Consider the following 57,671-nt stretch of genomic DNA (forward strand, 5'->3'; position numbering starts at 1 on the left):
GCTTTCGAAGATTTCTTCAACAACTTCAACCACTTGCGCTTCCGATCTCTCGTCAGCGGGAGGCGAATTCTACAGCGCTACACGCTGCTGTCAACACCTCTTTTTCAACTTCCTGACCGCTTCGATGAACTGAAGCAACCTGCTGTCGAAACCTACATAACTCATTGTTTACCAAGGAGTTTTCCGTTTCGACTGCGCCGGAAGTGGGGCGAATTATAGACATCCAGAATCTGCCGTCAATGCCTTTCTTAATATTTCTGTCATATAAGTCAGAAAAAGCCCCAGAAACGCAAAAGCCGGCCCCAAGGGGCCGGCTTTCAGCCAACATTACAAGCTAGGGAAAGCAAACTGCGACGCTTCATGGCTGGCCCGCTGCGGCCAACGCTGGGTAATCGCCTTGCGGCGGGTGTAGAAACGTACCCCATCCGGCCCATAGGCATGCAGGTCGCCAAACAGCGAACGCTTCCAGCCACCAAAGCTGTGATACGCCACCGGCACCGGCAATGGAACGTTCACGCCGACCATGCCCACTTCAATCTCGTCACAGAACAGACGCGCCGCTTCACCGTCACGGGTAAAAATGCAGGTGCCGTTGCCATATTCGTGATCGTTGATCAGTTGCATCGCCGCTTCCAGGCTATTCACCCGGACCACGCACAGTACTGGCCCGAAGATCTCTTCCTTATAGATGCGCATCTCTGGCGTCACACGGTCAAACAGGCTGCCACCGAGGAAGAAACCCTCTTCATGCCCGGCAACACTCAAGCCACGACCATCAACGACCAGCTTGGCACCCGACGCTACGCCGTCTTCTATATAGCCACTGACTTTGTCACGGGCTTGCCCAGTCACCAGCGGCCCCATATCCAGGCCGCAGGACGTGCCTGCGCCGATCTTCAGCGCCTTGACCTGCGGCACCAGCTTGGCAATCAACGCATCCGCCACCTGGTCGCCCACGCACACGGCCACCGAGATCGCCATGCAGCGCTCACCGCAAGAACCGTAAGCCGCGCCCATCAAGGCACTGACGGCGTTATCCAGGTCCGCATCCGGCATCAGCACCGCATGGTTCTTCGCACCACCCAGCGCCTGCACACGTTTGCCGCGCTTGGTCGCTTCCGAATAGATGTACTCGGCAATCGGCGTCGAACCCACAAAACTCAACGCCTTCACTTCCGGCGCTTCGATCAGCGCATCCACCGCGCCTTTGTCGCCGTGCACCACGCTCAGTACACCTTTAGGCAGACCGGCCTCCTGTAACAATTGTGCGATCAACAGCGTGGAACTTGGATCACGCTCCGATGGTTTCAGGATGAAACAGTTACCGCAGACAATCGCCAGCGGATACATCCACAACGGCACCATCGCCGGAAAGTTGAACGGGGTAATACCGGCAACCACACCCAGTGGCTGGAAGTCCGACCATGCATCAATGTTCGGTCCTACGTTCCGGCTGTACTCGCCTTTCAGAATTTCCGGCGCCGAGCATGCGTATTCCACGTTCTCAATCCCGCGCTTCAATTCACCCGCGGCATCTTCCAGGGTCTTGCCATGCTCTTCGCTGATCAACTGCGAGATACGCGCTTCGTTCTGCTCCAGCAATTGCTTGAAACGAAACATCACCTGGGCACGCTTGGCCGCTGGAGTATTACGCCAGGCCGGGAACGCCGCCTTGGCCGAGTCGATTGCCTGTTGAATGGTTTCACGGCTGGCCAACGGCACCTGGTGGATCACCTGGCCAGTGGACGGGTTGTATACGTCGGCACTGCGACCGCTGTCGTTGACCAATTCACCGTTGATCAAATGCTGGATAAGGCTCATGCGGGGCTCCTGAAAAATTGTTCTATATAGAAGGAGAAATCAGTCGATTTTGTTCAGCACTTCGCCGACCGCATCGAACAGCCGATCCAGGTCCTGCGGCTTGCTGTTGAAGGTTGGCCCGAACTGCAGGGTGTCACCGCCAAAACGCACGTAGAAGCCGGCTTTCCACAAGGCCATGCCGGCCTCGAATGGACGCACGATCGCATCACCGTCACGCGGGGCAATCTGGATCGCGCCGGCCAAGCCGTAGTTGCGGATGTCGATCACGTTCTTGCTGCCCTTCAAGCCGTGCAACGCATTCTCAAAGTGCGGCGCGACTTCGGCGACGCTCTGCACCAGGTTTTCCTTCTGCAACAGGTCCAACGCCGCCAAGCCAGCGGCGCAGGCAACCGGGTGCGCCGAGTAGGTGTAGCCGTGGGGGAATTCCACCGCGTACTCCGGCGTCGCCTGGTTCATGAAGGTCTGATAAATCTCGCTGCTGGCAATCACCGCGCCCATCGGGATCGCGCCGTTGGTGACTTGCTTGGCGATACACATCAGGTCCGGGGTCACGCCGAAGCTGTCGGCACCGAACATCGAACCGGTACGGCCGAAGCCGGTGATCACTTCGTCAAACACCAGCAGGATGTTGTGCTGGTCGCAGATCTCACGCAGACGCTTGAGGTAACCCTGTGGCGGCACCAGCACGCCCGCAGAGCCGGCCATTGGTTCGACAAAAACAGCCGCGATGTTCGACGCGTCATGCAGCTCGATCAGCTTGAGCAGCTCATCTGCCAGCGCGATACCGCCCTGCTCCGGCATGCCACGGGAGAAGGCATTGCTCGCCAGCAAGGTGTGCGGCAGATGGTCAACATCCATCATCGCCTGACCAAACATCTTACGGTTGCCGTTCACACCACCCAGGCTGGTACCGGCGATGTTCACACCGTGATAACCGCGAGCGCGGCCAATCATCTTGGTCTTGGTCGCCTGGCCTTTCAGACGCCAGTAGGCACGCACCATCTTCACCGCCGTATCGGCGCACTCGGAGCCTGAGTCGGTAAAGAACACATGGTTCAGGTTGCCAGGGGTCAGGTCAGTGATCTTTTCCGCCAGTTGGAAGGACAACGGATGACCGTATTGGAAGCCCGGCGAGTAGTCCAGAGTGCCCAGTTGCTTGGCCACCGCGTCCTGGATTTCCTTACGGGTATGCCCGGCACCACAGGTCCACAGGCCCGACAATGAGTCGTACACCTTGCGCCCCTTGTCATCGGTCAACCAGCTACCTTCGGCCGCCACGATCAGGCGCGGGTCGCGCTGGAAGTTACGGTTGGCGGTGTACGGCATCCAGTGCGCGTCCAGCTTCAATTGGCTGGCCAGGGACGATGGGGCGTTTTCGGGCATGTTCATCAGCAAAACCTCGCAGGGCAAAAGGCAGCGTCGGGATTGAAAAGCGTTGTTGCAGCTAAATTGCCACGGCGATAAAGTCGGTGAAATTCAACTCTTCTAACCTTCAGTCAGGCCTTCACTAAACTATGAGCAGCCGTCGACCCGACCCCCTGGCCCAAGTCAGCGACTTCGATATCCGCCTGCTGCGCATCTTTCGCAGCGTGGTCGAATGCGGCGGCTTCTCGGCGGCGGAAACCGTGCTGGGCATCGGGCGCTCGGCGATCAGCCAGCAGATGAGCGATCTCGAACAACGCCTCGGGTTAAGACTGTGCCAACGCGGCCGCGCCGGCTTCTCGCTGACCGAAGAGGGCCGCGAGGTCTACCAATCCGCACTGCAACTATTGAGCGCCCTGGAAAGTTTCCGCACCGAGGTCAACGGTTTGCACCAGCACTTGCGCGGCGAGTTGATCATCGGCCTCACCGACAACCTCGTCACCCTGCCCCACATGCGCATCACTCACGCACTTGCGCAGTTGAAGGAACGTGGTCCGGATGTGCAGATCCAGATCCGCATGATCGCCCCCAACGAAGTCGAACAAGGCGTACTCGACGGCCGCCTGCATGTCGGCGTGGTGCCCCAGGCCAGCGCCTTGTCGGGGTTGGAATACCAGCCGCTGTACAGTGAGCGTTCATTGCTCTACTGCGCGGTGGGTCACCCGCTGTTTTACGCCGACAACAAGCAGTTGGACGACGCCCGCATCGATGCCCAAGACGCGATCGCCCCGACCTTCCGCCTGCCCGCCGAGATCCAGGCCCATTACCAGGCGCTCAACTGCACCGCCAGCGCTTCGGACCGGGAAGGCATGGCGTTCCTGATTCTCACCGGCCGCTATATCGGCTATCTGCCCGACCACTACGCCAGCCTGTGGGTACAGCAAGGCCGACTGCGTGCGCTGAAACCGACTACACGTTTTTACGATTTAAGCCTCGCATCGGTCACGCGCAAGGGCCGACGCCCCCATTTGGTGCTGGAAAGTTTCCTGGAAAGTCTCGCGGCAACCCGTTAATTCGGCTCCGAAGCGAAAGCTGAGCAGTTGGACAGCTTTTTGCAACAACCCGAGGACATAGACCTCGAGTTTGCCCGCCATGTCACCAGAAGCGTCCAACAGCAGCGACCTGATCTACGGCCTCAACGATCGCCCAAAACCCGCCCCGGCTTTTCTCGCCGCACTGCAACATGTACTCGCTGCATTTGTCGGCATCATCACCCCACCGCTGATCATTGGCTCCACCCTTGGGCTGACTGCCCACTTGCCCTACCTGATCAGCATGGCGCTGATGGTTTCCGGTGTAGGCACTTTCATTCAGGCGCGTAGGCCATTCGGTATCGGCGCCGGGATGATCTGCCTTCAAGGCACCAGCTTTGCGTTTCTCGGTGCAGTGCTATCAGCCGGGTTCCTGGTGAAACAACGCGGCGGCAGCCCGGAAGACATCATGGCGATGATCTTTGGGGTGTGCTTTTTCGGCGCTGTGGTGCAGATCGTGCTGAGCCGCTTTATCGGGCAACTGAGTCGGGTCATCACGCCTCTGGTGACCGGGATTGTCATCACACTGATCGGCATCAGCTTGATCAAGGTCGGTATCACTGACCTCGGCGGCGGCTTCAACGCCCCCGACTTCGGCGCCCCGACCAACCTGGCGCTGGGCGTGTTCGTCGTACTGACGATCATTCTGCTCAACCGTTCCAATACGCCTTGGGTACGCCTCTCGGCCATCATCATCGGCTTGGCCCTCGGCAGCCTGGCCGCCTGGTTCAGCGGCAAGCTCGTGCCGCAAGCCCTGCCCGACCTCCCTCTGGTCAGCCTGCCGACTCCGTTTCGCTTCGGTTTCAGCTTCGACTGGAGCGCTTTCCTGCCGATCGCGCTGATTTATCTGATCAGCAGCATCGAAACCGTCGGCGACCTCACCGCCAACTGCATGATCGCCCGTCAGCCCATCAGCGGCCCCTCTTATATAAGCCGGCTCAAGGGCGGCGTACTCGGCGATGGCGTGAGCTGCATGATCGCCGCCACGTTCAGCGCCTTCCCCAATACCACCTTCGCGCAGAATAACGGGGTGATCCAACTGACCGGCGTGGCCAGCCGTTACGTCGGTTTATACATAGGCGTGGTGCTTTTTTGCCTCGGCTTGTTTCCATTGATTGGCGCGGTACTGCAACAAATCCCCAAACCGGTGTTGGGCGGCGCCACCCTGGTGATGTTCGGCAGCGTGGCCGCCGCTGGCGTACGCATTCTCGCCCAGGCGCCGCTGGACCGACGCAGCATGCTGATCATCGCCACCTCGTTTGGCGTCGGCCTGGGCATCGCCGCCCAACCGAACCTGCTGCACCTGATGCCGACGCTGGTACAGAACCTGTTCGACTCCGCCATCACCAGCGGCGGGCTGACCGCGATTGTGTTGTGTCTGTTATTGCCCGAAGCCGAGGCAACCACGACTGCCGCAAACCACGCACCAGAAAGCGACACGCTGGAATCGCTTTGACGGTTTTATTGCATCAGGACTTGTCTGAGGCTTGAGGGTGGGTTATCTGTGCACACGTCGTCTCTATCGATCAGCACGGAAACCTCCATGAGCCTCGAAGTTCCTGCCCACAGCAACCACGCCGGTAAGCCTGCCAGCCGCATTCGGCAAAAGAACGAACAAGCGATTCTCCAGGCTGCTGAAGATGAGTTCGCGCGTCATGGCTACAAAGGCACCAGCATGAACACCATCGCTGCCAGTGCCGGGCTGCCCAAGGCCAACTTGCATTACTACTTCACCAATAAGCTCGGCCTTTATATCGCGGTACTCAGCAACATCCTCGAACTGTGGGACAGCACCTTCAACGCGCTGACCGCCGAAGATGACCCGGCCGTGGCCCTCACGCGCTACATCCGCACCAAGATGGAGTTCTCACGCCGCCAACCCCAGGCCTCGCGAATCTTCGCGATGGAGATCATCAGCGGCGGCGAATGCCTGACCGAATACTTCAGCCAGGACTACCGCGCCTGGTTCAGCGGCCGCGCGGCGGTGTTCCAGGCCTGGATGGATGCTGGCAAGATGGACCCCATCGACCCGGTGCACTTGATATTCCTGCTGTGGGGCAGCACCCAGCACTACGCCGACTTCGCCACCCAGATCTGCCGCGTCACCGGGCGCACCAAGCTGACCAAGCAGGACATGGAAGACGCCGGCACCAACCTGATCCACATCATTCTCAAAGGCTGTGGCGTCAAGCCCGCCTATTAAACGAAGCGACTTATGCCTTTTACGCTCACCGGCCTTTGCGAGTTTCGTGAAGAAATACGCAAAAGCCGCTTTATCACCCTCGCGGCGCCCATCACCAGCGCGCAAGACGCCCAGGCATTTTTCGAGCAGCACAGCGACTTGAACGCCACGCACAACTGCTGGGCCTGGAAGCTCGCGGATCAATACCGCAGCAACGACGACGGCGAACCCGGTGGCACCGCTGGCCGACCGATTCTGGCCGCCATCGAGGCGCAGGGTTTTGATCAGGTCGCAGTGCTGGTGATCCGTTGGTACGGCGGCATTCAACTGGGCACCGGCGGTCTGGCCCGCGCCTACGGTGGTGGCGCCAATAAATGCCTGCAAACGGCCGAACGAATCGAGTTGATCAGCCGCGTACCGTTGAGCTGCGCCTGCGCTTTCGCCGAGCTGAATCTGGTTAAACTGCGCGTTGCAGAACTGGGCGGGCTGGTGGTCGAAGAAACCTTCACCGCCAACGGCGTCGAGTTGCAACTCGCCTTGGGCGAAGCGCATATCGACACCCTGCAAATTCAACTCGCAGACCTCAGCCGTGGGCGTATCCTGCTCCAACGCTGAAATCCCTGAACCGCGACGCTTAAAGGAAGCTTTTCATGTCTACGCCAAAAACCGCATTGATCATCGGCGCCTCGCGTGGGCTGGGCCTTGGCCTGGTCAAGCAACTGTTGCAGGACGGTTGGGATGTGACCGCCACCGTGCGTGATCCGAGCAAGGCCGATGCCCTGAAAGCCGTCGGCCCGGTAAAGATCGAGAAACTCGACATGGATGATCAGCAAGCCGTGATCGCCCTGAGCCAGCGCCTGAAGGAACGCACCTTCGACCTGCTGTTCGTCAACGCCGGCGTCAAAGGCCCCGCCAATCAGGAGCCAGGCCACGCCACCTTGGCAGAAGTCGGCCAGCTGTTCTTCACCAACGCCGTAGCGCCGATCAACCTGGCCCAGCGTTTTGTCGGGCAGATCCGCAAGGACAGCGGCGTATTGGCATTCATGAGTTCGGTACTGGGCAGCGTGACCATCCCGGACGGCTCCGACCTGGCGCTGTACAAAGCCAGCAAGGCGGCACTCAACTCCATGACCAACAGCTTCATTACCCAGTTGGGCGATCACAAGCTGACCGTGCTGTCGCTGCACCCAGGCTGGGTGAAGACCGACATGGGCGGCGAAAACGCACACATCGACGTCGATACCAGCGTGCGCGGCCTGGTGGACCAGGTGAACGCCTACACCGGCAAGGGCGGCCATCACTTCATCGATTACAAAGGCGACACCATCGCCTGGTAAAACCCAGGGGATCGTTATCGACCGATTGCCGTCGGTAACGATCCGCGCGTAGACTGCCCTCTCGCCCTCACCGGCGACCCTGGATCAGCAGACAGGGCAACACTGAGCTGGCAAACCTGAACCCATCATTCAGAGGAGCCGGCCAATGCCTGCGACCCGTATCTGGTTAAAAAACCCCCTCGCGATTTTCACCGCCAATGGCCTCGACGCCCGTGGCGGCCTGGTGCTGCAAGACGGTGTGATCACCGAAGTGCTGCCCCAAGGCCAAGAACCTGCGCAGCCCTGCACCCAAGTGATCGATGCGCGTGAGCATGTGGTCCTGCCGGGGCTGATCAATACCCACCATCATTTCTATCAAACCCTGACTCGCGCCTGGGCGCCGGTGGTCAATCAGCCGTTGTTTCCCTGGTTGAAAACCTTGTATCCGGTGTGGGCGCGGCTCACCCCGGAAAAACTCGCCCTCGCCAGCAAAGTCGCATTGGCTGAATTGCTGCTTTCGGGCTGCACCACGGCGGCCGACCACCACTACCTGTTCCCCGATGGCCTGGAAAACGCCATCGACGTACAGGTGGAAAGCGTGCGCGAGCTGGGCATGCGCGCCATGCTCACCCGTGGTTCCATGAGCCTGGGCGAAGCCGACGGCGGCCTGCCACCGCAACAGACCGTGCAACAGGGCCAGGTTATCCTTGAAGACAGCCAACGCCTGATCCACGAGTACCACGAACGGGGTGACGGCGCGCAAATCCAGATCGCACTGGCGCCTTGCTCACCGTTTTCCGTGACCCCGGAAATCATGGAAGCCAGCGCCGAATTGGCCAACCGCCTGGACGTGCGCCTGCACACCCACCTTGCCGAAACCCTCGACGAAGAAGACTTCTGCCTGCAGCGCTTCGGCTTGCGCACCGTGGACTACCTGGATAGCGTCGGCTGGCTCGGCCCGCGCACCTGGCTGGCCCATGGTATTCACTTCAACCCGGATGAAATTGCACGCCTGGGCGCCGCCGGCACCGGCATCTGCCATTGCCCAAGCTCGAACATGCGCCTGGCATCCGGCATCTGCCCGACCCTGGACCTGCTCGCCGCCGGCGCACCTGTTGGCCTGGGCGTGGACGGTTCGGCCTCCAACGATGTGTCTAACATGATCCTTGAAGCCCGCCAGGCTTTGTATATCCAGCGACTGCGTTACGGCGCGGAAAAGATCACCCCGCAAGGCGTGCTGGGCTGGGCGACCAAAGGCTCGGCACAGTTGTTGGGCCGTACGGATATCGGTGAATTGGCCGTCGGAAAACAGGCCGACCTGGCGCTGTTCAAGCTCGATGAACTGCGCTTCTCCGGTAGCCACGACCCGATCTCGGCGCTGCTACTGTGCGGCGCCGACCGTGCGGACCGGGTGATGATTGCAGGCAAATGGCGCGTGATCGACGGCCAGGTCGAAGGCCTGGACCTGAAAGGCCTGATCGCCGATCACAGCCAGGCGGCACGCCAACTGATCGCGGGAACCTAAGCCCTACACAAATCAAAATGTGGGAGCGGGCTTGCCCGCGAAGGCGCCGGGTCAGTGAATGCATGTGCTGGCTGACACGCCGCTTTCGCGGGCAAGCCCGCTCCCACAGGGGATATGCGGTGCTTACAACCCCAACAGCGACAGCATGATAAAGGTCGCAAACAGCACAAAATGGGTCATCCCTTCGATGGCGTTGGTTTCGCCATCGTTGAGGTTGATCGCGCTGACAATCAGCGTGATAAACACCATCACGGTCTGTACCGGGGTCATTGCCATCTGGAACGGCTGGCCGGTGTAGAGCGCCATCGCTTCCATCACCGGCACTGTCAGGATCACCGTCGACAGCGAAGCCCCCAACGCGATATTCACCACCGACTGCATGCGGTTGGCCAACGCGGCGCGCAATGCCGTCAAAATCTCCGGCGCTGCTGAAATCGCCGCAACCACAATCGCCGTAATCACCGGCGGCGCTCCCGTACCTTCCAGGCCAAGGTCCAGGGTCTTGGACATCACCTCGGCCAGTGCGCCGATCACAATCACCCCAAACACCAGGGTGCCGATGGAAAATGCCAGGTTGACCGGCGGCGCCTGCTCTTCTTCCGGCAACTTCTTGCGGCGTTTTTCCGGGTAGCTGTAGCTGAAAAAGTAACTGTGCGGCCCCACCTGCATGCGCAGGAACAGGGTGTACAACACCACCATCGCGCCAATGGTGAAGGCCGAGTAGATTTTCCAGTCGGCTTCGGGGATGAATTCCGGCACCACCATCGACACGCCCATGGCGGTGAGGATCATCACGCTGTAGGTGCGGGCCGAATCATCGTTGTAGGACTGTTCGCCATGCTTGATGCCGCCCATCAGCGCGGCCAGGCCGAGGATGCCGTTGATATCGAGCATCACGATTTTCTAGACATATGAATGACTAAAAGCAGTGAACTTGTTGTACATCAATAGGTTAGATAGTGATCTGACACTGGGGATTTGACAGCGACGTTTAACTACGGCGACGACTGCAAGCGGGCAGAAAAAGCTCCAGACACCGAGTTGATCTGCAGAGCACTACCTTCCTGGCCTGAGAGCGCGAAGGATCAGCAGGGTTTTTGCATGACGTAAACTGGCTAGACCCAACCACGGGGCTGAAAATTAACTCTCCCAAAATTGGATTTTCCGACGAACCATTCCCAGCGCCTGGGAGCAGATACTCATTCTCAGAATGGGTTAGGAAAATCGCCGGGCTGGTTACCACAAAAAAACAAACTGACCTCAGAACCCGGAGCAATCCTATCTGGTGCAGCATAAACGCCACAGGGCTACGAGTAACATATCGCAAGATTAGCCAGATAAAACATCTTATATGATATTAACATTGTCCCACAGAGAGTACCGCATTACCTTGTGAAAGCGACTAAACACCATGTCAATATTGCTTAATGTTGCCTCAGCTATGGCTGAACCAAAAATGCGCTCATCTAGCATCGAATGGTCAGAAAGATGGAACCAGCGCATATACAGCTAGCCTGGAGGAGTAAGGCGCATATTGCAGTAGGATAGACATGGCGCGAGCGATAATCAAGGATTATGCTAGCCTCAGCCGCCACCCCTAAAATCTGAGAAGACACGAAACTGTTCATTCAAGCAATAGGAAAGCATACAAATAGCACGTGAACTCTCATTGAATGCCCATGACAATTATTACCGCCAGAATGTAAAACACAAATAACGCAAAGTAACGATATCTAAAAAACATACTGTTAAAATCAAACAAACGGTATATTGTTAATATACCAATCTCGCAAAAAAAACCTGCAAAAAGTTCTTGACCCAGTCATAAAATCGAATCTCTAATGGTAGTTCCCATGGAGGTCTCCTGATGCTGAGCTACCAAGTTTCGGATGGTAAAATCACCTTCAAGTGGGATGACGATGAGACCATCAGGGGATGCCGAACTCATGAACTAAACATACCTCCACAGATAGAAGACTCGGCAGTTAAGGAAATAGCCGAGGCCTTGAAATTACTATGCATTACCGGAGCGGAAACAAGCTATAGAAGGCATTTCGGATCTGGCAGATGCATTTTCGACCATGTAGCAAAGCTTCGCTTAAAATTTCCACCTGCGGACGATGGCTGGAACAACTTTATCGTTACGCATTACGCGACTCATCTGACAGATATAACTAACAAGCCCAAAACCCGCTTCACTCAATGGACAAACATAGCGATTCTTTATAAGTCGCTTAGGCGTGCAGGTTTGATCCCGACTAATACATTCATTCCAGATGCATCAGCTAAAGGCGTGAGTCAACCTGAGACCGTGGCTCAACCGCACGGCTATGGCACTGTGCACACACCTATTCCAAAATCGACGAAACTCATGCTTCCCAAAAAATATCTTATTGAAGAGGGTTTGAGCCTTGAAGATGATGTTTATCTTCTTAATCTCAAAAATACTCTCGAGATGAGAGCCGGCAAAATCGTTGAATGTTCGGTGGACTATTGGGATCGAATGCTGAGGTGCCATGCGCGAGGCGATAAGCTTTGCAAAGATATTTCGGTAGATCAAATTGAGACTATGCTTGGCAACAAATGTTTCTACAAAGACGGAAAACATCTCGCTCATCCTGACTCGCCATCAGGTCTAAATTGGTTTTTAGCAGTTGCTCGTTATTACGCCGAGCAAACTAACGAGCTTAAATCGATAACTTTTAGCGAACTCGAGAAGCTGCCTTTCTTCAGACCGGTAATTTTCAACTGCCTCAGCAAACCAAAACTTGTTGCAAGGATATGGGAAGCTGCCGGTGACGACGGCATCGCCAACCATACGGTCAGCGAAACGTTCAACCGATTGTTAGGATACCTCTCGCCGAGGGACTGCGCGGTAGCCAGCGCTATTATGATTTCTGAAAACCCTAATTTTAATCCATCATCACTGACCAATATACGGTTATATCGACAAGATGGGAAATTCTATCTTCGTGGCAATGGCGATTACAAAAGAATTACAATCAGCGTCATTAAGCCTCGGGCTGGGTTACGCAAGCTTTCTGTGCTTCCACCCTTGAGTACCAAGATCGTCATGGATGTAATTCGATGCACAAGCATGCCAAGGCGACGCCTGATGTCAGAAGGAAAAAGTGGATGGAGAAAGCTTTTTCTTATGTCAAGCAGCAACCAAATCGGTTCCAATCCTGCCTTTGCAAAAACTTTGCCCACTAATGCGGGTCTCTCTTTGCATGATATTTACAAGGAAAAGTTCGAGGCAGTCGGTGTCACTCCGGGCATGTTGAATCTCAACAAAATTCGATGCACTCAAGGCATACTGGAGTTCCTGCGTAGCGGTAGCCTCCAAGCCGTGGCAGACTTATTGGGAAATTCCCTACAGGTTGTCACAAAGCATTATATTCCACCTTGGATGATTCATCGCTGGTCGGTGAGATTTTTCAGAGTATTACATCAAAAATTTATGTTGGTTGCTACTGAAGGCGAACCGTGGCAGTTGGCTGTATCCGACTTTACAAGCCAAGAAGAGCTTCAAGTTTTCATCCGGCGGGTATTGTTAGGATTAAAATACGGTGATCCGTTAAGTCAATTGATACGGGAGAAACTTGGTCGATATTCGCCTGATCAAAGCTCTATCGTTGAAATGTTCGTAGAGCACGAACTGCTGTTTGATCGCAGTTCAAACAGCTTAGCAGCGATCTACGCATACGCAGAAGCTGTTGATGCGTTTGAACCGAAAGATCGTTTGCTGCCTGATGAATGTACAAATGTACCACTGTGGGTGTTCCCTACGATCAGGGATTTAGTTGCAAAAACAATTAGCCTTGACTTTGATAGCGCATCAAACGCTGAGATGGCTATAGCAGACCGGGTATCAGGAGACTCCATGAGGGAGCTCCGAAAATCGCACGCACACGCGACCATCCTTATGAAAGATCTCCGTCCGCTGGTCTCAATTCGCAATGGAAGAGCATCATGACTGAAGACTCCTTATTCGATGATAGTCGCATCAAGGCGATGATCGAACACGCCGAACGACAAAGCAGAATTTACAAGCAGACCCATAGCTACCAGGCAGACTGGCTCGTACGAGGTGGGATCGGAAGCTCGGAATGGGTAGTAAGCTTTCCAGGGTCAGCAGAGCTTCGCAGTATGAGTTTTGAACGCTTGATGGCGGACGGAACCATGCTAAATGACGAAGTTAATCACAAAGTCCTACATACGGTACAAAAATGGTTGTACCACCTCCGCATGGGCACCATCACTGGTAAGCCATCCGCGCGGACTCGATGGCTTTCCTACTTTCACTTCACAATGAATTTGGCGGCGCGAGCTAACCTTTACAAAGACATATATAAAACTAGCGAACATGGCTTTAAGCTATTCGATATAGATGCTTGCAAGGCCATCGCCGAGGATTTGAGCGATGGAGGGTGGACTGCCGCCTTGTTATTGAAAGAGCGATTCATTGCTCACCTGATTGACGTCCTGCCTGTATCGTTGCCATTGGAGGATGTACTGTTACATCCAGACTCCTTACCTGCTGAGTTAATACGCGAGGCGATTGCCTACTTCACTGAAAAAAAACTTTACGTTGCTAGCACGCAAACCAGCACCTATGAAAACGGACTGCTCTCCAGAGATTATATCGGATCTGTCCTCGGCAGACCCCCATACAGTCTTCACAACCCAAGTTTTCGGGTCTTTATAAGGCAATTTGAACCAACTCTTTTCCACGAGCACTTGTTGCAGAAAGGTGTGCGTAAGAATATTCACAATACGCAAAACACTAAAATAATTGAAGATGTAACTAAAGGAGGGGTAAGCGTTAGAACTTTCAGGGACGACATGGTCATGTTGAAGATGTTCTTTCAAGGCCATGATGCGCTACCAGAGGACATTCCAGAAATCGACATCAATGTCGATGAATTTGTCCAGGAATATACCCAGCGTTTAAAACCCGGCAATCACACCAATCTTCTACCCATGGAAATTGGGTTAAAGTGCTTGAACCAAGCCAGCAAATGGATAGTAGTTTACGGCCAGGCGATTATCGACTCGCTAACTTACTACGCTGAGCACTTCATCACCATTCATGAAAATTACCCATTACAGCACCAAGCTAAAAAAAAGAATGAATTCTTTCAAAAAACCAAGCATTTATGGATAACAAGTGGCATGCCAGGCCTACCTTCTCAACCGTTATCACAAGCCCTTGATATAAGAAGACTTCAAACCGACGCGAAGAAAAATTTCCCTGTCGATCAGTCCCACTACAAGATGGTAATGGAGTGTTTCTTTGGCGCGTGCGCCATAATTATAGGAATGGTGAAACCGATTCGCAACACTGAACTGACCACCCTGGTACGAGATTGCTTATCTACTGACACTGGCAACAATGGCGCGTTTATCAGGCACATGGTAGGTAAAACTGGGGCTTTGGGTGTTAACAATATAATTGAACGCCCTATACCTTACATAGCGGCTCACGCTATTCAATTACTTCAAGTGCTAGGCAACTCTCTAACTGCCATATATGGAGACAATTCAAAGTACGCCAATAGTCTATTTTATATTCCAGGAAGGGGTTTTAAATGCCCTAAGGGCAAAAGAGCTGAATGGAAGGTTAACCAATGTATCGATACGTTTTGCGATTTCGTTAAAATGCCTGTTGATAAACTAGGTCGCCGATGGTACGTACGCGTCCATGAGATGAGAAAATTCTTCCTCCTTTTAGTACATAGGCACGTAGGTGATGCCGGAAAAGAATTATTAAGATATATGGCCGGCCACTCTGACCAGGATCACATTAACCATTATATCGAGTATGATCCTTCGGATTCTGAGGCCATACGCTATGAGTCCGAATGTATCGATGACAAGATGATTGCTCTTGAAAATGGTCTATTGGCCGAAGATCAAAACCAAGGGCTTCTAGCTCTTTATACTAAAGCTCTGAAAGACTTCAAGGTTACAAGCATTTCTACAATTAGCAACTCGGAGTTCCTCAAGTATCTTGACAAGGCAATCCAACAACCTGGGTTTGACATGACCACCTATAGGGTCAGACTCGAGACATTTGAAGACGAGATTTACGCAATTGATTTTGCGATTAGTCTTGGGGATAAAAAAGATGCGCACTACAACAATTAATAATTTGCACTCCAGGCGTACATGGTTAACAAAGGTTCTTTCTGGTGAAAGTTTACCTTCAAAGGAAGAATTTCGGGCTTTGTCTACCATGAAGAGCTTCTGCCTACTCGAGATCCCCGGTCTCTTCAAGCGCATTTCTTTAAACTCGCTGAAGCAAGCGGCAAAGTCCTCAATGCTAGATATCCCCGTGTCGAACATGTGGAGCGAGATGTTAGAGATGAGAGCTAAGGCATTCGCCCTATCGACTCCTACGGTAATCGAAGCGCCCACTCCCAGCCTCCCCACCTTCAAAGAGCAAGCACGTATCGCGCTGCTAGAGGCTCACATCGCCTCAATGGCCTACTTTGACGTCCTTACCTTCCTGGAACGAATCGACCCTCAAAGTTCACACAGCGCCGAAGAAATTCGTGCGTATATCGCGCTGAAAGTAAAAACATCCAAAGTCAAGTACCATTCTTTTCTGACAAGCGATCTGATGATTTCATCTAAAAATATAAAGGTTATTGATGGTGGTAAAAAGAATGGCTAAGCAACTCTACTCAGAGTACGAGTCGGTAAGCGTTCCAGGCCATCCTATGCCGATCCGACAAACGGGCGAACTTGTAGGAAAGCCGCGTATTATTACGAACTACGTACTGATTCGTTGGCCCAATGGTAGGCCATGCAACCTTGTAAATTTCTGGATTGCAGAATTTTGTGCTTCAACAGGCGCTAGAGACTCTGCGCGGGTAATGGCCGCACTTATTACACACTTTATTCGCTACTGCTTTGTAAAGCCTGTCCTTTTCAAGGACTTCAGCGAATCTCACTTCGATGAATTCACTGAGCAGCTAGTGCAAGAAACTGTTTCAACACTTACGGGTGTAAGGCCCAAAAGGAATAACAACCGCACCCGACTGATCCAACACACCACCCTTAATTTTTTGTACTGGGTCACCACCAAACACCCATCAATAGTGGAGAGACCGTTGGTAGGAACCGTGCATAGCGGAGCTAACATTATCGTATCTTTTGAGATAAACCCCAAGACCAAGCGTTCTTACATGGATCATCCATCGCTCGCAGCCCCAGTTCCCTACAATGATGACAAGGTAGCCATAGACGAGCACACAATACAAAAAATTCAGAACGAGATTTTTCGCAAGCGTGAGTGGGATGAACTCCCAGTCCGATCCAGGTTGAAATCGATCAGTGACCTTGAACTCTATGATGCTACCAGTGGGTATTTGTATGAAAGACGAATGTTTACAATAAGAATGATGAAGCTTACTGGACTGCGTCCAGAAGAGCTATTCGACCTAGACCTTCGGCTGAACCAAAACGTTTCAGGCGCTCTAGAAATTGTGATCCCCACTAAAAAGCGGGGAATCCCAGCGCCTATCCGCCGCTTCAAAGTCAATGCCGCAGCTGCAAGACAGTTTAAGGTGTACGTCGACGCTAGGCAGGCGTACATCGACTCCCTACATATTCGAGGAATTTTCTGCAACCAACCTGCTAACATCTTTATAGGTGAGCACGGGGGTTGCTTGAAGAAAGAATCAATAACTAAGGAGTTTGATCGGCTGTGCAAAGGTGCCGGGTTAACTAATATCCGTGTTTGCCTATCCATGTTCAGACACCGTTTTGTAACCCGTCAGATCAACATCAGGCTGGAAGCGAAATTCAACAAAAATCCACACCTCAGAGAGGGATGGACTCCAACACTGCGTGACGACATATGTGGAGAGGTGGCACGTCTTACCGGTCATTCTGATCCAGCATCCCTCTTCCACTATTTTCATGCGGAATTCAAAGCTCTCACTTCAAGCTCAAGTTACAGCTCGCTGCTTGAGGCTCAAGATGAGCTGGACTCCGTCAAGGACACGCTCACGGCACTGGAACATAAGGCCAAGCTTCAGAAAACTGATCTGTCGGCTGAAATACAAAACCTCAAAGCCATGGCGGAAAAGCTGGAAATGCGCTTAAGCAACTCGGAGTTTTCTGCGTAATCCCTTGCCACAACCGGGAAGAATTGAGAGCTTGGCCCACCCAGCCTGTGCCCCAGGGCTCACGTAACAGGAGTTTGCTCAGTTGCGAATCACTCGATAGCTGAGGAAGTTGTTGCTCCCAACCTTCGGAACTAGATTGGAGGTCAAACGTGAACGCGAGTTCATCCAGGCAGCGAACAGTCTAAAGACGCTTCGGGTGACACCGGAGGGTGGCATGTCCATAGATCCTGAAGATATTCGCGAGCAGATGATCGCATCACGTGATCAGCTCAAGCCTTTGGTTCACAAACCAGTAGCCCCCCCACCGATGAAGCTAATCAATGACCCCGAGATGGAACAGGAGTCGAATTCTCTCGTAGAGGCTCCATGGGGCGTCCTGGACTGTATGAGGTGCTTGAGTGGTTTCCATCACAAGCAGAAAGACAGCGATTGCTCGCGATGCTGGCGAAACTCAAGCTTTTTGAACAAGGTAAGCTGAAAAAAAATGGAAGCATGGCAAAGCTCTCAGTAGGTCGAAGACGCCGATTTGCTCAGAAAGACAACGAACGGGCCTCCTATCTCTCGGCCTGAACTCAGGAATTTATTCATATGATCCATAGGAACCCCGGCACCTTTCCCCTCCCCGAGACAGCCGAACGCATCGCAACATTGATCCGGCGCATGATGGACTTCTGGAAGGGGGCTCATGGGTGGGCACCAATTGAAGCAGCCGAGTTGTTGAACAAGTCCATGCTTGAATGGCAAAGCTCGCTAGCGGAACAGCTGAGTTCGTGGTGCGGCACATTGAGCGATGGTCAGTTAATCCTAGCTTGGGCAAACCTTGGCGCGTTAGTTGAGGGTCAGATGAAGCTACTGTTGTCGGTCTACTACAAGGACTATTTAGCAGATACCCAGGCTATCAAGAGCAGTAGAACCGGAAATACTCTCGATCCGGACGGGGTGAGCCTGGAACCATTGATCGTCTTCTTCAAGCGAAAAATATGGTCGCCGGACGAAGATTGGGAGCCATGGGTGCGCATGGTGCAGCGTCGAAGAAACGCGATCCATGCGTTTAAGGAAAACTCCATCGGAACCGAAGAAGAGCTACATGGAGCATTGGCTACGTTTCTCGAATTTGTGAGATTCATAAACGGTCGATTGCCGTATCCCGACGGTTACTACGTTCCTATGGAGCGCTAGGTCGATCAGATGAAAACCTGATTATCGAGTCAGGCGAACCTGTATCTCTTAAAAAAATCACTTCAGGCTCAAGGTTTTTCGAAACCAACCGTTTGTGAGGGGTAAGTACCCTTTTTGAACGACGGCTTTGACCCTCTCTATACATGACTTAGCACATCGCCTAAGCGACGCCTTATCGTTCCCCTTCACGATTTTCGGCAACCGCCAGCGGCGCACATGGGAGCGGCTGATCAGCTACATCGAATCCTCAGCCTGCGCATCCGAATTCAACAAAGCGGCAGCCTATGCCAAGGGCTATGCACATGCTTTGGCCGACAGCGGCCAGATCGATATCTCCACAGACCGGGATCTGCTGATCATTGCAACGGTGGATGCATGGCGATGCGCCCGTACTTACCCGAATACTTCGACCAACCTGAGCCACCCAGGAAAACCATGACTTCCTTTTTTCAACGCTACGCCGACGTCGGAAGATCAGACAGGCACATCCAGATGCCGCAGCGGTTTCTACCCACGACCGTCAGTCATTATCCACTCGATGTATTAGTGGGCCACTGGGAAAAGTATCTTGTAGACCCCTCCTCCGCTCGTGAGCACTTTCCGTGGGCTGCGCGATTCGTTATGAACGTGGGCGCGTGGGCTGGAGTGGAACCTCGGTCAGAAGTCTCGCTTCATCTCTGCAGTGTGGTCAGGCGGGAATCTGGGGAGCTACCTCACGAATGACTGGTACGAGCCGCTGAGCGCTGGCAGGGCATTGGCCGAAAACAGTGAAATTTTGATTGATGGCCAGCAACGTCTGCATAGCCTGGAAGAGTATCTCATCGACCAACTGGCGGTTCCTGATGCACAAGGACAGCCAAGGATTTGGTCTGAGCTCGGTAATGGCGAAAGGAAACGGTTTCTGTCGACGATCTTTACCCATGCGAGGGTGTCTTCTGGCGACGAGGTGGCATTGCGCAGGACATACGATCTTTGCGCGCTAGGCGTAGTGCCTCGGTCATTCGATCAACGAGCTATTCGGTAATCTTTGCATTTCCAATAGACGGGCGTCCCCCTCCGGGGGCGGCTGTCGTACACCGAGCCCCGCTACGCTGGGTCTCGGCCCTTCGGGCTTCCATCCTTACGCTCTTCGGCCATCCTGGCCCGCGCGCTCCGCTTGCCTATTAGCCGAGGTCACTTCCTTGCTTGGACATTGGCTACCGCTCCCACATACTGCTGAGCATCCGATCAAAGATGAGGCCGGGCAAATGGGTTGGCTATTTTGGAAAGACAAGCGCCCCGCGTGGGTTCAGGCAGAAGAACGGGAATTCATCAAGGCTGCGAACGGCCTAAAGACGCTTCATACAACGCCTCGCGGTGGCATGCGTATTGACCCCGAGGAGATCAGGGATCAGATCCTTGAGGCCCGAGAGTTATACAAAGACTTGGTTCAAAAATAACGGTGTTGAGCAGGCAACCTGTTTGCAGCCACAGCGCTATAACATGGTTTCAAAACTACAACCCAAAAGTCTCCACAGAAGCTCGACTTACTGACACCATGCGCCCCAGGTAGGCGGGCTCTCTACGATATCGATTGAGGTACTGAGCTCGTATTGCATGCGCTCGAAGACCCTGTTCAGAGTCAGATGGGCATTTGACTCTCTCAATGTCTTCACCAATTGCAGCAGTTCCCTCCCCTGCACCAAGGGCATTTGAAGGTCGCAATAGACGTTGTCGTCATCGTCCGTCATTCCCATCGCAAAATCCTCGTAGCATGGTCTGCGTTTCCGGCTTATCCGGAATGGAGTTGGGCGTGCCCCTTCGGGTATGGTCTGTCGTGAACCAAGCCTGCGTCTCGGCCCTCCGGGCTTGCAGACCTCACGCCTGCGCGCTCCGCTTGCCCGTACCAATCTAGTCGCGCAACGACCAAAGGTAAATTTTCAGGCTCTGGTCAAGTAGGCTTGCTGAGGGTGCACGCGAGCCCCCAACGATGGTGTCACTTCCTAGAAGAGCACTGTGATCCTTCACTGGTCAATGACAGCGTTTCTAACAATCCAAGATACGCCCGATGCTTAAAGCTGACGCACTCGCCTAGCAGCCCGGTGCACATCGACGCGCTTCATTTCAGCCTGCCACTCACTCAGGAACTTTTCCCAATCATGGGCGTATAGGCCATCGACCAAGCGCGTCGATCCAACGCTCGCTTGCAAAAATCGCTCACGCCATGGTTGTGGAATGCTGGCCTCGCGCACAATGCTAATTCCTGAACTGTAGCGTTCAATCAGAACTGCTTTTCGCGCAGCATCGATGTCGAAGCCAGGATTAGTGATGTTCAAGTCGATGCTTTCCTGGTCTTGGATGTTGTCCAAAACATCCAGAACCGCAACAGCCTGTGGATCGCCTGGCACCAAGTGAGACAGCGTCCAGAGCGCTTTGCGTCGGACGGTCTCCCGTAGACGCAGGTCATCAGTCATGTTCACTCCTTCGCGCTCCCCTGCGTTGTGGCCAAGCATTACCAATCCGACCCCATGAAAGCGCTGGGTAGGTCGCATGGCAACGATTGTCTCCTGAGATTTCGCTTGCAGTCGAGAGCACCTGCATCGCTGATGCATTCAGCGAACTGTCTCCCCTATGATGGATGTATCGCTTGGATGTATTTTTAATACATGCCAGAACTCATGCAGCATTTTTTGTATTTTTTCTGAGATCCACATGGGCAAGCGTCATTTCTCCCAACATCTGGAGGTAAACCCGAAAACTTGATAACTCTCTCTGAGACATTGTCCAAAATCTGATGGTTTTTCATGATGTGTTGGGCCATCACGCGCTCTTCACCCGTCATTGGCAACGTAGTATCGATAGCGAAAATCGTCTCAGAGCCACCTGATCGGCCTCGAGTGTCCGCGCCAAAAATCAGGATTTCCTCAGCCTTCTGATATTTGTATCGAGCGACATATGCATATAGCCGCATACACTCTGTTCTCACCTGTCTGTAGTGATCATATGAAACATAATCATCATCCCAAGGAAAAAATACGAAGACATAAATTCGACCTGGATTGCTAACGGACGGGACTGTTCGAGCAGAGCGAGCGCCTTCTGGTACGCTGCCAAATTTTTCAAACAAAGCGGACGCCAGAAAGCTGCTGGAATACATATTTTCAGAGGCAAGAACCTGAACCGCATTAGCATGATCGATGAAAGGGAGGTCGCTAGCCTCTCCGACACACGCATCCGTGATCGCATCGGCAAAACGAGCGATTATCTCATTCCATAGCTTTGCTTTCTGTTTAAGTCCATGGCGCAGCGCATAGTCCACAGTCTTCCTGTAATGTCGCCATTCGCCTTCTGGAATTTGGAAGCAATGCCCCTGGTGTACAAGAGGAAGCCGCAGATCCCCAAAGCCGTTGCCGCCCTCCTCCTGAAGGTAAGACGCGAGCGTTTCCTCCTCGCCAGCGCTCAACAAAAAGGTTCGATTGCGAATTGTCTTCTCTTTGGTTTCCAGATAATGAATAAAATCTGGCGGCGTACAGAGCTCCTCGAGAAGCAGGCGAATTCCACTCTCATCGAGCACGTGCACGAAAGTCTTGGCTGGGTCGACATCCCCTACAAAGAAAGGCTTTTCGATCAACACATCTTCCGCGACCTGATACGCATACCCTAACGTTCCACTACTACCAGGCGCTATCGAATCAAAAAAGCTCTTGGCATGATCGCCGATTCCACGAGTTACTGCGACCAGGTGGATCTTCAAATCGGGATTGCCCAAATCGTATGGAAAAGTATCTTCAAGCTTGTTGTTGAGAAAAATTCTATCAGGGTAGTTCCTAATGAAACTCTCGGCGCCGTGCAGCTGTTTAGCCGACTCTTTGACTGCGCCCCGATACCATCGTTTCCAAGCAATATTAATATCCCTATCGTCTTGAAATTTTACATGGCCCTTATCTGAGAAAAGAATGAGATGGTTGTTAAAGTAGATCGTAAGGTCAGCCAGTTCCTTGCCGTTCCCTACTGACCGAAACAGGCTGGGGTAGCACCAGAGACTGAAAAATTTATTCTCGACAATCGATGTGAGTATGCGCTCGCTCTCATTCACACTAGGCTCTTTGCGGATGGGCTTCAGCACCTGATCGTTCCTTGTGCAGTTGTATCTCTGGGGGAATCGCCAAGCAGACGGGCGAATGTGTGTGCTCCGAATGTTGCTGCTCGCCCCCACCACTATCCATCGGTCGATGACGATGCGGTCAGGCTCATTGCCAAGCCTTTACTCGCCTGGAATCCTAGCAGAAGCAGCGCTTACTCACCCACGGGCGAGATTGAATTGGAGGATATTTGATTTATGAGACAGGTCAGGCTGATCCGCCACGGAGAAAGTGCCGCGAACGCCGGCGAAGCCAGCATGGATCACGCGACCATTCCTCTAACGCAGAAGGGTGTGGAGCAAGCGAGCCTAGTGGCAGGGTCATTCACCCAGGCCCCAGATCTGATTGTCGCCTCTCCGTTTTCCAGAGCTCAAGCAACTGCGATGCAGACAGTGACTGCGTTCCCTTCAGTGCCGTTTGAAATATGGTCTATCCACGAGTTCACCTACCTTGAACCTGCACGGTGTATCAACACAACCGTAGCCCAGAGAAGAGACTGGGTGGAGGGATACTGGGCCAAGTCAGACCCAGCGTTCAAGGATGGTGAAGGCGCCGAGTCATTCCTGGACTTTATATCTAGAGCTCAGTCTTTCTTAGATAGACTTGCAGAGCATTCTGCCCAGGACATCGCCGTGTTTTCACATGGGCAACTCATCAACGCGGTGGCTTGGCTGATTGAGTGCAGGCCACAGAAGATTGACGGTAAAGCTATGGCCGAATGGCGAGAGTACGAGATCATTAACCACGTGCCTAACTGCTCTGGTTACAAGCTTGCCAAGCACCCAGGCGATGCCGGCTGGAGAGTAAGTCTTGGGGAGTTGCGAATTGGCGTAACTCAACGCGTACCAGGCAGATCCTACCAAGCGGTTCGTGACCCCGAGCGCCTGCTGATTGAGGAGCGGGCCCAGGCCCTATCGACTGTAGGCTACCCGCTCAAACTAGATGATGATCCGGCTATCTACGTTGAGCAAAGGCTGGAAGAGGCTAGAGCAGAAGCTCGCTCATCCCAGGTCGGTAGAGTTAGCCAAAACACAGCGGCTGCGCTCTCCGCAAGAGAGGTATCTCAGGTACTAAGGGAGGCGATTTTCGGTCGAAGTGTCATGAGTAAAGTTGGTCAGCAGTCATGGGCCCACATCCATTCCGGCCATTTCCAAGTCGATGTCGATGGATGGCGAATGTCGATTTACAACGACTGCGATCAGCTCGACTACTGCGAACAATGCGTCAGTCCGGATGGACGGCGGTGGTCGTTTGACTCGGGAGATCGCTTTGGCACGGATCCCATTGCGCTGCTAAGCACTTGGGAACATCAGACACTCGAAAAACTGTTGAAAACCTTGTAGGGCAATTTTCATATCAGCCTGTCGTTACGATGGATAGGGGGCGTCGTAATCCCCCTCTAAGATTTTATGAAAATTAAACGTGAGCATGCCTCACCTTTCACAATGTTATTGGCGCAATCGCTAGCACGGAGCTATCTATGTGGATTTTGAACTCGGGGAAGAAACATTTTTTAGAGTTCCTTCGCAATACGTCAATTCAGTTTTTCCTTATGGTGCTGGTTGCCATATCTGCAGGAAAAGCTGATACGCTCATAGCAAAACATCGCTATGGCGACGCAGCCACCATGTGGTTGATTTGCTTCCTCATATTCTTATTACTTTATCTGGCTGCCCACGCCAACATTAAAAACTTCTTTATAGAGTTTAGGGCTGGGGCAACCCCCGGTCTTGATCCGTATGTTAAGAGCTTGGCTGGACAAGATCTCAAGCGTAAGAATCTTCTGACTTTCGTTTATCTACTGAAATACGGAAAGTCAGCTTTCGTGGAGGCATGCTTGCTGGTAATAGGTATTTATTTTGTCATGATATTCGGATTTTTTTATTCAGTTGAAAATGCACAAAGCTTTATAGCTAAGGAGGACGGCAAAGGCGCTGCGCTGGTTAAAGCGGGTCGCCCTGAAGAAAAATAAAACATAGCGGTGAGTTCGGGCTGTATGGCATTCGATGGCACGTCTTCGAGTTTTTTTGGACGGAGCGTTGATAAATGCGGGGGACATCCAGCCGTGTTTCACGGCTTAAATTGCCCGTCTTACCTTCGTCCTTTCCGCTGCTATGCTGGTTTTTGACTAATAGAGACGTGCATCATGACCGAATACTCGCTATCAGATGTGCTGGAAAGGATGTACCAAAATCAGCTCGCTCTCGAAGCTGCGCTCATGGAGCTGACGCTCCAGGTGGAAGCCCAGGGACATGCAGAAGTCGGCGACAACGTCCGTGGTGCGCTTTACACAATTGGGGAGAACGCTGGCCACATATAGCAGGGGCTGGCCCGTCTCAGAAAGCCTCCATGAGGCAGCCACTGGTCGATTTTGATCTCAAGCGAGTCAGGTGATCAGGACATCACGGGTACGCTCAATGGCCTCTTTTGGGCCAGCCGGGGTCACCTACGATCTATGAAACAGCCATACCAAGTGAATACTCGTTCTACTTAAATGCCGAACTACCCAAATATGATTGGGTTATTTAGGTCAGCTCTTGATCCATTTAAATGCCAAGAATCGTGGAAATTCCCATTTCTTTGGGTATAAAGACTGAACCTTGTTATTAGGGATCGGTTCGGACATGCTAGCCAATTGAAATCCATATTTGGCGAACGTCACTATATATCGTTCAATTGGCCGATGAATGTGCGTAGTTTTAAACTCGGAATCAGATAAAGATATCTTGAAGGGAGCCTTAATCATCAGCTCTTTGCTATAAGAAAACCACGACTCTTTTTCATACCCCCAATATCTTGGCCAAAAACACGGATGAGGAATGGTAGCTACAAATTCATCGCCTTTTTGTGCCACCCGTGAGAGGGTTTGAGCAAATTTGTCGAGTTGCGGATCTGCCGATAACATCATGGCTGCTAGAAAGACATTTTTCTCGGTTCGTGATTTTAGGTGAGTTTCGCAGTCTTCAAAGTCGGAGTTGATAAATTCAATGTTAGAAAAAAATGACAGTATAGATTTCGCAATGTTAATGCTCTGCAACGATGGTTCGACACACACGACTTTTTTGAACCTAGCGGCTAAGCGGCCCGTAAGCTCACCAGTCCCAGAACCGATGTCGACCAAGGTTGCCTCATCATCTTGACCAACAAGTGACTCAACCAATGGAGCCATGACATGAGTAAATGTGATATCTAATCCGTTGAAGATTTGCTGATGCCGTTCTGAGGCAAGGCAGTCCCACTCTCTGGCCAATTCTTGAGAAGATATGCTGTCAACGTACGAAAACCGTGAGTTCATAGTTGGTTTTCACCTTTTTTTTGAGAAATATTTTTAGCTATTTGCACAAGCTCGTAGGCCAGTTGAAATGAGGGATGTGCGCCAGAGCTGAACTCCTCAACTACCTGCTTATCTGCTTGCGCTCTTCCAATGGCAACTTTACTGCCGTCCCTACCATAGAATGCGATAGTAAAGCGGGCGCTTGGGTCACTGAGTAACTCCCGGCCATACACATAAATCTGAGCCCCTTTCGTTTCCAGCTCTCTCGAAAAATCAGTATGGTTTGGTAGACAAATTATCAGCTCACCGTTTTCTGCTTTTTCGCGCAGTAAGTTTTGTGACTTATCACCTTTTGCCCAACTCATGTCACGAGTCCAAATTGCTACTCGTCCTCCATAGGCTATCCAATGAAGCATGTAGTTGCAAATAGAATCAGGGTCGGATTGTTTAAATACTCTTTTTCCTTCTGCTACATATATCTCATAAGAAACTAAAAATATGTACAGAAAAACCAAAACCACCCCGACTATCGATATGACCGATGCTGAGGCTGGGGTTAATTTTCCCACATCCACAAGGGGGTATACAGTTGCAAGTAACGCAACCATGCTAAGAAAAATAAGAACTAACTTAACAGTTAAGGCTAGTACGTTGCGGGAGTGTTTCGGGCGAGGCCATTGCGCTTTTTTTCTAAACATCCTTGTCACCTCAATGCAAATCCGTTGGAGAAAATTCTCCGTACTTAGCCATTTTGGGCAGTGCGCTGATTTTACAGCATTGATTTTCATAACATCCTGCCCTGTGTTGGTCGCAGCGAGTTTACCGCTTTTTTCTGCACCTGCGATGCTGCGTATTGCGTATCTGGGGATGAGAGCGGAGGCCTATTCTTCAAGGTAGGAAGCTGGTCGTCCCTAAAAGGGATCAGATTTTCTGATTTGGCATAAAATGCATGATCCAAACCAGAAATTAAGAAATCGAATCGGGAAATCCGACCGACGCTCAGCGCTAGAATGACACCATCACGCGGGCTCGCTGGTTTCTCAGACGCTACGGCCATCTAGGCAATAGACATGGAAACTGAAAAACCTTAGCTTGCTGAAACAAGAGATCAATGGAGCGAAAACGGGATGAATGACTCTTTTTCTAAGCGCAACGGATTTCATCGCACCCAAGAGCGTGAAATCACCATCAGGGAGGATGCGCCTGAGGAGCTGCGTGGGTATTTGGTTCAACTGGCCTACGAGTGCGGATTCAAGCCCTCAGGTCTGCGGGCTATTCTTTGTAAAGCCCTAAAAAAACAGCCTGATTCGAACAACTGGAGCGAATTTCCCAACGTTGACTGGGAGGTGAACAATCTTCTCCAGGAATGTAAGTGGTACAAAGTTTATGACGTAATCGAGCGCATCCAAGCCGATTTGGGTCAGTACAACTATAACCCTGATACTTACGAACATTTTCACACTGAGTTAAATGACTATTTCGTAGAAAATGGCATTGGTTGGAAGCTTGTAGATGGCCTTGTCGAAATTCGCGGCCCGGAATCATTTGAAGTCATCGTGAAGAATGCTCGGGAGACCGAGCGCGCATTCGGCCACGTGACAGCTGGGAAGGAGTTGCACGAAGCGATTGCAGATCTCTCCCGTCGCCCCTCTCCTGATCCAACAGGTGCCATCCAACATGCTATGGCATCATTAGAGTGTGTTGCCCGAGAAATCACTGGTGATGTCAAAGCGAATCTGGGTGACATTCTCAAACGACACAACACCATCATTCCTCCCCCATTGGATCAGGCTGTAGCAAAAGCTTGGGGTTACGCATCTGAAAATGGTCGGCACATACGCGAAGGGCGAGAACCTTCATTCAATGAAGCTGAGTTGATAGTTGGCCTATGTGCCTCTCTCGGTAATTACCTTATTAAAAGTGCGCAGGCGGACGAGCCAAATTGAGCACAGGACGGTGATTTCCATCCATGCTAATGGGCGCGACCGTCACTGCAACACTCGGGGAGTGAAATGGTGCTGCCCCTGTGAAAGCCTTAGAAAATCGCGCAGGCTCGCACGTCCATTACCGCGCTGAAACGTAGCGATGACGTACCTAGAGTTGACTGTGGTCAGTACCCAAAATCGGCCCTCGCGCTCCGCCTTAATGACGTCAGATGTCCGGATCAGGTGACCGTCGCCCAACCGTCCATATTGGTCTTTACGGTTGTGACCAAACACGACGCCCAATCCAGCACGAGCCTTTATGGATACTCCGCAGAGATAGGCTGTGATCGGTTTGTCGAAGCCTTGCTTTTGGGCCTTGATGATTCGCACGAGGTCAAAGTCAGTGTGACGTTTTCCATGAAAACTCACATCCAAAGCGTTCAGCATAATTGCGCTCCTTTCGCAGCCAGTATGGAGTTACCAGGAAATCTGCACGGAACCATCTGCCCTGATATCGTGCGGGATTCTTGGTAAATCTCAGGCTGTGCGAATCATGTTCGCGTGATAGATCGGACGAAGGTTGCTCAGTGCATCAGTGTTGAAGCCAGGTTGGTGAGAGCTGTGATATTTGGAGCCGTTCTCCACATCTAGCAGGCACACAACACACTCGTTTTGGTCTTCGCCAAGCGTCACCTTGGTCAGTGCTTCCATGCGCCATCCTGTGGTGCCATTCATATATGCCGGCGTGACCACCTGAACGTCGGTGATGATCGTCTCCTCGTCTTGTGCAATCAGCACCTGCTGTAATCGAGGTTCACTGTCGATCATCAGAACCACTTCGGTGGTTCGGCCCTTGTGGTGAGCCTGGACGGTGACGTGATACCAGTGATTTCGAAGAACTTTGGATACCTGATGCCATTGGTACTGGCCTTCACCAAACATCCCCGGCATGCCAAGCATATCGGCGTCGTGTGTTCTAAACATTGTATTTCCTGAGCCTCAAAGGGCTCCGTTACGAAGCGCATGTTAGAAGAAGGAAAATACTTCCTTCAGGCTGGCAGGCTGTTCATGGCCAGGGCCGATCAAGACGTAGACAGTGTTCCTCGTTTCGAACACAACCCCGTCGTGGAAACCGGTGCACATGCTTGAACGAACCCAATCCCCCCTCTCGAAACGACCTTGGCTATCCTCGGCCACGTTGTGAGCAAAAACGATCATCGGGAGCTGGCCCACTGCATGCAGTTTGGCGAGTTCGTCGGGGGTTAATTCGATTCGAAATATTGTCCAGTCTCGAACTAGGCAGTAGGGCTTTCTAGGAAATCGTTCGACTGATAAAGCTCGTGCCTCGGAAGTACCTAACAAGCCCTCAAGGGGCGTTCTCGGCCCTTTCATAAAGTCGGGCTCTTGGACGCTAGCCATGGGATTTACCTCAATTAATAACCCGGAAATTGACAATTCAACCCCGCTTGTTGTCGCTCGCCCCTCGCAAAGAGTCTATCCGCACGCCAGTTGCGTTGGCTTGGAGGCGTCAATCGAATCGCGGGAAGCCTGCCTGAAAGTGCTAATAGCACCATAATACGGATGATAGTCCGTGTTATGGTTCGCCGCAATATGGCCTTATCCTCGATTTACTTGGGGAAATGTAATGGAGGCCGCAGAAGCCCTGGCTGTAGTAGTACGAGCATTGCGAAGAAGAAAGGGTTTTACGCAGGAAAACCTGATCACGATTGACCGTTCCTACTGGGGCCGGATAGAGCGTGGAGAGGTGAACATCACGATTGATGTGCTCATTCGTCTTGCAGCGCTGCTGGAGGTGGAGCCGGCCTCGCTGATTCTCATGGCGACGTGTCTACAGTCCGATGAGCCGCTTAGGGAGGGACTAAAGCGTCTGAATAAGCAGCTAAATAGGATTTCGAAGGACAGGGTTGATCAGGAGATGGAGTCATTAGCACAAGCAGGAAAGCTGCCGCCTGGTCGACCTGTCCGATCCGATGCGGCGCAAAAGGCGGCGGAGGCTAATCGCCTGAATAGTGAAGGAGTTCCGGTCGCTGAGATCGCGGAAGCGCTGGGGCTGTCGAAGACCACTATTCGCAGATATCTTAAAACAACCACATCCGAGCAAACTGATTCCGAATGATTTTTCAACGACAAGCTCCCGGCTAGAAATGTCACAGGAAGGACTGCTATGGAGAATTGCATAGGAACACCTTGGCCCAACGGATCTTCATCAGGTTGTAGTCGCGACATGGGCGGATGTCCGGTTCTCCGTTCGTAAAACAGTATCTATTCCGTTCATGCTGAGCATTTAGCGGGTAGACCATTCGACAGAGGAGGTCGGTAATGCGAGAAAGCGGCGAATTGGAAAAGGGGCGGCTTGAACTGTTACGTAATGATCTGGCCAAAAAATTAGTAGGACTTTCTAGCGACGCTCCTAGCATTGCTGCCAAAGGAGCAGTTATCGCGAGCCTTGCGGGGCTGTCGTATTGAAATCGAGCTGGGAATTTGACGTCCACGCAGGCTCCACCGAAGACCCCACTCCGCAAGAATCCTACTAGAACTTGCCGGGCGAAATGCCGCCCCTTGAGATGCTTTATGAACCCAGAACTAACTGAAGAAGAAATGCGACGTGCGCTGTTCGGTACGACTCATCCCGAAGAGCAGGTGCCGACGCCTCAAAGACAGGAGGGTGTGCCAGAGGTCGTCTCTACATCGCCTGCAGCAGCTCCCTTAGTCAAGAAGAAAGCGGCAAAAGCGTTTACGCCTAGGCTGCGGGTCACGCTACGGGTTGGGAACGAGTTTGAGGGGAAAATGATCGAGTTGATTCACGAGGCCAATACGATGAGCTCGTTACTTGCTGAGCAGGAGGCTGTGAGGTCTGCAAGGAAGAAGTACAAGTACGTAGAGGTCGTCTCTGTTAAATCGATGTAGAGGCCCTATCTGCGAGTAAGCGAAGTAGCTGATCGCTTTGGTGATGGCTTTTTGCCTCGATGCCGGCTAGATTTGGAGCTTTCTACGATCAAGGAAGGATATGAAAAAGCTCATCGCAGTAATGGGAATCTGTGTCGCACTTAGCGGTTGCGCTACGTCCCACTACACCGCAGGACGAGACTTTCCGTCGGTCAGTGTAGCGAGCATCACCAAAGGTAAAACCACTACTTCAGAACTGAAGTCGCTATTTGGCGAGCCCTACGCCAAGAGCGCCGTCAGCGAGACTGACGAGAAGTGGATCTACACCTACACCAATGGCTCAGCCCATGCCCAAAGCTACGTGGTCACCATGAAGGTGACGACTACGGGCACTCAGAAAACTCTCGACCTCTTGATCCGAAATGACGTGGTCATCAACTACACCTTCAGCGAAGGCCCCGCTCCAGGCAGTACCACTGCGACGAACTAAGTTCGCCACCTTGCCATTGAGCGACCCACTGCGCTCAGTACGTTGTTGATGGAGCAAGCTCATGGACAGAACCTATGCCTTCGTGGATGAGTCCGGGAATTCCGACCTTGATACGTCAAAGGGAGGAAGCTCGGGCTTCTTCATCGTGTGCTCCATTCTAGTGGCAGAGAAAGACCTGGAGGCTGCTTATGCCCAAGCTGAAGCACTCCGCGAGCGGCATTTTCAAACGGGCGAGATCAAATCCAGCAATCTTAAGCCCAAGGATTCAGATCGCCGTGCCCGGATCCTAAACGAGCTAGCCGATCTGCCATTCAGGCTCTATTTCACCGTCGTTGATAAGTCCCAAATTCGCAAAGACGGTGGCCTTCGTTTCAAGACCTCATTCATAAAATATGTGAATGGGTTGCTCTATGAACGTTTGTTCCGCGCATACCCCGACCTCCAGATGATCGTAGACGAGCATGGTGGCCAGGAATTTCAGGAGAGCCTCAAAAGCTACGTTTCAGAACGGTTCGTCGATGACCTATTTGGCGATAAAGATGCCTTCCAGACGATGGCCAGTAAGGACAACGTCTTGGTTCAGGTTGCAGATTTTTTTGCTGGCTCAGTCGCTCAGATCTACGAAGAGAAAGCATCGGAAGAAGCAGTTCTTGCCTACAAAAAGATTCTACGAAGCCTGACCCTTGGAATGCTTGAGTGGCCATCCAAGTACCAGTCTCTTCTGCCACCGCCCACGGATGAATTTGGGTACGCTGACTACCAGGTACACCAAGAAGCTCTCCGCCAGGCCGACCTCTTTAGCCAACGGGTTGGTGAGCACCCTGATGAAGATGAGCGCCTGCAGCTAAGCATCTTGCGGTTCTTGAGATTCCAGAGCGAATTTGTCACTAAGGATTACGTGCTGACTACTGAGATCATGGCCCATCTAAAAGACAGCGGATTGGGAGAGGTCAACGGCCAGAGAATCCGATCCAGTGGCATTGCCAAGCTTCGGGATGCGGACGTCATCATCACCAGCGCGGCGAAGGGCTACAAAATTCCCCAGACGCGTGCAGACATCAACGACTTCCTAGAGCGGGCATCCGGCATCGTCGTCCCTCTTCTCGAACGCGTTAAAAAAGCGCGCGACGTGTATCGGCTAAGCAGTCGAGGAGAATATGACATAGTGACGGCAGCCAACCTGGCTGAGCTTGCCAAGCTGCTGACTGCGCTCGAGGCGTTTGCCGATGATTGAGACATGCCCCCCACTCAAGTAACAATTGAGCGGCAATGAACGCAAAATCACCATTAATGTAAAGAGCCTATCTTCAAGGACTTCTGCGTATGAACAAGCATTACGTCAAGACACAACCGCTAACCGATTCGCAGATTAATATCCTTACTCAAGGTGCTTCTACTTCCTATTACGGTGAAGAACTCCAGTACATGGTAAAAGCCGGATTGATGGAGATGACACTTTACGGTCAGAAAAAATTTGAAGAAGCCTTCAAAGGCTCGGACATCAGTAGGCGGTTTCGCCCCAGTGCACGCGGTCTCGCCAGCCTTTCACTCGTTGAACCGGGGCGACTTCCTGATGCTGGTTTGTCAGCTAGGATACAAACGCCGCCACCGAAGCAGGAGATATCCTGCTTGGCCCTTGGGTTATTGCTCTACAGCCTGGAGTCAGACTCCATGCGCTTTTCAATGACCAGTACATATCGAGACGGCATGTATTCTGCGAAGCATGACCTCATCCGTATGGGCTTCCTCCATGACCCCATATCCAATGACCTTTCATATGGATCCGCCGTAGTTGAATACACGCCGGAAGGCGCCGCAGTAATTACCGGTATTTTGGAGGCTGCGTCCCGCGATTACGGGGCCGATCTGGCCGAGACACGTGAAGCGCTTTCGGTGCTCTTCCTCGCAACTGGTGGCTATCAGCTAGACTTGGATGCCACCTTTGCTGCCACACGCGAGCAATGGGCAATCCTGGAAAAGTACAATTTTGCCTCCATTTCCCGCTCAGGCTCAGGGGATGACCAGAGCCCAAAGGTTCATGCTCCTTTTGTGATCACTTGGTTTGAGGGCATCAGCAAACCGTACCCCTATTCGACCTTGGGGCAATTTAATCTGAAGATCACAGAGGTTCAAAAAATCTATCCAGAAGTAGTTGCCAAGTTCACGGCTAATCAGACCGTGGGCGAACTTTGAGCACCAGATGACGGCCACTATGGTCGAGTTCTGCCTGCGCTGGCCAAACCCAATAGCTCGGTAATAGTCGCTGCATGGTCGAACGGTTTTCTTCATCGTGATTATCTGAGCCGTTCAGAGACTTGAAGCCAACCTGCTGAGCTGAGAGGGGCGTGGATTGCATATTGGCAACGCTGTAAGCATCAAGCGCAAGCAGAGCGCGCCGGCCCGCGACGAGCAGAGGCTTGAGGATGAACGCCCGCAGGGCCATAACCTGGCGCAGCCAGGTTATGGTTCACGCCAACGGTGCGTCGAAGGGGTCAAGCCCAAAACGGATCTACCGGAAATAGCCATGAAGCTACGAGGCAGGATGGTCGCCAAAGGCTTCGCGAAGCAGGCTCTGCATCATCACCGAAGCAGGGCCCTGGAGAAAATGCTCCTGACTGCTGATCTCGAACCGCACAGGATTGATGTGAACGACAGTTGCCCCGTGGCCCAAAGCACGTAGCGGTAGCTCAGCAGCCGGGTAAACGATTCCAGACGTACCGACCGACAGTAAGATATCGCAGTCATCCGCAGCTGCGAGACCAGCACTCCACGCGTCCTCAGGCAGCATCTCGCCAAACCACACAACTCCTGGCCGGACATACCCACTGCATGCGCTGCATCGCGGCGGCTCAATCCTACTCCCACCCTCCGGCAGGGCTTCGGATGTGATGGACAGCGTATACGCCAGCCCGCAATCGATGCACCGAGGTGCATGCAGGCTTCCGTGCAGATGAATCACATCCTGGCTGCCGGCGCGTTCATGAAGGTCATCTACGTTTTGTGTGACCACTGTCAGCTTTGGCAAATACTTGGTCAGTTCGGCGATAGCGCGATGCGCCCCGTTTGGCTGCGCCTGGACAACCTTGTGCCGGCGCCATTCGTACCATCCCCAACACAGTGATGGGTCAGCTCGGAAGGCATCGCTGGTCGCGAGCTGTGCAGGATCAAACCGCTCCCACAGCCCCGTCAAAGCATCTCGGAATGTTGGGATGCCGCTTTCTGCTGATGCACCAGCGCCAGTAAAGACCACGACGTGCTGAGCCTCCCGCAACCGCTCAGCGAGGGAACTGATAGTCACAAACTAACTCCTTGAGATGCCGCAGTTGATCATCGCTCACGCGGCCTGAACCCGCAGCAGAATTCGAATGAGGCAAATTGAATTGGTTGAAGCCGCACCTTACCTGGTGCCATTCGGACGATCTCCCCATTTTCAACCATCCAAATATAATATTGCGAAAGCCATCAACGATGGGTAGCATCCACTAAAGGTCTAGAGAACCATCCCCTCCCGCCCCTCTTGGGCACGGTAAATCTCTGGTGAAAAATTCTTTGCTACGCTCCTGACTGAGCACTGAATGGCAAGGGGAGGCCCCCGTTCTTACATGTGCTCATCATGGAGAAAGGTATGCCTGCTCTCAGCGTTGCCGAAGCCAAAGAATTAGCACACTACGTAAAGCATTCTCACGCTCACATCTTCAATACCGTACCGCTCGGGAAATGGCTGACAGCTATATCGCGCGCCTGTGGGTTCCGTGACTGGAACGTGATGAGCGTCAAAGCACCGAAATTACCTGACTTGCCCAGTGATGATTGGGGAGACTCTGGTCTCGGTTTTGCTGTTGTTTGCGCGCCGGGACGTGCGACCTCCTACCACTTGATCCATGATCGCAGCAACGCTTGGAACATGGTGCAAGTTGCCGAAAAACTAGCTCAAAGGATCGCCAGCGGTGGAGAACATCGGTTTTCAGGCGCAACTTCAAAGTTTTCGTTGCTAGACCCAGCTGAGCCTATAGAAGACTGGCCAGTTTTCAATCTCCCCATACGAAGAAAGCATTCCACAGCGCTTCCCCCTGTTCAGGTCACGATAGCGAACGGAGAAGTCACCATTTGGCTCTGGTGGCTAAGTCCACGTTACCTGCTTCGCGCAGGCGATCCAGGTGAGCCGGAAACCCTCGCCTTCTACTCTCTGCATGAGCAATCCATGACTCCCAAAAATGAGTGCGTTACAAGCTTGTTTTTGCGTGAGCTGACCGGAAAGGTCTTGCCGAGAAAACATTGCTACTACTGCACCGAGCTTCCAAACGAGCGGCACATTTTCAGGCTGATGCTCGTTCAGGAAGGCAGTCGTGATGGGCAAGCTACCCCATACACCTACGATAATCATGAATCCGCAGCCAGGCAGAAAATAGCGTTGAACTCGAGCCTTGGGTTGAGTGAGCGGGATGCCCAAGCCGTATCAGCGGTATTCGCCCAATACGATCCTTACTATGAAGAGGATTATTTCGACGATTACTCGCACAACAACGACTAACTCAGCCATTGCCAGCTAGGAATCAATCTATATGTCAACGTATCACTATCAGTGCCAACATTGTTATTGCACCACCAGCATGTGGGAGGTGGAAGATGGCGAAGACAACTACTACGGCGGAGCCATTGAAGACTGTGGATGTACCTCGCACCATTGTAGTCAGGATGACGATGATGACTAACGCTTGACGCTCATAGGCATGACCGCAAGCGGAGCGCGCCGGCCCTTTGGGCCAAAGGCCTGAGGATGGAAGCCCGGAGGGCCAAAACCTGGCGAAGCCAGGGTTTGGTTTACGACAGCCGTACCCCGACAGGGGCAGGCCCAAAGCAGGGATACCCTGGATCGGCGTCAATCTATGAAGTAGGAAAAGCCCCAATTGCCCTCGTGAGTTAGGCTCTATCATTTTCAAGCCTAATCCTTGAAAGCAGCGCTACTGGTTGTCGGTAATCCGACTGCGTATGCCAATGAGGTGTTGGCTGAGTGGTGCCCCATCCTCTCGCTAATTTAGCGCATCAAGTCGGCATAACCATCGGTGGTCTTGCGTACGCTATGAGGTGTGACCAGGGACGCATCAATATCCGCTTTCCGAGCCCACAAGACGCAGATTTTTCTCAGCGCTTCAGACGATAGTGGACGTTCAGGGCCATTAATCGCACGGAACAGATACTCTCCGTCCGACAACTTCGAGGTCTTGATGTACTGCTCGAACACCGACCTGTGCCTAGCGGGAATTGCATCGAGTACCTTCTTGGTATCAAGGCTCTTCACGCCATACACCGCACCACCGTGCCGCATTCTTGCCGATAGAAACTCGCCTGTCCGCAGCGCACCCAGCATGCATGCGAACAGCGCCCGATCTCTCAAGCTGCCGGATTCGGACAAGATATTCTCCAGCGTCTGAATATGTTCTTTGGACAGTCCTGACTGAGCCCGGCTAACCCGTTCAGGTGACGGGCTATGACCATTACTTGGAGAAACCTGCGCACGTTTGAAGGCTACGAGTTTTTTCAGGGACAGATCGCTTACAAGCCGTTCCAGCTTCTGTTGATCCAGAGGAAGCAATGTTTCCGGCTGCAGGGCAGTGTCGATGGCTGAACGAATTGCCTGCCTGACGTCGGCTTCGAGTGGTACGGGGGCATCTGGAGGCCAGGCCTTCGCGGTCTCGCTGAGATCGTGGAAGCTCTGATAACCCAGTCCTAGTGCGAGCGCTTTCTGAGCATCTGCAAGCGAGATCGGGGTTGAGCCATACCATCGCTCTTGCAACTGTTTGGACAGGCTTTTGAAACCACGATTTCGGATCAGATCGTCTGGATAGACTGGGACGCGCATAGCAATTCTCCGGTAGCGTCAGGGTGTCGGCTGCCCGCTGACTATCGTCGAAATGCGTGCGTTAAAGAGGGTGTTGCAACCTGTGGCTTTAGAGCCTTCACGAGCCGACCGTTTGATCCAGGAAGATCAGAGGCGGCGAAAGTAGCATGGCAATCTGCGAAGCGTCTACGATAGTTCCGATACTGGACTGGTTCATCAACCAGGATTTGCCCATGTAATGCTCCCAAATGGAAACATCACAATGGAGGTGCTGTCAGATAGCCCGCATCCAATCTAGAGTGCTACGGAAAACGGGAAACTCTTGGTCAATTAGCTCTGGCTGCCAGTTCCTGATGCTGTCCTCCTGGGCGATGATGGCTGCCTCTCCCTTCTCCTCAATATTTAATGCGTCCTCAATGCACCCCATTGGCCAGACCCAAGTTGAGAACGTTGCCTTCATGGCTTCATGGGCTGCCTTTGCGAGCGGTCGGCCTTCAGCATGTCTCGCGAAGGCAGCCCAACAGTCCGCTGCAGTTCCGCTTTGGGATTTTTGAGGCATTCCATTTCCTCCAAGCTGGAAACCTTCGGCTTGGCTGACCACTCGAAGTACAGATTTGACGTTATCCATCTCTTCGCATTCCTTGGTAAGCCAGGGGCCTCTAGCGTGGGTGAATGCAAAATCCAAGTCAGCGATCACGCCACATTTGATACCCATTGCCGTCAGTACAGAAAATCCTTTAGGTATAGCGGTGCAACTCCCAAGGGCAACGAAACAGATCCGTTCAAGCTCCGGACTAACGCCATAGAGCTTTTCGTAAATGAGGGGTAACAACCTCTGGTCAGTTTTGCCCTCACACAAAATTACCTTTTCGGCGAAATAGATCTCCGCAATGTTTCCGAGCTCAAAAAGCGTTCGAGATTGGGCTTGAGCCTCTGCTATAGCTTGAGTAACCGCCGTGCCCATAGGAATCCGAACCTCGGAACCGTTCTCCCGTGAGCGGCGCACGATCACCGTTTCAGGCGCATTATCCCTGCTTACCATCAATGGCGAATGGGTCGTGAACACAACTTGGTAGCCGGATTTTGAAAGCACAAGGAGTGCTTCCCTAAGGCCCCTGACACCTTGTGGGTGGAGAAAAATCTCGGGTTCATCGATCAGCAAGAGACGACGAGAAAGGTCTTGATCGCGGGTTTTACGGATGTCGGCTAGGAGCCGGATCAAGGCCATTTGTATTGCGCGCTGAGCACCGCTACCTAAAGTGTCGAATCGTCTGGTTTGACCAGATATCTCATCTGTCACGTTCAGATCACCGCTCTTGAAAAACTCCTTAACGTCGATTGACGGTACGTCTAGGTTTAACATCAAACCAGGGAAGAAGCTTGAGAGGGCATTGGTGGCGCTGGTGTCGAACTCAGTCAGCAGAGGGGATCTGTTTTCACCGTCTGTTCCCAGGATATTCCTGACTGCTGTGAGCGCATCCTGAACCTCTTGGTGGGCAGTGAGGATGGGCGCCATGATTTCATCTAGGAGCCCACGAATTGTGCTCCCAGCTTTGCCTTTACCTAAGTCTTCCTGAACATCGTCCATGGCGCGGATATGCAACGCTTCTGGTAGCAACGCCGAAATGGCTTGAGGCAGGCCCGTCGGATAGGAGCGCCAAGAAGTAGGGACACCTTGATCATCGAGTTCAGCATTTTCCCACACCTCCGTGGAAGGCCTAGCCGAGCCTAACGCAGAAACTCTGATCCAAAGGTCACCGCCGATGCAGTAGGGGTTAATAGCGGCTTGATGTCGGGCTTCAGGGATCTGCGCAATCAGCTCCTCGGTAATCCCGGACACGCAGGCGCTTATGATGATGGGCTGGGCAGGGTCATTCGCATCTGTCTTCGCAAATGCCTTGGGCGCAAGCACCAGCCTGATCGCGTCCAGGATAGTAGATTTTCCTGCGTTATTTTGACCGACCAGTGGGGTGAAATCGCCGAGGGGCAAGATCACTTGCCTGCAAGAGCGAAAGTTCTTGATGTGTATTTTGCTCAAGGCGTGCATGGGGTGAATTCCTTTTCTACGGTGGGAAAGGCTCCTCAGCGTAGCTGGAAAGTGGCGATGCGCCATAATCTTGGGATTAGCAGCGCTGTGAGCACTTATTCTCTCTCGCGCAAGCGGAGCGCGCCGGCCCAGGATGGGCGAGAGGCTTGAGGATGGAAGCCCGGAGGGCCAAAACCTGGCGAAGCCGGGGTCTGCTTTACGACAGCCGTACCCCAGCGGGGGGCAAGCCCAAATCGACTTGAAAGTCAGTCGACGTCGAAGCACGGCACAGGAATCTTTCTAAGGCTTCCACTTGTCCTTCCAACACGTCAAAATAGTCTTTTGACGTGCATACAGGATGTTTAATGCTGACGATCATCGTTCGCTATTTTGAGACTGTGATCGACCCCGCATCAGGGCTTGAAAAGCCAAATCTGCTGGGAACTGAATCCTACGAAAATATTCGCGAAGCGCTCATTCCCGGCCTACCAACACCTCGGCCAGGCAAGAAGACGCCGCCGATATATGTCACAAAATGCTTTTCGACCTCGCAATTCCACCGTTGGGAGTTGCAATCAGTCGTCAGCACACCTGCGAATGGAGCCGACCCGGCGGTCTTTACGATCTTCCTCAAGGCCCAAGACGTCGCTAAAGAAGTCTTCCTCTATCAGACGCTGAAGAAGGACGGTAACCAAACGATCACTAAGCTGCTCAGGCCTGGCACATTGGTTGAGGTGGACTACGGGTTTGTTCAGTATACCGGGCGCACTGACGCGAGCACCAAAACCAACAAGCGTTATAGCGACACTCTCTTGGCGGGAGAAATGTACAAGCGCCGATTGGCTGTCGTAGTGAAGGTAGTGTCGACCAATCTCGTTCAGGTCGCTCCCGTGACATCCGTCCAGCCCTCGCTGGGTGACAAGTCTGTATTCCAGATTGAGCAGCGCACGTTGAACAGGATGCCGCGCTATAAATTTAGCGGTAAGTCCAGTTACGTGCTTTGTGGCAGGACGGAGTCCGTGTCGATTCAGCGCCTCCTGCCTCCTGTGAGTTTTGGCACAAGTGTTCCCTCTCGGAATGTCCGCTACACCGTTACCCTGAGCAAGGCTGAGGAGAAGCTCTTCAAGGCTGCATTGGTGCACGCAGTTGGCGTTTCCAGCTATGTGCCTTACAACCAATTCCTTCAAGAAAACGTCAGGGCCGACACGCTCCAGCAGGACGTTGATCGTCTCACTCGAGAGCTGGAGGCATCCATCGCTGCCTTGCGCGCATCGACCACAGCAGGCAACCTTGCAAGACGATGGGCGTCAGAGTGGGAGCTTAACTATGATGAAGGCCTTGAGGCTCAGCGAGAGCTGGATCGCGCCTGAATCGAGTAGAGGTGAGCTGGATTCCGTCAATTCGGTTGACACGTGTGGCACCTGTTCTATATAATTTGCATACATGGTCGGGCTAAGAGTGCAGGACTCCACCCCGGCGACACGGCTAATACCGTCTCCTGTGAAAGTAATGATGTTCAAAAAACCGCCCCCAAAAGGCGGTTTTTTTGTGCCTGTCGTTCAGTGCTCGGAGCTCTGAGGATCCAGATACTTTGCAAGGCTGAGCGCGTATTTCAAGCGTCTCTATCAGACGCACGCGGTATTGACGCCAATTGCCAACGTGAGTGAGATGCCGGCTTAGTATGCCTCCCGGCAGCCTCTTGGCCCAAACCTGAGTCCGAACAGCCACTCGGGTTGGCGACACATTGATTTCGTGACGGTAGCCGCTTAGGATTGCCCTCAAATGGCCATCATCCAAGTTCGGTAGACCTGCTTGACCAGACACGGAAACCGGCGCGCTGCGCCATTGTTAGGGCTTGCAAAATGAGTTTGGAGTTTCTAAACAATAACTATGAGCGTGTCAGCTACCTGCTGAACCTTCTCACGACTCGCGCAACAGGAAAGCCCGCAAGCGATAGTGAGTTTCAGCAACTGCGTTTCGTGCTCCTGAGCGATTCGGCGGTCGCAGCTCTCCTGCCATCGTGGCTAAAGACGCATAGCAGTCTCGACTCTTTCTGGAACTTCATCCAACCAAAGTTCAAAAGCTATGCCGACAGACGAGACTTCCTGTCTGCTGAGTTCACACCACTGCTAGATGCCTTAGAGTCTCCAGATGCTGTGGTCTTGCCGGCCACCAGCCCGATTCCTGCGCCGAGAGCTGCGAGCATCTTTCCTAGTGGGGCCAGTCATTCCGGGCGTGCGAGTACGAACAGCCCACCTGCCACAGTTCCTAGAAACAAGCGAAATGTGTTCATCGTCCACGGTCGAGACAACGAGGCGAAGCAGGAAGTAAGTCGGTTCATCGAATCGTTGGGGCTGAAGGCCATTGTGCTGCATGAGCAGGCTAGTGGCGGTAAGACTATCATCGAAAAGATTGAGCACTATGCAAATGACGCCGACTTCGCGCTGGTGTTGTACACGCCATGCGACCTAGGGCGCGGTGTAAGCGAAAGCAACCAATCGCCTAGGAATCGAGCGCGTCAAAATGTGGTGTTTGAGCACGGATACCTTATGGGGCATCTTGGGCGGGAGAACGTTTGCGCTCTCAAGAAGGGTGATATCGAGACACCTAACGACATAAGCGGAGTGGTGTACGTCGATCTGGATGCCGCCGGAGCTTGGAAAGCCGAAGTGGTCAGAGAGCTTCGGAGCTGCGGCTACAAGATCAGCCAGTGGTAGTTGCAGGGCGCCTTCGCGCCCTAGTGCACATCAGTCTAGTGTCCTAGGCTCACAGTTACGTCCGGACTTGATGCGTCCATTTGGGTGCGTGTCTGCAGCGCTATCTGAACTCTCGATGTGATCTAATTAACTAAACCTTTGCTGGCACATGCTGCTTTGAATCTCCCCTAGCCCAATCATCGCTCCAATGAGTCATCTGTGGTTTGCCGTGCTCGTACCACACCACACCCTCTGAGCGTCGTCGGGATGCATTTTCGTTTTCACCGCCCGGCCATGCGCTCCTATCCGTGATAAATATCCATACGCAGGCGAGCCCATCTTCCTTCAGGAATGCCTGGAAAAGTTGCTGGTCAATGAACGCGTGCGAACCATCACCTGAGCTTCTACCGCAAACGAAGCGCGTCTCCCCTGTTTGATCTACATAGATTGCCGGATCTTCAGGGTCTGGCTTTAGGTTGAGCCTCTGGGCGAGCCACGGCGCTGGTATCAAAGCTTGGGCGCCTTCGGGCATTGAGACATCCAAGTGTTGCTCCCAGTAGTGACGGAAGCAGGGATAGGCGACCTCTATCTCACCCAATTCGTAAAATTCGTATATTGACCACTGCTCTTGTGCCCATGTCGAGCGCCATGGCGCTTCTCTGAGATAACCATCGTTAGTGAAGTCACGGGCAGTCCAAGAATCTACGTCCAATTTTTGCTTTGTCCGGATGTAATCAAGAAGTTGCTGTTCGTCTTCCTTTCTCACGACTACCGGTAACAGGAAGCGCCACTGTGATTGCCTGGAGCCATGCTCCCGACCTTGCTTCTCTTCGTATCGCTCGGTTACTGAGCGATGTTCGTGCAGGACTACCCACGTCCCACCGGTTAAATCTTCACGGCCAACTAGGTTCGTTATGCCGGCTGAAGGTTCCTCTTCAAAAGGCCATTTCCCCACATCCGCTTCGAGAGTCTCTCGAATTGATATCTCAAATTTCTCAACCGACGGGTATTGCCTTTGGGGGCGACTGCGCCCGTCAGCAAGCAAAATGGTTGGATCGATTTCTCGATGAGTGCCGATGTCCAAAGGGTAGGCATACCGACGCGATCCCTGCTCAGTCCTTTCTGATAGCCATCTGTTGTCGGCTAGGCTGCAGAGAAGCTCATCGAGAGCAAGCCATTGGTATTTTTTCCCTATGCGCTCAACTAATGGCCGATCCCGACTGTAGTCATGCCGAAGGCTGCGATCATGTGGAAACAGCTTTTTCGTCCAGCCAAAGCTATAGGCTCGTTTAGCGACCCAGCGCTTCGCCGAATTTATGTCGATATGAGGAAGCTGCTCACGAACATTTCTAGACGACTTGAAGCGTTTTTTATATTCTTTTTTATATCTAGTCCGCTCTTCAGAGTTTAAAAACTCCAGAAGCAGGCTTTCAGCCATCTTGAAGTTTTTTGAGCTTTCTTCAACGTCTTGCTCAGAAAGACCGAGCCTGAGATCTCTGAAGGGATTAGGGCTAAAATCATGCATCAATTTTAGAACGCGAGTCCTCAGCTCGCAGTGGTTAATGACCTCATCCTCAAACCTGTCATAAATTTCGGTAGCGCTAAGTGGCTCAGGTGAAACCAGTGGTACGTTCAAAAATGAGCTGACCCTAGGTTGGATTTGATAACTCGCGAAATCGCCTCCCCAGCCCGTGCAAGAATCCAAAATCTGCGAGTCCCCGGCCTGCTTAGCGACCTTTTCAAGGGCCTCTTCGGATACGGAAAGCCTGATGCTTTTGGAGTGATAAGGCGGCATCGCCTTCACGATATCAACCTGTTCAGGCAGGTGATCATTTAGCAACGCTAGCTCAATAATGCCTAATGCACTGTCTCTGAGTATGATCGACAGCGGTACAGCCTCTCTGTCAAAAACCGATGTATTTGCGATCTCCGAATAGGCGTGTAGTCGATGCTGGTCTGGATCGATGCAGCATGCGCCATAGGCCGCTGTGTGCAGGCGTTCAAGGACGTAGAGATCATCAACTCCGGAAAAGTCTGTGCAGAGCATCCCATACAAGCTGGGGTTCCAAATCATGAGCGACGTTAGCGCCTTGGTAGCTTTGTCTCGCAGTTCCCGGTTGGAGCTTGTGAAAAACCAAGTCAGGGTTATTGCGCAGAGATACTGAATCCCTGGGTCTGTTTGTTGACTCTGCTCAAAGGCACTCCACTCAATCAATCGCTGGGCAGTATTTTCCTCGTCCATGGGCAGGCTGTTAAGCTGAATAGTCCATGAAGCATCACGTTTGGCCATGCTCTGAGCAGCTAGCCGGCAGTGCAGGGATTTCGCATTCCATGGGTGGTCAGCGCTTGCACTCACCTGGAGGATAATGTCGAAATGCTCTTCGCTTTCAGATAGAAAAAAATTGAAGAGCTCAAGTGTACGGTTGCTGAAGGATTCGTTGGCTCGCCACCGGAGACTCTCGATAAATGCACTGCGAACAGAGTGCTCATTTGCCCAGCGATCTACGCCACCAGGCATGACGTCAAGAAGCTCCTTTTGGAAACGTTCAGGTAGTTGTACGGAGAGCGCTTCCGTCAGTCCGGCCCACTTACCGTGAAGCCGTTTACCATTGTGAATGAATTGAAGTGAACCGCTTTTCAACGCTTCAGCTGGATCTTCAACTTCGCCCAAAAGCCCCGAAGCCATCAAGTAATCTTGTAACCTTTGGAAGCTGAAGCGAACAATGTCCTCTGGTGCATCGAACGGATCAGCATCCCGACTCTTCGGGTCTGGATCCATCCGAAACAACCCATTTCGCTGAAGTATCTCAAACCAGGTTGTTCCTGATGGAGCTGGAAAAGCGTGAAATTTTTCAGCGACGATTCGTATGGCATCGGAGTGCTGAACATAGTCACGTTGTTTCGCCGCCATCTCTGTAGCAATTATAGAAAGTGCCTGATTGGTAGGTTTGACAAGATCATCACTACCATCTCTGCCTGCGCCTAGGTTTCGAGCAATACTCTTAAGATAAAACGAAAAGACTTGTTTCGTACCTGTTAAACCTCTGGGAAACCATTTTTGACTCTCTCTCTCGAGTGCAGTACAGGCACTTCGCAGGAATAACGGATTGACGAATTCGGCAGCTAACCAAGGAGTGTTGGGTTGGGAAATCCCTCTTTTTCCAAGATACATGCGTGCGGCGCGGGTTTGCTCGTCATTGGTCACGAATCCGCGAACCTGAAAGGATGGAATTTTTTCGTTGAGAGTCGCAGGTATTACGTACGAGGTATATTCTGTCCTGCAACTGAACACGACTAGCAGGTTGTTATGCTTTTCTATCCTTCCGATAAACTCCGCAAGCTCCTTACGCCAAAGAGTTATACCTGACCCCTCATTCAAAGCATCGATCAAAATCAAACCGCGCTTGCCCGTAACCTCAGCAGCAGCACTCAAGGCTTGAAGGAAGGCGTCAGGATCAATATCGCCAAGGCCCAGCCGGTTAGTGACTTGGCTCCAGACACTCTCACTGTTCAAGTGTTGGCCCAATATCAGGATGGCGACCCTGCCGTCTAATATGGCCTGCTGAGCAATACTGCCGAGTAAGTGAGATTTTCCGGTGCCGGCTTTTCCGATGAGAAAGAAGCTACGACTAAGCGCTGCAGAGAAGTATCTATCTTGAAGAGATGATCTGAATGCGTACGATGCGTTACTAAGTTCGCTTAAGCGATGTTGTAAGTATTCTAAAGAGTGATCGCTGGAATTTTTTCCCTTGCGTCTCTCTTCCTTAGCTTTCCAAGTAAGGTTTTCAAGGGAGTGGACGTCGTCCGAGATTTCTTCAATATACTTAAGACACTCTGCCAGCGGCCAAGTTGTCCAAGCATCAGATGTGAGTTTCTGTCTCAGGTCGCTAAGCGTTTTGACCCGGAATGTAACGCGTTCTATCAGAGCAGTGCTACCGCTTCCTAGCACGCTCTCTACATCGTTCATCTTGGCCAGCGCAGAGAGTTTGTCGATCTTGCCCTGAAGTTCCGAAATGATGCTCTGATCTCGTAAAATTATCTGAAATAACTTTTCAATACCGACTTCAACATGATCTTCAGGATGATATCTTTCATCGAGGGATTCAACTGCCCATTCGACCTTTTCTGACAACCATTTCGGTGAAAACTCAACGTCCCCGAACCAATACCTTTTTAATCCTTCGGCATTTGAGAGCGACAGTCGGGCAGTCAGGTCTGAAGCTGTCCAGGGAATAAATTCGACTTTATGGCCCAAAGGAAGATAAGACGTCCATGTTGCCTTATGAGCTTCCCAATGTTCCCAGCCTCTTTTCCCGCTAGCTTGTTTGCCGCTCCTATCAGTCAGATCGCAGGCTAAAGCCACAACATATTTGGTTAACGATGGATGTGACTGAAGGGCGCGTTTAACGGAGTCGTCAATATTGGCCCAATCAATGTCACCTGCTTTTAGATAGTATTTTGCTTGGTATCCAATTTCGCTCCCGTCGCTGAGCAACCAGTAAGCCTCGATACCCCCATCGCCCCCGGCACCTTCTATTCGCCTAAATTCAGCGTCAGCGGCTGGTGGTTCACGCCGTGCAAGCTGGCAAACGAGTTCTTCAAAGGCGAGGCGCTGTCCTGAATCCATGCCTCTAATACGCTTGTAATCCATGATGTATCCGTGACGAAAGCTGGCAGCCGTGATGGCAGAATGCCTATAGTGTACCGTCTTCCGAGCAGCCAGAACTGTTCGTTGCGCTATCGCATCATGAAGGACAGGGATGCTTACCAAGAGGGCGACAATGCTTGCCCCATACGTAAAAAAAGCTGTAGGAAACTCCCCGGATACGAAGCAAGTGCTCAGCTCAAGTTGTCTACGTTGATGCTCTACCAGAAATAGCCGCAATACCCTTGACGATAAGCATCGCAACTATCCCTACGAGCGCACCTACTAGGCAGTGAATACCTAGATTTGCGACGGAGCCCCACGCCCCTACCCCTTCCACCAGTCCCTCAGCAAAGTGCCGTATTGGCTCAATGCCTTCCGTGATAAACGCCCCGCCGACCAGAAACATCGCAAGAGTCCCAATCCAGGACAATGCTTTCATAAGCTTTGGTGCAGCCGACAGCAACCATCCCCCAACAGTCCTCACCAGAGAACCCCATGTGCCGGTAGCTTTAGACTTCTGGAGAACAATGCCGGCATCATCCAAGCGGACGATCCCCGCTACCAATCCGTAAACACCCACTGTCATGACCACCGCGATCAGCGCTAACGTCAAAATCTGTTGGAGCATCGGGGCATCAGTAACGATATTTAGGGTGATGACAATGATCTCGGCGCTCAGAATGAAGTCCGTTCGAACAGCCCCTGTAATCTTCCGCTTTTCATAAGCTGCAAGCTCTTCAGGCGTCTTAGGCTTCGTTTTCTTTGGCTGCCCTGTGTCATCGTCTCGACCAGCCGTGAGCTTGTCCTTGATAGCCTCAAAGCCCTCATAACAGAGATATGCTCCCCCTATCATGAGCAGCCAGTGAACCGCAGCAGGCAGCAGTGCGTTCAGCACCAATGCACAAGGCACCAGGATTGCTTTATTTCTCAACGACCCCTTGAAAACAGCCCAAACCACCGGTAGCTCTCGGTCTGCTTTCATGCCGGTAACCTGCTCAGCATTCACAGCAAGGTCGTCGCTCAGGACGCTAGCCGATTTCTTTGCAGCGACTTTACTCATGAGCGAGATGTCGTCTAGCAGCGTGGCGATGTCATCCAATAACGCGAACAAGCTACTGCCGGCCATTTAAGGCTCCTTACGTTGATTTATTCTGTTCCCCCGAGCACCTCACGCATACCCACGCTAATGCCCCGCGTACACTCCTTCTGTAGGCTCAGTATTACCCTGTCGTCATCGGGTTACGGTGAGCACCTTTCTAGACAATGGACACACCATGCCGTTCATCAATAGCTAGGCGATCTGCAACAGAGCCTTCAAGACCGCACCAAATAATCTTTACTGAATGCTGGCCTACTAACATCTTTTAGATCAAACCGCCTATTCTAAGTCAGCGATATCCGAGCCGTTCGGCTGTCGGCGACGCGAACCGAGTCAGCAGACGCGGTACGTACACATCCTGGACGATGGGCGGTGAGCAATGAAGCTGCAGAGTATTCGGCTATGTAATTTTCAATCCTTCGGCAATGAGCCTACGGTAATCACATTCGAGGATGTCACCTACCTTATCGGCCCTAATGGCTCTGGAAAGACAGCAGTCCTGCAAGCGCTCTGCAGGTTGTTTGCCTTTGATCCAAGCCTCCGTCGAATCAAGCGATCCGACTTCCATGTGCCTGCTGATGAGGATTTGTTACCTGAGGAGCGCAGTCTGTGGCTGGAAGCGGATTTCGAATTCCCAGAGCTTCTAGAGGACGAGGACAACGCTACCGTGGCCCCGCACTTCGCTCATATGCGATTGGACACAGCCGAAGGTATCCCGCGCGCTAGATATCGATTGAGCGCAACGATGGGGATTGATGGGGACATTGAAGAGAACCTAGTTTATGTCCTTGATGTTGATAAAGACGCCAACCCATTGTCGACCGCAGTAGTCACTCGAGTGCATCGCAATACAATTCAAATGCATTACCTCCCCGCCAGACGAGACCCTGCCGACCACATAACCTATGGCGCTAATGCCCTGCTTGGACGCTTGCTACGAGCCGTCAATTGGGAAGATGACCGCGAACGGATCAAAGGACTCACTGACGAAATCAGCGAATGCTTGTCAGGAAACCAATCGGTAAGTGCATTCAGTGAAAGCTTGAATGTGATGTGGAAGCGACTTCACAGGGGCACCTTTTTCACCGACCCCAAGCTCACTTTCGTCACATCCGAAATTGAGTCGCTTCTCAGACATATGTCAGTGTCGTTCTCACCAGGGCACGACGAAAATCTTGTCGACTTCTCTCGCCTCAGCGATGGACAGAAGTCAATGCTATACCTATCACTGGTCTTGTCCTCTCACGCTATCGGGCGTGCAGTCCTAACTGGTAAGAACGTTTCTTTCGACGCTGACAAACTGAAGCCACCGTCATTTACGCTGATCGCAGTGGAGGAGCCAGAAAACAGCCTTTCACCTCATTACCTCGGGCGCATCGTTAACGCCCTCAATAGCTCAATTGGAGGGGCTGACTCTCAGGCAATCATCGCCACGCATGCTCCATCCATGCTTCGCCGCGTGGATCCTGAGAACATCCGCTATCTACGCCTTGCTGCGAACCGCGCAACCAAGGTTACCTGTATAGCCCTACCCGACAAGGAAGATGAAGCTCATAAATTTGTCCGAGAGGCTGTACAGGCCTTTCCGGAAGTCTATTTTTCCAGGCTGGTGGTACTGGGCGAGGGAGACAGCGAGGAAATTGTCCTTCCGAGAATTCTTCAGGCGAAAGGTGCGCCTGTTGATGAGTCGGCGGTGACAATCGCTCCACTGGGGGGGCGCCACGTTAATCATTTCTGGCGGCTGTTGGCGGCATTAGAAACGCCTTATGTGACCCTGTTGGATCTGGACGTAGCGCGGTATCAAGGTGGATGGGGGCGAATTAGCAACGTCAATAATCAGCTAGCTAAGTTTTCTCCAACAAAAATACTTCCTGATCATTGGAACATTGTTAAATGGAACGAAGAGCCTCCGATTCGAACTCATCACATGTTCAAGGGCTTAGATTTGTTCGTCGAACTGGAAAGCCGCAATGTCTTCTTCTCCGAGCCGATGGATTTAGACTTTGCAATGATTAGCGCTTATCCAGACGCGTACGCTGTTGATCGAAATGCCCCTGACGAGTCAACTCTTAAAGCGGTTCTCGGGAAAAGCCACCACAATGCGGCACAGTACACCCCGGCCGAGCAGCAATTGTTTGGCACCTACCACTCCAAGTTCAAATTAGGCAGCAAGCCGGCAGCACACATCTCTGCCCTTGCAAAGCTGACTGATGAAGACCTGCTAAAAAGTCTTCCCCCATCGCTAGATCGTTTGGCCGACGCAATTATCGCGGCGCTCGAGGACATCCCAGAATGATTAGCGCGGACGCATGGACAGTCGCAGATGGTTTGACCATGGAGAAAAATGCACTTCTCGCCGTGAAGGAACTCGCAAAGTCACTCGCGCTCACCGCCGGCCCCGGCGCTGGTAAAACGGAGGTTCTGGCGCAGCGCGCGGACTTTTTGCTACGCACAGGGAACTGTCGATATCCTAAGCGAATACTCGCGATATCTTTCAAGGTCGATGCCAGCAAAAACCTCAAGGAGCGGATTCGTCGCAGATGCGGCCTTGACCTGTCTGCGCGCTTCGACAGCTACACGTTTCATGGCTTTGCCAAGCGCATTATCGACAGGTTTAGGCCGGTACTTACAGGAAAGGATTCTCTAGAACCCAACTACTCTGTAGGCAACGAACAAATACTAGGAAAGCAGATTACGTTCGCGCAGCTTATACCACTCGCCACGAAAATTTTGAGCTCCTCAAAGACTGCAAGGAATGCAATTTGTCAGACTTATTCCGATATATTCCTTGATGAGTTTCAGGACTGCACCACTGAGCAGTACACACTTCTAAAGCTCGTATTCATGAATAAGCCGATTCGTCTAACCGCAGTGGGTGATACCAAACAGAAGATCATGGGGTGGGCAGGGGCATTGGATGGCATATTCATAGATTACGCAAAAGACTTCGACGCTAGGCCACTCAATCTGTACCGTAACTTCCGATCCAAGCCTCGCCTGTTGCGTATGCAGAACGAAATCATACGAACGCTTGACCCTGCTGCTGTTATGGCCGACGACCTGATAATCGGGAACGACGGCGAGCTCTTCGCCCGAAACTACGACACCAGTCACAGTGAAGCGGTCGAACTGGCCACGCTCATCAAACAGTGGATAGATGTAGAGAAAATCCCCCTCCACGAAATAGCGATTCTGTTTCCAAGGCAGATTGACCTATACGGCGCTCCTCTCATGGAAGAGTTGGCAACCAGAGGAATTCCTTATCGCAACGAGCATGAGTCTCAGGACTTGGTTAATGAGCCCGTCGCTCGTCTAATAATTGACTATCTGTCATGCCTGTACCGAGAACGAGAGCCAAAGGCGTGGATTAGCTTGATGGAGCAATTGGTTTCGTTTAATGACGAAGAGGGTGAGTCAGAGCTTCAAAGAAGCTTCGAGCGGCTATATCTCACTCATCTCAAGGAGGTCAAAAAGTCTTCACGATCTGGCACGCCTTACAAAGGGTGGTGGGATTTAACCATGACGTTCCTGAAGAATGTCGGGCTGCCTGTGCTGGCCACCCTTTCTTCTGACTACGAAGCAAAAGCCAGGTTGAACGAGGTTATCAAGAACACACGACAGCAAATTGAGAAGTTGCTCGAGAAAGAACCGGATTTGCTCAAAGCACTTGATCTGTTCTCCAACGATCAAGCAGTCCGATTTCTGACGATTCATAAAAGTAAGGGATTGGAATTTCACTCTGTAATCATGATCGGCGTAGAAACACAGACATTTTGGGGCAAAGTCCAAGAGGAGCGTTGCGGCTTCTTTGTGGGTGTTTCACGTGCCAAGGAGCGGTTGATGATCACGACATGTGACTTACGCCATCGACCGGCCTCAAACCCTCCAAGGTGGAGTGAGCATCGCACTCCTCATGCTGAGTTCGTCACATACGTAACGCCATTTCTTTCCGCCCAGCCAAATGCCTGACAGGTAGCCCGTGTCGCTGATCTTGTATGAACTCGCGGCAAGGATGCTCCCCACTCAGTAAGTCATCCTTAGACCTCAAGCAGAGTCACAAACACGGGCTCAGGAAATTTCCCGGCTTCCGGGGTATGCCATAGATAGAGGTGTGTCAGGGAGGACAAGGCAAGAGCACTCCCCAATCAAATACACATCTTAAGCTTCTCTATCCAGAGCAGGAGCAGGAGCAGGAGCAGGAGCAGGTCAAAGCCTAAGGGCTTTGACACCAAAGCGGAGTGTGTCTAGAAAATGACCGCGGAATAAATGGTATCCCGTACCAAGGTGGGCGACGGCTCGTTGCTCATCATGATCGCCAGGATCACCACTTCCACCAGCACGGCGGCCAGGGTGAGGATCATGGTGCCGTAGGGGTCACCGACTTTTTCCGCGAGTTGCTCGGCATGGTGCGCCACGCGCATCGACGCCACCACGATAAAGCCGATCAGCACCACGCCGGCCAGCAACGCCGTGATCTGCCCGTTGTGCAGCATCCAGTGCTCCAACGGGTAGGCGGCGATGGCGGCAATCAGCGCCAGCAGCATGAATTTTTCTTGCTTGAGGGATGTGAGCATTCCGGGCCTTTTAGTGCGGCAAATCAGTCATTGATGGGGTACAGACTGCGTCACGCCGCTAACGTTTCGTTACACCTTAGTTCACGCGGCCCTTGCGCGAGTGCAACGAAAACAATCCTGCTGGTCAGGTTTTGCCAATTATTTCGGCCATGGCCTGTAGAATGCCGCCATTGCACCTGATGAGAATTTAGAAAATGTACGATTGGCTCAACGCCCTGCCCAAGGCTGAACTGCACCTGCACCTGGAAGGCTCGCTGGAGCCTGAGCTGCTGTTCGCCCTGGCCGAGCGCAACAAGATTGCACTGCCGTGGAATGACGTCGAAACCCTGCGCAAGGCCTACGCCTTCAACAACCTGCAAGAGTTTCTCGACCTGTATTACAAGGGTGCCGACGTGCTGCGCACTTCCCAGGATTTCTACGACCTGACCTGGGCCTACCTGCTGCGCTGCAAAGAGCAGAACGTGATCCACACCGAACCCTTCTTCGACCCGCAGACCCACACCGACCGTGGCATCCCGTTCGAAGTGGTGCTCAACGGCATCGCCGCCGCGCTGAAAGATGGCGAACAGCAACTAGGCATCACCAGCGGCTTGATCCTCAGCTTCCTGCGCCATCTGAGCGAAGCCGAAGCCGAGAAAACCCTGGACCAGGCCTTGCCGTTCCGTGACGCATTCGTGGCCGTGGGCCTGGACAGCTCGGAAATGGGGCACCCACCGAGCAAGTTCCAGCGCGTGTTCGACCGTGCCCGCCACGAAGGCTTCCTTACCGTGGCCCACGCCGGCGAAGAAGGCCCGCCCGAGTACATTTGGGAAGCCATCGACCTGCTGAAAATCCAGCGTATCGACCATGGCGTGCGCGCCATCGAAGACGAGCGTCTGATGCAGCGCATCATCGACGAGCAGATCCCGCTGACCGTGTGCCCACTGTCCAACACCAAGCTGTGCGTGTTCGACGACATGGCCCAGCACAACATCCTCGACATGCTGGAGCGTGGCGTGAAGGTGACAGTGAACTCCGATGACCCGGCCTACTTCGGCGGTTATGTCACCGAGAACTTCCACGCGCTGTACACCTCGCTGGGCATGACCCAGGACCAGGCCAAACGCCTGGCGCAGAACAGCCTGGATGCGCGCCTCGTAAAGCCATGACTGAGTAAAAGCGATTGGCTATGTCACACAGACATGGCCAATCGGGTGATTTCCCTGTGCCCTACGGCGTTGACCCGTAACGCGTGAGACTCATTGATCACAGTGATCCAATTCGACTGCAGAAACAGTTGCAACAACCCCGCCCCCAGCGCACCACCCAGATGAGGTTGGTGCTGGCTCCAGTCGAAACAATTGCATACCAGCGGCGACGCCAGGGCTTGGGTAAAAATACCCAGGCCTGCCAGGCGCTGCGCGCCCTTGACCGTGATATCGGTGCGGTGCTCATGACGTTCGATCCAATCCGCTTCCAGCAGGTGCTGATACAACTGCGCGCCCAATTCCCCGCCGAGGTGACCGTGGCACAGGCGGGCATGGCGTAACAATGCGGGAGCCACCAGGGCCGGAGGCAGAGCATCCGGCGCGCAGCGTGCGGCGCAGGCCATGGTGGTCCTGGCCAAGGCATCGATGGCGGCGCTGACATCAGGCGCCGCGACACGGAACAAGCGCTTGCCACGCCGGGCTTCCACCCGCAATACACCACTGGCCGTCATTCGCGCCAAATGCGCGTTGGCGGAGGTCGGTGACAAGCCGGCAAGCGTCGCCAACTCGACGGGCGACTTGGCCGAGCCATCCATCAAGGCCCACAGCATGGCAGTACGTTTGGGCTCGGCGAGCAAGCTGGCGATCTGACTGATGCAAGGTGCAGCTTCCATCTTTTCACTCCCTGTCGATTTATTTTTCTGCTGAGGTTGGCACCAAAGTATAGGGGCGCAAACCGCCGGTTCCATGGCGTCTGACAGCGTAGATAGGGACAGGATCTGAGTGAAATTTCCTGCTTTGATGGAGTCCTTTACATGGTGCCGGATCGCTCTGGCAACTGGCCGGTCAATGTCGCACAACGGGACACGAGCATTTCCCGCAACAAGTTAATGGGTTTGCTCAGTTGCGCCCGATGGGCACACAACAGATTGAGCGGCGTACGCTCGCCCCGCAACTCCGGCAGGATCAGGCGCAAACGTCCTGCCAGCACATCGGTACTCACATCCAGCCAGGACTTGTAGGCAATGCCCACGCCCGCCACCGCCCAGCGCCGCACCACATCGGCATCGTCACTGAAGCGGTCACCGGTGACGGTCAGGCTGATTTCACGTTTACCGTCGTGAAAGCTCCAGTGGTCGTGGACCCGGCTGCCGAGCATATACAGCAGGCAATTGTGCTGGGCCAGTTGCTCCAGGTGCCGAGGCTCGCCATGACGTGCGAGGTAGCTGGGAGACGCACACAGCACACGCACATTGTCCGGGGCGATGGGTAGCGCAATCAGGCTGGAGTCTTCAGGCTCACCATAGCGCAAGGCGATATCCACCGGCTGGCGGAACAGATCGGCGATCCGGTCGCCCAGCAACAGCCGCACGGTGAGTTGCGGGTAGTCACGCTGGAATTCATCCAACCACGGCAACAGCTGATTGCGCCCGAAATCCGACGGGGCCGACAACTGCAGCACACCACTGACATGGTCCTGCCCGCTGGCCAATAAGCGTCGCCCTTCATCCAGCGAGCTTAAGGCCGCACGGGCATACTCCAGGAAGCCCTCGCCTTCGGCGGTCAGGCGCAGGCTGCGAGTGGAACGCGCCAGCAAGCGTGTGCCCAGTTGCTGTTCGATGCGCTTGAGCGCCGCACTCGCCACCGCAGGCGACAGGTCCATTACCCTGGCTGCTGCGGACAAGCTGCCCAGGTCTGCCGCACGCACAAACAACTGCAAATCATCAAAACGCAGCATGCTCTTCCGCTCATTATCAAAATTTTGTTGAAACAGACTGCAGTTTTAGCGGGTTTTATCTGCGCGGGAAATAGCCAATCATCTGTGCATCCCGTTCATCACGTGTCTGGAGTTGAATATGTCCACCGCCTTTAACGTCATTGCCACGCTGATCGCCAAACCCGGCCAACAGGCCACCCTGGAAACCTTGCTGCGCGGCCTGTTGGAGCCCACGCGCCTGGAAGCCGGTTGCGAGCAGTACGACCTGCACCAGGACCTGCAACACCCCGAAACCTTCTACATGCTCGAACGCTGGAGCGACGACGCGGCGCTGGCCGACCACGACCAGAGCGCACACATCCAGAGCTTTCGCGCCAAGGCCGCGGATGTGCTCGAACACTTCGAGCTCAAGCGCCTGAAATTCCTCGCCTGATCCCCCCTTTTCTGGAGCCATCATGAAAGCCATTGCCTACTACGCCTCACTGCCGATCAACGATCCAAACGCCCTGCAAGACATCGAACTGCCCGCGCCTGTCGCCGGCCCGCGTGACTTGCTGGTGGAAGTCAAAGCCATCTCGGTCAACCCGGTAGACACCAAGGTGCGCCAGAACGTCGCCCCGGAAAATGGCGCCGCCAAGGTACTGGGCTGGGACGTGGCCGGTGTGGTCAAGGCCGTCGGCAGCGACGTGACGCTGTTCAAGGCCGGTGACAAGGTGTTCTACGCCGGCTCCCTGGTGCGTCCAGGCGGCAACAGCGAATTGCACACCGTGGATGAGCGCATCGTCGGGCATATGCCGAAAAGCCTGGGTTTTGCCGACGCCGCCGCGTTGCCGCTGACCGCCATCACCGCCTGGGAATTGTTGTTCGAACGCCTGCAAGTGCAGGAAGGTACACAAGACGAAGGCCAGAGCCTGCTGATCGTCGGTGCCGCCGGGGGCGTGGGGTCGATCCTGACTCAACTGGCCAGCCAGCTCACCGCCTTGAAAGTCATCGGCACCGCCTCGCGTCCGGAAACCCAAGCGTGGACCAAAGCCCTCGGCGCCGACCTGGTGATCGACCACAGCCAACCGCTGAGCGAAGCGCTGAAAGCTGCCGGCCACCCGCAAGTGACCCACGTCGCCAGCCTGACCCAGACCGATCATCATCTGGACCAACTGGTGGAAGCCCTGCAACCCCAGGGCAAGCTGGCGCTGATCGACGATCCCAAGGCGCTGGACGTCAGCAAACTCAAGCGCAAGAGCCTGTCGCTGCATTGGGAGTTCATGTACACGCGCTCGATGTTCGAGACCCCGGACATGATCGAACAGCACAACCTGCTCAATCGCGTGGCTGAACTGATCGACGCCGGCACCCTGAAAACCACGGTGGGTGAGCACTTCGGTGTGATCAATGCGGCAAACCTGCGCCGTGCCCACGCGCTGCTGGAAAGTGGCAAGGCCAAGGGCAAGATCGTGCTGGAAGGCTTCTAAAAAATAGCTGTCAGGGTCGTCCATTATTCATGTGGGTAATGGACGACACCGCTAGTCAGAGAGTTGACCTTTGTCATCTTTGTGAGCGTATTCGGGTTTATATTGGCCGCCTTTGCCACGATTCTTTTACGTGAGGAAGTCAGCAATGAAAATCCTGATAAAAGCGTTAGCAAAATCCGCAGGCAATAAATGGCAGGTCCGTCTCGACCAGGACGCCTTCACCTTCCGCACCGAGGCCGAGGCCCGTGCCTTTGCGGACACCCTGCAAGCCCGTATCCAGGCCCCTCACCGTTTTCCGAACAGCCAGCAACGCTCCGCCGCTGGCTGATCCGCTGCTCAGACCTGCGCCTGCAAGGCCCGTTTGCGTTGCAGGCGCTGGGTCGACATCGCAATCGTCACCGCCAACACACCGCACAGGCTGATAACCATCGCCATCGGCATCGCCGTGCCGTCGTGCAAAACCCCGACCAACGACGCCGCCCCCGCCGCCACGCCAAATTGAATGCAACCGAGCAACGCCGAAGCGCTACCCGCCCGTGCACCCTGCCCGCTCATGGCACAGGCCGAGGTATTCGGCAAAATACAGCCCAGGCTGGCGATGCAAATAAACAGCGGCACCAGCAATGGCCACAACGCGTCAGTGCGCAGCGCCGCGATACCCAGCAAGCTCAACGCGGCCAGCAGATACACCCACACACTGCGCGACAACAGGAACGCCGGGCCACGCTTGGACAGCAACCGCGCATTGACCTGCGCCACCAGGATAAAGCCTGCAGCGTTGGAGCCGAACAGCCAGCCGTAATGCTCGGCAGGCACGCCATAGAGCTGAATAAATACGAAAGGTGAACCGGCGATGTAGGCAAACATCCCGGCAATCGAGATACCACCGGTAAGGGCATAGCCGAGGTAAACCCGGTCCGACAACAGCGACGCATAACGACGCAGCGATCCAGACAACGGCTGGCGCGGCTGATGGGCCGGGAAGGTTTCCGGCAGCCCGACGGCCACGGCGATGGCCGCCATCACGCTGAAGATCGACAGCGCGAGGAAAATCGACTGCCAGCCCCATATGCCCACCATCAAAC

The 57,671-nt window shown here is 53.1% G+C and carries 49 protein-coding genes and 3 pseudogenes (1 of these 52 running past the window's edge); 33 read left to right on the forward strand and 19 right to left on the reverse strand.

All coding sequences use genetic code 11. The annotated features are described in order from the left end of the window. Nucleotides 1-219 (forward strand): hypothetical protein (locus tag ACP7BX_RS28620; RefSeq protein WP_426161331.1); only part of this gene is annotated, 219 nt, incomplete at its 5' end. Between the two features lie 108 nt (nt 220-327). Here the strand turns inward: ACP7BX_RS28620 and ACP7BX_RS28625 are convergent. Further along, entirely contained in the window at nt 328-1,821 is a 1,494-nt protein-coding gene (locus ACP7BX_RS28625) for a CoA-acylating methylmalonate-semialdehyde dehydrogenase (protein WP_314531632.1), read from the reverse strand. A gap of 39 nt (nt 1,822-1,860) precedes the next feature. Continuing rightward, nucleotides 1,861-3,210, reverse strand: coding sequence for an aspartate aminotransferase family protein (locus tag ACP7BX_RS28630; RefSeq protein ID WP_177001495.1), 1,350 nt, complete (start codon nt 3,208-3,210; stop codon nt 1,861-1,863). Between the two features lie 125 nt (nt 3,211-3,335). Here ACP7BX_RS28630 and ACP7BX_RS28635 point away from each other — a divergent pair, with 125 nt between their 5' ends. The 6 genes from ACP7BX_RS28635 to ACP7BX_RS28660 all read left to right on the forward strand — a co-directional run bounded on the left by ACP7BX_RS28635 (nt 3,336) and on the right by ACP7BX_RS28660 (nt 9,297). Continuing rightward, nucleotides 3,336-4,256, forward strand: coding sequence for a LysR family transcriptional regulator (locus ACP7BX_RS28635; RefSeq protein ID WP_016977051.1), 921 nt, complete (start codon nt 3,336-3,338; stop codon nt 4,254-4,256). Between the two features lie 79 nt (nt 4,257-4,335). Then, nucleotides 4,336-5,730 (forward strand): uracil-xanthine permease family protein, encoded by a 1,395-nt coding sequence (locus ACP7BX_RS28640; protein WP_426131417.1) that lies wholly within the window; start codon nt 4,336-4,338, stop codon nt 5,728-5,730. Nucleotides 5,731-5,817: 87 nt separating this feature from the next. Next, complete coding sequence (locus ACP7BX_RS28645) at nt 5,818-6,477, forward strand: TetR/AcrR family transcriptional regulator (RefSeq protein ID WP_033897303.1); 660 nt, start codon at nt 5,818-5,820, stop codon at nt 6,475-6,477. 12 nt (nt 6,478-6,489) lie between these two features. Next, nucleotides 6,490-7,071, forward strand: coding sequence for an IMPACT family protein (locus ACP7BX_RS28650; protein WP_033897304.1), 582 nt, complete (start codon nt 6,490-6,492; stop codon nt 7,069-7,071). Between the two features lie 35 nt (nt 7,072-7,106). Beyond that, entirely contained in the window at nt 7,107-7,793 is a 687-nt protein-coding gene (locus ACP7BX_RS28655; RefSeq protein ID WP_028615617.1) for an SDR family oxidoreductase, read from the forward strand. A 145-nt stretch (nt 7,794-7,938) separates the two neighbouring features. Next, complete coding sequence (locus tag ACP7BX_RS28660) at nt 7,939-9,297, forward strand: 8-oxoguanine deaminase (protein ID WP_426131420.1); 1,359 nt, start codon at nt 7,939-7,941, stop codon at nt 9,295-9,297. Between the two features lie 123 nt (nt 9,298-9,420). Here ACP7BX_RS28660 and ACP7BX_RS28665 read toward each other — a convergent pair. After that, nucleotides 9,421-10,194 (reverse strand): annotated as a pseudogene (locus ACP7BX_RS28665) (calcium:proton antiporter); the annotation flags it as partial. Between the two features lie 970 nt (nt 10,195-11,164). Here ACP7BX_RS28665 and ACP7BX_RS28670 point away from each other — a divergent pair. The 7 genes from ACP7BX_RS28670 to ACP7BX_RS28700 all read left to right on the forward strand — a co-directional run bounded on the left by ACP7BX_RS28670 (nt 11,165) and on the right by ACP7BX_RS28700 (nt 19,053). Next, entirely contained in the window at nt 11,165-13,273 is a 2,109-nt protein-coding gene (locus ACP7BX_RS28670) for a hypothetical protein (RefSeq protein ID WP_426131422.1), read from the forward strand. After that, a complete protein-coding gene (locus ACP7BX_RS28675; protein WP_426131424.1) occupies nt 13,270-15,447 on the forward strand; it encodes a hypothetical protein in 2,178 nt (725 codons plus the stop codon). Before ACP7BX_RS28670 ends, ACP7BX_RS28675 begins: the two co-directional genes overlap by 4 nt. Then, a complete protein-coding gene (locus tag ACP7BX_RS28680) occupies nt 15,428-15,976 on the forward strand; it encodes a hypothetical protein (RefSeq protein ID WP_426131426.1) in 549 nt (182 codons plus the stop codon). The genes ACP7BX_RS28675 and ACP7BX_RS28680 overlap by 20 nt, the downstream gene beginning before the upstream one ends. After that, the gene (locus ACP7BX_RS28685) at nt 15,969-17,435 is read left to right on the forward strand and encodes a hypothetical protein (RefSeq protein WP_426131428.1); all 1,467 of its coding nucleotides are present in this window, start codon (nt 15,969-15,971) and stop codon (nt 17,433-17,435) included. The genes ACP7BX_RS28680 and ACP7BX_RS28685 overlap by 8 nt, the downstream gene beginning before the upstream one ends. Before the next feature lie 366 nt (nt 17,436-17,801). Next, the gene (locus ACP7BX_RS28690; RefSeq protein ID WP_426131430.1) at nt 17,802-18,005 is read left to right on the forward strand and encodes a hypothetical protein; all 204 of its coding nucleotides are present in this window, start codon (nt 17,802-17,804) and stop codon (nt 18,003-18,005) included. 18 nt (nt 18,006-18,023) lie between these two features. Continuing rightward, the gene (locus tag ACP7BX_RS28695; protein ID WP_426131432.1) at nt 18,024-18,614 is read left to right on the forward strand and encodes a hypothetical protein; all 591 of its coding nucleotides are present in this window, start codon (nt 18,024-18,026) and stop codon (nt 18,612-18,614) included. A 127-nt stretch (nt 18,615-18,741) separates the two neighbouring features. Continuing rightward, nucleotides 18,742-19,053 (forward strand): hypothetical protein, encoded by a 312-nt coding sequence (locus ACP7BX_RS28700; RefSeq protein WP_426131434.1) that lies wholly within the window; start codon nt 18,742-18,744, stop codon nt 19,051-19,053. A gap of 1,612 nt (nt 19,054-20,665) precedes the next feature. On the opposite strand, the gene ACP7BX_RS28705 is transcribed toward ACP7BX_RS28700, so the two are convergent. Together ACP7BX_RS28705 and ACP7BX_RS28710 are read right to left on the reverse strand one after the other, a co-directional pair. Next, nucleotides 20,666-21,067, reverse strand: a complete 402-nt coding sequence (locus ACP7BX_RS28705) for a hypothetical protein (protein WP_426131436.1) — start codon at nt 21,065-21,067, stop codon at nt 20,666-20,668. A gap of 185 nt (nt 21,068-21,252) precedes the next feature. Beyond that, complete coding sequence (locus tag ACP7BX_RS28710; RefSeq protein ID WP_426131438.1) at nt 21,253-22,719, reverse strand: SEC-C metal-binding domain-containing protein; 1,467 nt, start codon at nt 22,717-22,719, stop codon at nt 21,253-21,255. A gap of 213 nt (nt 22,720-22,932) precedes the next feature. Between ACP7BX_RS28710 and ACP7BX_RS28715 the strand changes: the two are divergent. From ACP7BX_RS28715 to ACP7BX_RS28730, 4 genes and pseudogenes are all read left to right on the forward strand, one after another. After that, a pseudogene (locus tag ACP7BX_RS28715) lies at nt 22,933-23,541 on the forward strand (histidine phosphatase family protein); the annotation flags it as partial. Nucleotides 23,542-23,553: 12 nt separating this feature from the next. After that, nucleotides 23,554-24,078, forward strand: a complete 525-nt coding sequence (locus tag ACP7BX_RS28720) for a DUF7693 family protein (protein WP_426131540.1) — start codon at nt 23,554-23,556, stop codon at nt 24,076-24,078. A gap of 137 nt (nt 24,079-24,215) precedes the next feature. Then, nucleotides 24,216-24,707, forward strand: a complete 492-nt coding sequence (locus ACP7BX_RS28725) for a hypothetical protein (protein ID WP_426131440.1) — start codon at nt 24,216-24,218, stop codon at nt 24,705-24,707. Nucleotides 24,708-24,881: 174 nt separating this feature from the next. After that, entirely contained in the window at nt 24,882-25,055 is a 174-nt protein-coding gene (locus tag ACP7BX_RS28730; RefSeq protein WP_426131442.1) for a hypothetical protein, read from the forward strand. A gap of 210 nt (nt 25,056-25,265) precedes the next feature. Here ACP7BX_RS28730 and ACP7BX_RS28735 read toward each other — a convergent pair whose 3' ends face one another. Both ACP7BX_RS28735 and ACP7BX_RS28740 read right to left on the reverse strand, forming a co-directional pair. Beyond that, entirely contained in the window at nt 25,266-26,030 is a 765-nt protein-coding gene (locus ACP7BX_RS28735) for a class I SAM-dependent methyltransferase (RefSeq protein ID WP_426131444.1), read from the reverse strand. Next, nucleotides 26,027-26,797: a hypothetical protein gene (locus ACP7BX_RS28740; RefSeq protein ID WP_426131446.1), complete on the reverse strand. Its 771-nt coding sequence runs from the start codon at nt 26,795-26,797 to the stop codon at nt 26,027-26,029. Before ACP7BX_RS28740 ends, ACP7BX_RS28735 begins: the two co-directional genes overlap by 4 nt. A 339-nt stretch (nt 26,798-27,136) precedes the next feature. On the opposite strand from ACP7BX_RS28740, the gene ACP7BX_RS28745 reads away from it, so the two are divergent. Continuing rightward, the gene (locus ACP7BX_RS28745; protein ID WP_426131448.1) at nt 27,137-27,955 is read left to right on the forward strand and encodes an AbiJ-NTD4 domain-containing protein; all 819 of its coding nucleotides are present in this window, start codon (nt 27,137-27,139) and stop codon (nt 27,953-27,955) included. 42 nt (nt 27,956-27,997) lie between these two features. On the opposite strand, the gene ACP7BX_RS28750 is transcribed toward ACP7BX_RS28745, so the two are convergent. The 3 genes from ACP7BX_RS28750 to ACP7BX_RS28760 all read right to left on the reverse strand — a co-directional run bounded on the left by ACP7BX_RS28750 (nt 27,998) and on the right by ACP7BX_RS28760 (nt 29,353). Continuing rightward, entirely contained in the window at nt 27,998-28,381 is a 384-nt protein-coding gene (locus ACP7BX_RS28750; protein WP_426131450.1) for a hypothetical protein, read from the reverse strand. A 90-nt stretch (nt 28,382-28,471) separates the two neighbouring features. Further along, complete coding sequence (locus ACP7BX_RS28755) at nt 28,472-28,918, reverse strand: hypothetical protein (protein WP_426131452.1); 447 nt, start codon at nt 28,916-28,918, stop codon at nt 28,472-28,474. Between the two features lie 42 nt (nt 28,919-28,960). Beyond that, complete coding sequence (locus ACP7BX_RS28760; RefSeq protein ID WP_426131454.1) at nt 28,961-29,353, reverse strand: DUF6957 family protein; 393 nt, start codon at nt 29,351-29,353, stop codon at nt 28,961-28,963. Nucleotides 29,354-29,579: 226 nt separating this feature from the next. On the opposite strand from ACP7BX_RS28760, the gene ACP7BX_RS28765 reads away from it, so the two are divergent. The 5 genes from ACP7BX_RS28765 to ACP7BX_RS28785 all read left to right on the forward strand — a co-directional run bounded on the left by ACP7BX_RS28765 (nt 29,580) and on the right by ACP7BX_RS28785 (nt 33,524). Further along, nucleotides 29,580-30,071: a helix-turn-helix domain-containing protein gene (locus ACP7BX_RS28765; RefSeq protein ID WP_426131456.1), complete on the forward strand. Its 492-nt coding sequence runs from the start codon at nt 29,580-29,582 to the stop codon at nt 30,069-30,071. A 455-nt stretch (nt 30,072-30,526) separates the two neighbouring features. Further along, nucleotides 30,527-30,862 (forward strand): hypothetical protein, encoded by a 336-nt coding sequence (locus ACP7BX_RS28770; protein ID WP_426131458.1) that lies wholly within the window; start codon nt 30,527-30,529, stop codon nt 30,860-30,862. A 100-nt stretch (nt 30,863-30,962) separates the two neighbouring features. Beyond that, entirely contained in the window at nt 30,963-31,331 is a 369-nt protein-coding gene (locus ACP7BX_RS28775; protein WP_426131460.1) for a hypothetical protein, read from the forward strand. 61 nt (nt 31,332-31,392) lie between these two features. Continuing rightward, nucleotides 31,393-32,565, forward strand: coding sequence for a DUF3800 domain-containing protein (locus ACP7BX_RS28780; protein ID WP_426131462.1), 1,173 nt, complete (start codon nt 31,393-31,395; stop codon nt 32,563-32,565). A gap of 89 nt (nt 32,566-32,654) precedes the next feature. Then, nucleotides 32,655-33,524 (forward strand): hypothetical protein, encoded by an 870-nt coding sequence (locus ACP7BX_RS28785; RefSeq protein WP_426131464.1) that lies wholly within the window; start codon nt 32,655-32,657, stop codon nt 33,522-33,524. A gap of 337 nt (nt 33,525-33,861) precedes the next feature. Here ACP7BX_RS28785 and ACP7BX_RS28790 read toward each other — a convergent pair whose 3' ends face one another. After that, the gene (locus ACP7BX_RS28790; protein ID WP_426131466.1) at nt 33,862-34,629 is read right to left on the reverse strand and encodes an SIR2 family NAD-dependent protein deacylase; all 768 of its coding nucleotides are present in this window, start codon (nt 34,627-34,629) and stop codon (nt 33,862-33,864) included. Nucleotides 34,630-34,956: 327 nt separating this feature from the next. Here ACP7BX_RS28790 and ACP7BX_RS28795 point away from each other — a divergent pair, with 327 nt between their 5' ends. Then, nucleotides 34,957-35,862: a hypothetical protein gene (locus tag ACP7BX_RS28795; RefSeq protein WP_426131468.1), complete on the forward strand. Its 906-nt coding sequence runs from the start codon at nt 34,957-34,959 to the stop codon at nt 35,860-35,862. 504 nt (nt 35,863-36,366) lie between these two features. On the opposite strand, the gene ACP7BX_RS28800 is transcribed toward ACP7BX_RS28795, so the two are convergent. Together ACP7BX_RS28800 and ACP7BX_RS28805 are read right to left on the reverse strand one after the other, a co-directional pair. Further along, the gene (locus ACP7BX_RS28800; RefSeq protein WP_426131470.1) at nt 36,367-37,191 is read right to left on the reverse strand and encodes a hypothetical protein; all 825 of its coding nucleotides are present in this window, start codon (nt 37,189-37,191) and stop codon (nt 36,367-36,369) included. A 253-nt stretch (nt 37,192-37,444) separates the two neighbouring features. Beyond that, entirely contained in the window at nt 37,445-39,217 is a 1,773-nt protein-coding gene (locus tag ACP7BX_RS28805) for an ATP-dependent nuclease (RefSeq protein ID WP_426131472.1), read from the reverse strand. A 344-nt stretch (nt 39,218-39,561) separates the two neighbouring features. On the opposite strand from ACP7BX_RS28805, the gene ACP7BX_RS28810 reads away from it, so the two are divergent. Beyond that, the gene (locus ACP7BX_RS28810; protein WP_426131474.1) at nt 39,562-40,566 is read left to right on the forward strand and encodes a hypothetical protein; all 1,005 of its coding nucleotides are present in this window, start codon (nt 39,562-39,564) and stop codon (nt 40,564-40,566) included. 492 nt (nt 40,567-41,058) lie between these two features. Beyond that, nucleotides 41,059-41,913 (forward strand): TIR domain-containing protein, encoded by an 855-nt coding sequence (locus tag ACP7BX_RS28815; RefSeq protein ID WP_426131476.1) that lies wholly within the window; start codon nt 41,059-41,061, stop codon nt 41,911-41,913. Nucleotides 41,914-42,043: 130 nt separating this feature from the next. Here the strand turns inward: ACP7BX_RS28815 and ACP7BX_RS28820 are convergent, their stop codons facing one another. Both ACP7BX_RS28820 and ACP7BX_RS28825 read right to left on the reverse strand, forming a co-directional pair. Continuing rightward, entirely contained in the window at nt 42,044-46,543 is a 4,500-nt protein-coding gene (locus ACP7BX_RS28820; protein WP_426131478.1) for an ATP-binding protein, read from the reverse strand. Nucleotides 46,544-46,745: 202 nt separating this feature from the next. After that, complete coding sequence (locus ACP7BX_RS28825; protein WP_426131480.1) at nt 46,746-47,666, reverse strand: DUF808 domain-containing protein; 921 nt, start codon at nt 47,664-47,666, stop codon at nt 46,746-46,748. Between the two features lie 352 nt (nt 47,667-48,018). Between ACP7BX_RS28825 and ACP7BX_RS28830 the strand changes: the two genes are divergently transcribed. Both ACP7BX_RS28830 and ACP7BX_RS28835 read left to right on the forward strand, forming a co-directional pair. Further along, on the forward strand, nt 48,019-49,935 hold the full coding sequence (locus ACP7BX_RS28830) for an ATP-dependent nuclease (RefSeq protein WP_426131482.1): 1,917 nt from the start codon (nt 48,019-48,021) through the stop codon (nt 49,933-49,935). Next, entirely contained in the window at nt 49,932-51,608 is a 1,677-nt protein-coding gene (locus tag ACP7BX_RS28835) for a UvrD-helicase domain-containing protein (protein WP_426131484.1), read from the forward strand. The genes ACP7BX_RS28830 and ACP7BX_RS28835 overlap by 4 nt, the downstream gene beginning before the upstream one ends. A gap of 281 nt (nt 51,609-51,889) precedes the next feature. Here ACP7BX_RS28835 and ACP7BX_RS28840 read toward each other — a convergent pair. Further along, a pseudogene (locus ACP7BX_RS28840) lies at nt 51,890-52,213 on the reverse strand (calcium:proton antiporter); the annotation flags it as partial. A 194-nt stretch (nt 52,214-52,407) separates the two neighbouring features. Between ACP7BX_RS28840 and ACP7BX_RS28845 the strand changes: the two are divergent. Then, nucleotides 52,408-53,361: an adenosine deaminase gene (locus ACP7BX_RS28845; protein WP_012722045.1), complete on the forward strand. Its 954-nt coding sequence runs from the start codon at nt 52,408-52,410 to the stop codon at nt 53,359-53,361. Between the two features lie 23 nt (nt 53,362-53,384). Here the strand turns inward: ACP7BX_RS28845 and ACP7BX_RS28850 are convergent, their stop codons facing one another. Then, nucleotides 53,385-54,074 carry an ArsR/SmtB family transcription factor gene (locus ACP7BX_RS28850; RefSeq protein WP_033897307.1) on the reverse strand — a complete coding sequence of 230 codons (690 nt, stop codon included), beginning with the start codon at nt 54,072-54,074 and terminating at the stop codon, nt 53,385-53,387. 137 nt (nt 54,075-54,211) lie between these two features. Further along, on the reverse strand, nt 54,212-55,138 hold the full coding sequence (locus ACP7BX_RS28855; protein WP_314531724.1) for a LysR family transcriptional regulator: 927 nt from the start codon (nt 55,136-55,138) through the stop codon (nt 54,212-54,214). Nucleotides 55,139-55,256: 118 nt separating this feature from the next. Here ACP7BX_RS28855 and ACP7BX_RS28860 point away from each other — a divergent pair, with 118 nt between their 5' ends. The 3 genes from ACP7BX_RS28860 (at nt 55,257) to ACP7BX_RS28870 (ending at nt 56,914) form a co-directional block, all read left to right on the forward strand. Continuing rightward, entirely contained in the window at nt 55,257-55,550 is a 294-nt protein-coding gene (locus ACP7BX_RS28860) for a putative quinol monooxygenase (RefSeq protein ID WP_016977041.1), read from the forward strand. A 22-nt stretch (nt 55,551-55,572) separates the two neighbouring features. Continuing rightward, nucleotides 55,573-56,586: a zinc-binding alcohol dehydrogenase family protein gene (locus ACP7BX_RS28865; protein WP_426131487.1), complete on the forward strand. Its 1,014-nt coding sequence runs from the start codon at nt 55,573-55,575 to the stop codon at nt 56,584-56,586. Nucleotides 56,587-56,731: 145 nt separating this feature from the next. Then, nucleotides 56,732-56,914 (forward strand): hypothetical protein, encoded by a 183-nt coding sequence (locus ACP7BX_RS28870; protein WP_010213424.1) that lies wholly within the window; start codon nt 56,732-56,734, stop codon nt 56,912-56,914. 8 nt (nt 56,915-56,922) lie between these two features. On the opposite strand, the gene ACP7BX_RS28875 is transcribed toward ACP7BX_RS28870, so the two are convergent. Then, a protein-coding gene (locus tag ACP7BX_RS28875) for a Bcr/CflA family multidrug efflux MFS transporter (RefSeq protein ID WP_426131489.1) crosses the window boundary here: on the reverse strand, nt 56,923-57,671 show its 3' portion. Its footprint extends 445 nt past the window's final position; the window shows 749 of its 1,194 coding nt (coding positions 446-1,194); its start codon lies off the right edge, out of view — the gene reads right to left on this strand; its stop codon occupies nt 56,923-56,925.

The organism is Pseudomonas sp. DWP3-1-3b3 (assembly GCF_049896305.1).
Lineage (GTDB): Bacteria > Pseudomonadota > Gammaproteobacteria > Pseudomonadales > Pseudomonadaceae > Aquipseudomonas > Aquipseudomonas azotoformans_A.

Coding starts and splice junctions, on each gene's coding strand:
- ACP7BX_RS28625 (WP_314531632.1), bottom strand. CDS start 1,821: ATGAGCCTTATCCAGCATTTGATCAACGGTGAATTGGTCAACGACAGC.
- ACP7BX_RS28630 (WP_177001495.1), bottom strand. CDS start 3,210: ATGAACATGCCCGAAAACGCCCCATCGTCCCTGGCCAGCCAATTGAAG.
- ACP7BX_RS28635 (WP_016977051.1), top strand. CDS start 3,336: ATGAGCAGCCGTCGACCCGACCCCCTGGCCCAAGTCAGCGACTTCGAT.
- ACP7BX_RS28640 (WP_426131417.1), top strand. CDS start 4,336: ATGTCACCAGAAGCGTCCAACAGCAGCGACCTGATCTACGGCCTCAAC.
- ACP7BX_RS28645 (WP_033897303.1), top strand. CDS start 5,818: ATGAGCCTCGAAGTTCCTGCCCACAGCAACCACGCCGGTAAGCCTGCC.
- ACP7BX_RS28650 (WP_033897304.1), top strand. CDS start 6,490: ATGCCTTTTACGCTCACCGGCCTTTGCGAGTTTCGTGAAGAAATACGC.
- ACP7BX_RS28655 (WP_028615617.1), top strand. CDS start 7,107: ATGTCTACGCCAAAAACCGCATTGATCATCGGCGCCTCGCGTGGGCTG.
- ACP7BX_RS28660 (WP_426131420.1), top strand. CDS start 7,939: ATGCCTGCGACCCGTATCTGGTTAAAAAACCCCCTCGCGATTTTCACC.
- ACP7BX_RS28670 (WP_426131422.1), top strand. CDS start 11,165: ATGCTGAGCTACCAAGTTTCGGATGGTAAAATCACCTTCAAGTGGGAT.
- ACP7BX_RS28675 (WP_426131424.1), top strand. CDS start 13,270: ATGACTGAAGACTCCTTATTCGATGATAGTCGCATCAAGGCGATGATC.
- ACP7BX_RS28680 (WP_426131426.1), top strand. CDS start 15,428: ATGCGCACTACAACAATTAATAATTTGCACTCCAGGCGTACATGGTTA.
- ACP7BX_RS28685 (WP_426131428.1), top strand. CDS start 15,969: ATGGCTAAGCAACTCTACTCAGAGTACGAGTCGGTAAGCGTTCCAGGC.
- ACP7BX_RS28690 (WP_426131430.1), top strand. CDS start 17,802: ATGGGGCGTCCTGGACTGTATGAGGTGCTTGAGTGGTTTCCATCACAA.
- ACP7BX_RS28695 (WP_426131432.1), top strand. CDS start 18,024: ATGATCCATAGGAACCCCGGCACCTTTCCCCTCCCCGAGACAGCCGAA.
- ACP7BX_RS28705 (WP_426131436.1), bottom strand. CDS start 21,067: ATGACTGATGACCTGCGTCTACGGGAGACCGTCCGACGCAAAGCGCTC.
- ACP7BX_RS28725 (WP_426131440.1), top strand. CDS start 24,216: ATGTGGATTTTGAACTCGGGGAAGAAACATTTTTTAGAGTTCCTTCGC.
- ACP7BX_RS28730 (WP_426131442.1), top strand. CDS start 24,882: ATGACCGAATACTCGCTATCAGATGTGCTGGAAAGGATGTACCAAAAT.
- ACP7BX_RS28735 (WP_426131444.1), bottom strand. CDS start 26,030: ATGAACTCACGGTTTTCGTACGTTGACAGCATATCTTCTCAAGAATTG.
- ACP7BX_RS28740 (WP_426131446.1), bottom strand. CDS start 26,797: ATGAAAATCAATGCTGTAAAATCAGCGCACTGCCCAAAATGGCTAAGT.
- ACP7BX_RS28745 (WP_426131448.1), top strand. CDS start 27,137: ATGAATGACTCTTTTTCTAAGCGCAACGGATTTCATCGCACCCAAGAG.
- ACP7BX_RS28750 (WP_426131450.1), bottom strand. CDS start 28,381: ATGCTGAACGCTTTGGATGTGAGTTTTCATGGAAAACGTCACACTGAC.
- ACP7BX_RS28755 (WP_426131452.1), bottom strand. CDS start 28,918: ATGTTTAGAACACACGACGCCGATATGCTTGGCATGCCGGGGATGTTT.
- ACP7BX_RS28760 (WP_426131454.1), bottom strand. CDS start 29,353: ATGGCTAGCGTCCAAGAGCCCGACTTTATGAAAGGGCCGAGAACGCCC.
- ACP7BX_RS28765 (WP_426131456.1), top strand. CDS start 29,580: ATGGAGGCCGCAGAAGCCCTGGCTGTAGTAGTACGAGCATTGCGAAGA.
- ACP7BX_RS28770 (WP_426131458.1), top strand. CDS start 30,527: ATGAACCCAGAACTAACTGAAGAAGAAATGCGACGTGCGCTGTTCGGT.
- ACP7BX_RS28775 (WP_426131460.1), top strand. CDS start 30,963: ATGAAAAAGCTCATCGCAGTAATGGGAATCTGTGTCGCACTTAGCGGT.
- ACP7BX_RS28780 (WP_426131462.1), top strand. CDS start 31,393: ATGGACAGAACCTATGCCTTCGTGGATGAGTCCGGGAATTCCGACCTT.
- ACP7BX_RS28785 (WP_426131464.1), top strand. CDS start 32,655: ATGAACAAGCATTACGTCAAGACACAACCGCTAACCGATTCGCAGATT.
- ACP7BX_RS28795 (WP_426131468.1), top strand. CDS start 34,957: ATGCCTGCTCTCAGCGTTGCCGAAGCCAAAGAATTAGCACACTACGTA.
- ACP7BX_RS28800 (WP_426131470.1), bottom strand. CDS start 37,191: ATGCGCGTCCCAGTCTATCCAGACGATCTGATCCGAAATCGTGGTTTC.
- ACP7BX_RS28805 (WP_426131472.1), bottom strand. CDS start 39,217: ATGCACGCCTTGAGCAAAATACACATCAAGAACTTTCGCTCTTGCAGG.
- ACP7BX_RS28810 (WP_426131474.1), top strand. CDS start 39,562: ATGCTGACGATCATCGTTCGCTATTTTGAGACTGTGATCGACCCCGCA.
- ACP7BX_RS28815 (WP_426131476.1), top strand. CDS start 41,059: ATGAGTTTGGAGTTTCTAAACAATAACTATGAGCGTGTCAGCTACCTG.
- ACP7BX_RS28820 (WP_426131478.1), bottom strand. CDS start 46,543: ATGGATTACAAGCGTATTAGAGGCATGGATTCAGGACAGCGCCTCGCC.
- ACP7BX_RS28825 (WP_426131480.1), bottom strand. CDS start 47,666: ATGGCCGGCAGTAGCTTGTTCGCGTTATTGGATGACATCGCCACGCTG.
- ACP7BX_RS28830 (WP_426131482.1), top strand. CDS start 48,019: ATGAAGCTGCAGAGTATTCGGCTATGTAATTTTCAATCCTTCGGCAAT.
- ACP7BX_RS28835 (WP_426131484.1), top strand. CDS start 49,932: ATGATTAGCGCGGACGCATGGACAGTCGCAGATGGTTTGACCATGGAG.
- ACP7BX_RS28845 (WP_012722045.1), top strand. CDS start 52,408: ATGTACGATTGGCTCAACGCCCTGCCCAAGGCTGAACTGCACCTGCAC.
- ACP7BX_RS28850 (WP_033897307.1), bottom strand. CDS start 54,074: ATGGAAGCTGCACCTTGCATCAGTCAGATCGCCAGCTTGCTCGCCGAG.
- ACP7BX_RS28855 (WP_314531724.1), bottom strand. CDS start 55,138: ATGCTGCGTTTTGATGATTTGCAGTTGTTTGTGCGTGCGGCAGACCTG.
- ACP7BX_RS28860 (WP_016977041.1), top strand. CDS start 55,257: ATGTCCACCGCCTTTAACGTCATTGCCACGCTGATCGCCAAACCCGGC.
- ACP7BX_RS28865 (WP_426131487.1), top strand. CDS start 55,573: ATGAAAGCCATTGCCTACTACGCCTCACTGCCGATCAACGATCCAAAC.
- ACP7BX_RS28870 (WP_010213424.1), top strand. CDS start 56,732: ATGAAAATCCTGATAAAAGCGTTAGCAAAATCCGCAGGCAATAAATGG.